This window comes from Actinokineospora lacus (assembly GCF_053813445.1).
Map to the genome: position 1 here is coordinate 57299 of NZ_JBQERA010000007.1, position 56799 is coordinate 114097.

Below are 56799 nucleotides of genomic sequence, written 5' to 3' on the forward strand. Positions count from 1 at the left end.
ATGCGCAGCGGGTGGCGGAGGCGGTCGTAGCGCGAGCCGGTCACCGTCGCCGTGCCGCTGGTGGGCTCGTCCAGCCCGAGGACCATCCGCATGGTGGTGGACTTGCCCGCGCCGTTGGGGCCGAGGAAGCCGGTCACCAGTCCGGAGTGGACGGTGCAGTCCAGGCCGTCGACGGCGACGGCGTGCTTGTAGCGCTTGGTCAGGTTCCGCAGTTCGATCACACTGGCCGACGCTAGGCGCGGCGGTGGGGCGGATTCCCCTGCCGGAGGGCAGCGCCCGCCCCTGACGAAAGTCGCTGCTTCCTGGCGAACTCGCGCACCACCAGCACCAGCACGAGCAGGTCGAAGGCGGCCAGCACGAGCAGCGCGAACGACCCGGTGCGCACGGCGCGGGCGCACTCGAAGACGATGAAGGCGCTCATGGCCACCATCGCCAGCGGGAACGCGGCGGCCCTGCCCCTGAGCATGGCGACGGCGAGGACGAGCTTGACCAGGCCGTGGGCGAGCAGGTACCCGATCACGAAGATCCGCGTGCCGCCCTCGGCGAAGTGGTGGGCCGCCCTGGCCACGTGGTGGGCGAGGGCCCCGTCGACGTCGCCGATCAGGTCCCTGGTCAGCACCGCGTTGGCCACGCCGGTGATCACCGCGGGCGAGACGATCGCGAGCAGCAGCGCGCCGAGGACCTGGGCGACGCCGTCAGCGCCTTTGAGGACGACCACCAGCCTGAAGAACACGGCTGCCAGCATGCCGCGATTCGATCTCCGTGTCTGCGGCGTTATGGGCGTAGTTCGAGTACCTGTCCGGGCCAGTCGTCGACGGTGAAGGTCTCGGTGGGGGTGAAGCCCTGCCTGACGTAGTAGTCGACCAAGCGGCCGTTGTTGCCTGCCCAGCAGTCGACTCGAAGCAGGCCGACACCCGCCTGACGGGTGCGCTCCTTGGCGAAGTCCAGCAGCTTCTGCCCGACCTGTCGCCCGGCGTAGCGGCGCGAGGTGACCAGGAGCTGGACGTAGTTCTCCGGCTCGGCCGCGGGCGGAATCCACATCTGCGTCGGGCCGCCGAGCACCAGCGCGCCCGCCGGGGCGCCGTCGACCTCGGCGATCCACAGCCAGGACCGGCTCAGCGCGGTGATCCGGTCCACCCGCTTGGGCTGCGCGGACCACGGTTCCGTGCCCCACTGGCCGCTCTGCCCGCGCTCGACCATCCACGCGACGGCCTCGTCGAGGAACGCGAGGACGGTGCCCGCGTCGGCCTGGCTGCCTGGCCTGATGTTCACGTTGGACGCCTCCGCTGGGTCGTGTGCCGGGTCGGGTCGGCTGTGGTCGGGTCCTCCGGCCAGCGGTGGCGCGGGTAGCGGCCGCGGAGTTCGGCGCGGACCTGGCGGTAGCCGGAGGTCCAGAACCCGGCCAGGTCGCCGGTCACCGCGGCGGGCCTGCCCGCGGGGGAGAGCAGGTGCAGGACCACCGGGACGCGGCCGTCGACCACCGCGGGGCTGCGCGTCCACCCGAAGACCTCCTGCACCTTGACGGGCAGGGCGGGCGGGTCGGCGGTGTAGTCGACGCGGATGCGCGAGCCGGAGGGCACGGTGATCCGCTCGGGCGCCAGCTCGTCCAGCCGGGACGCCGCGGGCCAGGGCAGCAGCGACCGCAGCGCGTCGGTCATGTCGAGGGCGCGCAGGGCCGCGGCGTTGCGCGCGCGGGCGGCCCAGGTCGGGGCGCAGGCGAGGAGGGCGTCGTCGTCCACGGCGGGCCAGGGGTCGCCGAGGGTCCGGCGCAGCAGGGCCAGGCGGGCGCGCAGGGCGGTGGCGTGGTCGCTGAAGCGCACCAGGCCCAGCCCGTGGCGGGCCAGGCCCTCCAGCACGGCCGCCTGGACGGCGGCGGCGGGCGGGCTGGGCCACGGCCGCTCGCGCAGCACGATCGCGCCCAGCTTCCGCAGCCGCCTGGCCACCACGTCGCCGTCGGCCCAGCGGACCTCGTCGGTCTCGGTGAGCAGCGCGGGGGCCGCGCGGACCGCGGTCTCCTCATCGATCCGGGCGGCCAGGCGGACCCGGCCCGCGCCGCCGGTCCAGTCGGCGACCGCCACGGCCAGCCACTCCGGGTCGCCGAGGCCGCTGTCGGCGGGCAGCTCCACCGCGGTCCCGCCCGCCATCAGGTACGCCCGCGACCCCGGCCCGCGCCTGCGCGCCAGGCGCTCGGGGAAGGCCAGCGCCGTCACCAGCCCGGGGTCGGGGGCGGCGTCGCGGTTGGCGAGCGCGGAGAGCCGCTTGGCCTCCTTGCGCCAGCGCTGCGTCGCCGGGATGCCGTTGCGCAGGGCACGCAGCGAGGTGTCGAGGTCAGGGCTGGTGGCGAGGGTGTCGTCGTCCAGGACGGCGACCACCTCCGCCGCGCGCGGGCCGTCGAGCAGGGCCCTGGCCAGGCGCGGGTGCAGGCCGAGGCGGGACATGTCCCGGCCGCGGGCGGTGACGGCGCCGTCGTCGAGGGCGCCCAGGGCGGTGAGGGTGGCGCGGGCGGCGGCGAGCGGGCCCGGCGGCGGGGCGTCCCACCAGCGCAGGGCCGCGCCGTCCGGGGTGCCCCAGCAGGCCAGTTCCAGCGCGAGGCGGGTCAGGTCGGCGGTGCGGATCTCCGGCTCGGGGTAGCGGGGGAGGGTGGCCTGCTCGTGCTCGGGCCAGCAGCGGTACACCCGGCCGGGCGCCTCCCGCCCCGCCCGTCCCGCGCGCTGGTCGGCCACCGCCGCGCTCACCCGCACGGTGACCAGCCCGGAGAGGCCGCGGCGGTGGTCCACCCTGGGCGTGCGGGCCTGCCCGGCGTCGACCACCGAGCGCACGCCGGGCACCGTCAGGCTGGACTCGGCCACCGCGGTCGCCAGCACGACGCGGCGGCGGGGTCCGGGTCGCAGGGCGGCGTCCTGGTCGGTGGCGGCGAGGCGGCCGTGCAGGACCACGACGTCGGCGTCGACGCGCAGCGCGGCGGACACCCGGCGGATCTCCGCGGCGCCGGGCAGGAACACCAGCACGTCACCGTCGCCTTCGGACAGTGCTTTGTGGATCGCCCTGAGCGTGACGGCATCCGGGCGTTCCCCGCGAACCGGGGTGAGGTAGGTGGTGGTCACCGGGTACGCGGTGCCCTCGACGCGGATCACCGGGGCGTCATCGAGCAGGGCTGCCAACCGGTCGGCGGCAACGGTGGCGCTGGTGGCCAGCACCTTCAGGTCCGGGCGCAGGCCGTCGCGGGCGTCGAGGAGCAGGGCGAGCAGCAGGTCGGCGTCGAGGTGGCGCTCGTGGCACTCGTCGAGCAGCACGGTGTCCACACCGGACAGCTCGGGGTCGGACTGGAGTCGGCGCACCAGCAGGCCCGAGGTCACCACCTCGATGCGGGTGTCCTTCGACACGCGCCGGTCGCCGCGCACCGCGTAGCCCACGCTCGCGCCCACCGGCTCACCCGCCAGCGCTGCCATCCGCGCCGCAGCGGCCCGCGCGGCGACCCGGCGGGGTTCGGCGACCACGACCCGGCCGGGCAGCGCGGGCGGCACCAGGGTGGTCTTGCCGGTGCCGGGTGGGGCCACGAGCACCGCCGTGCCGTGCGCGGCCAGCGCGGCGGTGATCCGCGGCAGGGCGGCGCGCACGGGCAGCTCGGACATGCTCCCAGCCTCTCAGGTCGCGTTCAGGCGCTGCGGGTAGCCTCGCCGCGAGCGGAGGGAGCCACGTGGGCGGCGCGGAGCGGAATCGACGCAAGCGGCAGCAGGCGCAGCGGTTGGCGCCGCCGCCTGCGGTCAAGCAGACCCGGGCGCCCGTGGACCGCAGGCGCATCGTGATCATCGCCGCCGTCGTGCTCGCCGCCGCCGCGATCATCGCGGGCTTCGTCTACGGCAACAGCCAGAAGAACGCCACCGAGGACGCCGCCATCACCGTGCAGCGCGTCGACCTGGCCGTGCCGGTCAGCCGGGACGGCGCGGTGGTCGAGGTCGGCAAGCCCGACGCCCGCGTCACCGTGGACGTCTACGAGGACTTCCTCTGCCCTGCCTGCCGCGCCTTCGAGGAGAAGCACGGCCCGGAGATCGAGCGCGCCATCGCCTCGGGCGAGCTGAAGGTGCGCTACCACCTCATCAACCTCCTCCACGACCTGTCCGACCCCGCCGGCTACTCCACCGACGCCGCCAACGCCGCCCTGCTGGCCGCCGACGCGGGCCAGTTCCCGTCGTTCCACAAGAGCCTCTTCGGCGACCAGCCCGCCGAGAACGCCCGCGGCTGGTCCCGCGACCAACTGGTCGACCTGGGCACGGCCCTGGGCATCACCAGCACCACCTTCCCCGCCGACGTCCGCGCGGGCACCCTGGGCGACACCATCAGCGCCGAGTACGAACGCGCCCGCACCACCGACCCCCTCCTCCGCGACCGCGACGGCCAGCGCGTCTTCGCCACCCCCACCGTCGCAGGCAACGGCACCCTCATCGACACCGCCGACCCGGCCTGGCTGACCACCCTCCTCAAGTAAGGCCGCCCGGCCCCTCCATCCCCTGCCAACGCACCGCGCTCTCCGCGCGTGCACCCCGACGCTGGCAAACGGCGGTGTTCTCATCAACCCGCCGTACTCGTGCCTGGCTGACCCCGCTGCTCAGGTGAGGCCGGGCAGCGGCGCGGGGCCCTCTGTCCACCGGATGACGCGCTGGGCCTTGCCCACCTCGGTGCGCGGCACGGTCCCGGCGGGCAGGACCCGAACGTCCACCCCGACCCCGAGGCGTTCCCGCAGCGCCCGGGTGAGTTCCTGGGCGAGGCCGTCCTCGTCGATGGCGGTGTCCACCGGCTCGACGGCCACCCGCAGCTCCGCCCGCGCGGTGCGCCGGTCGTCGACGATCAGGTAGTGCGGGCTGACCCGGGCGTCGGCCAGCACCACGGCCTCCACCTCGGTCGGGTAGACGTTGACCCCGCGCACGATGAGCATGTCGTCGGTGCGCCCCACCAGCTTCGACATCCGCCGCAGCGTCCGGGCGGAGCCCTCGGCGGGTCCGGCGAGGGTGGCCACGTCGCCGGTCCGATAGCGCAGCAGGGGCATCCCGGTCTTGGTCAGCGTGGTGAAGACCAGCTCACCCGGGGTGCCGTCGGGCACCGGGTTGCCGTCGGCGTCGACGCACTCGGGGTAGAAGTGGTCCTCGGCGATGGTGAGCATCCCGCCGGAGTCGGCGGACTCGCAGGCCACGCCAGGGCCGATGACCTCGGAGAGCCCGTAGATGTCGTACGCCCTGATGCCCAGCAGCCGCTCGATGGTGGCCTTGAGCTCGGTGGTCCACGGCTCGGCCCCGTGCACGCCCACCGTGAAGGTCGGCTCCACCCCCGCCCGCGCGCACGCCTCACCTAGGTGCACGGCGAAGGAGGGCGTGCAGGTCAGCACGTCCGGCCGCAGGTCCCGGATCAACCGCACCTGCCGGTCGGTCATCCCACCCGAGAGCGGCACCACCGTCGCCCCCAGCCTGATCGCCCCGTGGTGCACCCCCAGACCCCCCGTGAACAACCCGTACCCATACGCGTTGTGCACGACACTGCGCCGCGTCGCCCCGGCCCCACCCAGCGCCCGCGCCATCACCTCACCCCAGATCTCCAGGTCACGAGCGGTGTACGGCACCAACGTCGGCCGCCCCCCGGTCCCGGACGACCCGTGGACGCACACCACCTCGTCCTCATCCACCGCCCGCAACCCATACGGGTAGTGCTCCCAAAGATCGCGCTTGCGCACCATCGGCAACCGCCCGATGAGGTCCAGCGACACGTCACCCCCACCCCGAACCCCGCAGTCCCGCAACCTCGCCGCCTGCACCCCACCAGCCGCCAGCAGCCGATCCACCAACCCCCTCAACCGCCCCTCCTGCCCCTCCCTCCGCCGCTCCGGCGCCATCCCCTCAACCTCGGGCTCCACCATCTCCGCACTCGCTATGGTCACGGTCACTTGGTCTAGCACCCGCCCCCTGCCCAGGGAACCCCCCGACCCCCCGATTTCCACCCCCCGAACCCAGTCGTGTAGCGTATGCGCAGCACGCCAGGAACCTACTGGCGAAGCTGACACGGGGCTGTGGCGCAGCTGGTAGCGCATCACACTGGCAGTGTGAGGGTCAGGGGTTCGAGTCCCCTCAGCTCCACAAGTGAATAATATTCAGATCGCCCATCTTGCCTGCACTAACAGGCTCGGTGGGCGATCTTGTTTATGTGTCCTGTTTGGACAGTGGTGCACCGAACTGGAGCAAAACTGGAGCGGTGCCTGGAATGGCGCGAAATAGGGTCACGGGCTGCTCCAGGATCGGTAGCCCGACTGGGTGGTGTTGGACTACCCGGTAACGCGGCACCCGCGCCATCGCCGAGTCCGCCCAGAACGCTCGGGTCAACCCTTCCATCGTGCGGGACTGGTTCGGCGTCCGCTCCAGCATCACCTGCCTGAACGCCCGCTAGGACAACGCCCCCCCTGGCCGAACTCGGCGCTCTGGCCGGCGAGTGATCGAGGGCATGATCGAATGGCAGAACCAGCCACTCGACCCGGTCTATCCGGTGATCTTCATCGACGCGATCCACGTCAAGATCTGTGAAGGTCAGGTGGCCAACCGGCCGATCTACGTCGCGCTCGCGGTGATTTGCGATGGTCGTCGCGACATCCTCGGGTTGTAGGCCGGCGACGGCGGTGAGGGCGCCAAGTACTGGTTGCACGTGCTCACCGAGCTCAAGAACCGCGGCATCGACGACGTGCTCATGGTCGTCTGCGACGGGCTGATCGGACTGCCACGCGATCGCCACGGTCTGGCCGCAGACGATTATCCAGACCTGCGTGGTCTACCTGCTGCGCAACAGCTTCCGCTACGCGGGCCGCCAGCACTGGGCCGCGATCGCAAGGCGCTCAAGCCGGTGTACACCGCCTCGACGGAGGCCGCCGCCGAGAGTGGTTCGCCGAGTTCACCGAGGCATGGGGCACCCGGTATCCGGCGATCGTGCGGTTGTGGCTCAATGCCTGGGCCGAGTTCGTGCCGTTCCTGGCGTTCGACCCGGAGATCCGGCGGGTGATCTGCTCGACCAACGCGATCGAGAGCGTCAACGCCCGCATCCGCCGCGCCATCAAAGCCAGCGGTCACTTCCCCAACGAACGAGCCGCGCTCAAGTGCGTCTACACGGCCATCATGAGCCTGGACCCCACCGGCACCGGCCGCAAACGCTGGACCATGCGCTGGAACCCGAGCCATGCGCACCGCCACCTGGCGCACCCTCGTCCGCCAAGCACGATCATCCGTCCTCGCCAACGCATTCGCCATCACACCCGACACCGCCCTGCGCCACGCCAACTCGCCGGAGCCGACTGGACCGCCTACGTGGCACGCCCGAGCCCAAGACAACTGATCACAGCCGAACACGCGGCTCTACCGGTTCTCGGCGTCGCCTTGGGCCTCGTCCTCCGACACGAACCCCGCCACCTCTGCGGGCACGCTGTGCTTGAAGCACGCACCATGAAAGTTCGTCCACGGTGACGGCGTCGTGCGGTCTACGTAGCGGGTACTCGGCAAGGTGGCCCCGTCGAACCTGGCGTCATGGGTGAAGGTGGCCTCGGCGAACCAGGCGTCGCCGGTGAAGGTGGCCTGGACGAACCAAGCTTCGCGGGTGAAAGTGGCTTGGACGAACCAGGTGTCGCGGGTGAAGGTGGCCTGGACGAACCAGGCGTTGCCAGTGAAGGTGGCCTCGGTGAACCAGGCGTTGCCGGTGAAGGCGGTCTTGGTGAACCTGGCGTTGCCGGTGAAGGTGGCCTCGTCGAACCTGGTGGTGCCGATGAAGGTGGCCCTGTCGAATTCGGCGGTGCGGACGGTGCAGTTGGTGAGGGTGAAGTTGATCAGGGTGGCGCCGGTGAGGTCGAGATCGATGTTTTCCCAGAACGTCTCGACCGGGTTGTCGGGACCGGGTCGGAGGTGGTGGGTGAGGATGCGTTGGGCGGTGAGGCGGACCTCGCGTTCCTGCGTGCCGTCGCGATGCTCGGCGGTGAGCTCTTTGCGGAGGTCGGGGTCGGTGACGGCGTCGGTCTCGGGTGGGTCGCCGGGCAGGGTGTAGGGCATGCGCAGATAGGCGCACAGCACGTTGACGATGGTCTGACGCTGCTCGACGTGGTCCTGGGCCAGGCGCTCCAAGGCGTAGAGCCCGCCCAGGCGCACCGGGGCTTTATCGGAGCCGAGCTGCTCGACGGCCTTGGTGTAGAGCTCGGTGATCCGCCGGGCCTCGGCGTCGCGCTGGGTTGCCTCGGCGGTCTCTCTCTGCAGGTCGTAGGCGCGGGCGACGTCGGCTTGGTCCTGTTGCTTCTGGGCCAGTCCGATTTCGGTGGAGTGCTGGCGCCGCCACGCCAGGTAGAGGGCGAACAGGCCGCCGCCGCCGAGGCCGATGCTCAGCCCGGTGCGCAGCGCGTCGAACCGGGCGGTTACCAACTTCTCGCCGTCCAGTCCGCTGGTCCCGGCCCACCACAACACCACGACCAAGGCCAGCGTCGCGGTGGCAATGCCCGCGGCCACCCAGGCGATCACCTTCTTCGACAGCGGCGCCATCGGCGGATCAGGCCGCGGCGGCTGCGGTACCGGAGAACTCGTCACCCACTGATCATCTCCACAACCGCCGCCCCGTTGCTCTGAACCCCCGATACGTCGAACTCATCACGCACGGATACGCGGTTCTACCGGTTCTGCGGGTCGCTTCCGGTTTCGTCCTCCGGCGCTGTCACGAACCGTGTGACCTTTGCGGGCACACTCAGCTCGAATCGCGCGCCGATGAAGTTCGTCCATGGGGACGGCGGCGTCTTGGTGCCGATGTACCGGGTGGGTGGCAAGGTGGTTCCGCGGAATCCGGCGTGGCCGGTGAAGGTGGTCCTGCTGAACTCGGCGTGGCCGGTGAAGGTGGCCTCGTTGAACGAGACGTGGCCGGTGAAGACGGTCTTGTGGAACCTGGCGTGACCGGTGAAGGTGACCCCGTGGAACCCGGCGGTGCCGGTGAAGGTGACTCCGTGGAAGCCTGCGGTGCCGGTGAAGGTGGTCTCGTGGAACGAGGCGTTGTTGGTGAATGTGGCCCCGCTGAACCCGGCGGTGCCGATGAATGTGGCCTTGTCGAACCTGGTGGTGCGGATGGTGCAGTTGGCGAGGTCGAGGTCGATGAGGGTGGCGCCGGTGAGGTCGAGGTCGATCTCCTTCCAGAAGGTGTCCTGCGGATCTTCGGGGTCGTTTCCGGGGTGGAGGTGGGTGGCGAGGATGCGTTGGGCGGTGAGGCGGGCTTCGCGCTCTTGGGCGCGTTTGCGGTAGGTGCCGATGAGCTTGTCGTCCGTGTCGTCGACGGGCATGTCGCTGGGCAGTGTGTAGGGCATGCGCAGGTAGGCGCAGAGCACGTTGACGATGGTCTGGCGCTGTTCGGGGTGGTCTTGGGCGAGGCGTTCCAGGGCGTAGAGCCCGCCGAGGCGCACCGGGGCTTTGTCGGAGCCGAGTTGTTCGACGGCTTTGGTGTAGAGGTCGGTGATCCGCCGGGCCTCGGCGTCGCGTTGGGTGGCCTCGGCGGTCGCATGTTGTAGCTCGTAGGCGCGGGCGACGTCGGCCTGGTCCTGTTGCTTCTGTAGTAGTCCGATGTCGGTGGAGCGCTGTCGCCGCCACGCCAGGAACAGGGCGATGCCCCCCGCCTCCGCCCAGGGCGATGGTGGTGCCGATACGCAGCACCTCCAGCTGCGTTCCCGCTCGCGCGGGATCGACGGGGCCTGTGGCCAAGGTCAGCCACAACAACGTCACCAGCGCGCCGGTGAGCACCACGATCACGGTGACGACCACCGCCAAGGTCCACTCGGACAACGGCTTGATGGTCGCGGGGAGCTGTTCAGGCTGCGGAACCGGAGAACTCGTCACCCGCTGATCATCGCCGCACACCAACAGCTCCAAGCCGAGGGGACGGACAATCACCGAGAGTCGACTCACGCCGCCCGGACGAACGGGTTGTCGCCTCGGTCTCCGCGCTGGTCCAGTCGCGCAGATCGTTATCCTCGATGTTCCGGCGGATCCATACGTGCCTACTCCCGCCGGTGCTGCCTTCTCTGCTGTTCGTGGTCGACCATGAGCTGACTGACGCCCGGACTCTGTCGCGGAGTTTGTCCGTCGCCGCCCTCAACCACGCCGACAACGAGCTGATCATCAAGCAGTGGGACGTGTTCATCTCCCATGCCTCCGAAGACAAGGACGAGATCGTCCGTCCGCTCGCCCACGCGCTTCAAGACTTAAAGTTGCGGGTTTGGTGCGACGAGTTCGAACTGAAGCTTGGCGACAGCCTTCGTCGCAAGATCGATCAGGGCATCGCCAACAGCGCGTTTGGGGTCGTTGTGCTCTCGGAGTCGTTCTTCGCCAAAGGGTGGGCGCAGTACGAGCTGGATGGCTTGGTCACTCGAACCGTCGACGGCTCGCAGGTCATGCTGCCGCTATGACACCGGCTCACCAAGGCGGAAGTCATCTCCCACAGCCCCTCCCTCGCCGACAAGCTGGCCCGCAGCACCACGGACAGCACGTTGGAGGAGATCGCGGCCGAGATCGCGGGCATCGTTACCGCTGCGACGCGAAAGTGCCGAGAGTAGGAAGCGGACGCTACGGCCGAGCGGTTGGCTACGGCGCTGCGAGACGCAGCGGGACTTCGCCGGGATCGGCGACGCTCTACTGGCACAGTCGCGAATTCAACTGTCGCCAGTTCTCATCCGTTTGCCCGGTCGACGAGCGGCTGAGGCGTCGTCGACGCGTCTCGCAACCTGCTGACGGCTCACTGCCTGCTGGCGTCTCTATGATGTCCTCAACGGTCCTGACCAGGTCAGCACCAGCGTCGTCATTCTCATACGGCGGCACTCTCCCGAGGTAGAGGGCTACTTCACGCTCCATGGCATAGCGAATCTGGCTGCGTTCGACCTATAGGGCAGGTTCGACCCCCGGCCTCGGGTGCCTCACCGACCGTGTCGGTCGTGAGCGGATTCGGGTGGACTCGGCTCATTGCCGTGCCTGGCCTGCGGTGGCTCAGAAACTCGCGTCCGCGGCGCGAGCGGCTATGTCGAGGTGATTTCGAGGAGGAGGGAGGAGGTGGTGTTGGTGACGGTGCCCAGTCCGAGGGTGCACAGCAGGATTGGGGCGGACGGGCTGATGGCGGTTGATGCGACGGTGTCGCCGGTGAAGAGTCCGGTGGTGACGGTGCCGGTCATGGTGACGATGTGGGCTGCGCCGAGGGTACGTGCAGCATCACGGGGAAGTCTGACCCGGCGGTGTCGAAGGCGGCCGTCCCCGCACCGGTGGGGGTCAGGGCGTACCAGACCGTGTTGACGGCGGTGCCGAAGGAGTCGCAGGGGGAGCGGGTTCGTCGTTCTCTCTCGTTGCCTCGGTGGTGTCGACGCTGTCGGTGAAGGAGCCGCTGACGGTTGTGGCGCTGGCGAAATTGTCGTTGCTCGGGGGTGCCGCCCATCCCGGCGTTTGCGGTCACCAGGGTCAACCCGGCCGCCATTGCCACGGTGGCCGGCGCAGTCGGCAATCTTCGTAACGGACGTGTCTCATCGAATTCTCCTCGCCGATCTGGGACCAGGTAAACGGGAGGCGGTGCACACCTCGACCATCATGAACGCAATACCACACTTTGCGGACATGTACCCGCAAATGGGGACGTCAAAAATACGACCGACGAGTTCGCGGACGGCAGCCTCTCGAAACCTTACGCGCCCCATGCGGCGATGAACAGGCACGGACCGCGGGGTCGCAGCCGAGGGGCGGGGTTGCGGGTAACCGAGAGTCGCTTGTCAATACGGCAAGTCGTCTATTGTTCAAGTGGTACATGCGAACTATTCCGGCACTTTCGCAGGCAGTTGTCACGCGAACCGCGGATTAGTCAGACCGTAAGTGTTCCCACCTGCGCCATCCGGGAGTTCACGGTACCCACTCGGCCTATGCTGCATGTCACCGTCGAAACGCTTTATCGGTGATGTCCTGCCACGGGGGGGAGTTCCGGGGGTGATGTGAGCGCTGAGGTCGCACCGCCCGGCGTGTAACTCTTTCGGCTCTTGTGGGAGGTGTGGCGCCGAATCGACAATCAATGACGGCCCGAACGGCCCGTCACCTGACGCCGCGACCACGGGTCAAGCCAGAGCCTCCACCTTCCCCTCCCCTGCGCCGGGTCTGCCATTCGGCGGATTCGGACACTTTGGAAGGACGACCATGTTATACCGGTCCACCGCTTTGTTCCGCCTGCTGGTGCCCGCGGTGCTCGCCGCAGGCGTCATGATGCCGCTTTCCGCGGGTGTCGCCTCCGCCGTGCAGCCGATCTGCCTGAGCGGCACTCTCCAGTTCGATTTCCTGTCCGCCGAGGGTGGCATCCCCAAGCCGACCCTGACCAGGGGCGCCCGCAACGCCTCGGTCGAGCTGTGGGGCCGGGAGAAGTCGACCGACACCGACCAGAAGCTGAACACCGACACCCGACTGACCGGTGCGGCCGACGGCTCGTTCAACCTCTGCCACACCCCGGTCACCACCACCGCGATGGACCGCCTGTTCGTGCGCTTCGCCACCCGCAACAACCAGGTGTGGCGGGTCGCCGACTCCTCCGGCACGGTCTACACCCATGACACGCCGGTGCAGTCGAACGTCTCGGCGAGTGTCGCCCTCGGCGTGGTCAAACCGGCCACCGCGGCCCGCGCCTGGCACACCTTCGACACCGTCAACCTGCTCTGGTCGCGCCGGGCCAACTCGACCACCCCGTGCTGGACGACCGCCGAGGCGAACCCCGCGACCTGCACCACGCTGACGCTGCGCTGGTACACCGGGTCCGTCAGCGGCCCGTACTACGACCTGGCGAACACCATCCACCTGGCCGACGCCGACCCGGACTCCGAGCACACCGTGCTGCACGAAGCGGGCCACTTCTTCCAACACCGGCTGTACAACAGCACATGGCCGACCATCACCAACTGCAACCCCCACTACATCCCGTACGCGTCGTCGGCCACCTGCGCCTGGACCGAGGGCTTCGGCGACGCGGTCGCGGCCTACCTACTGGGCGACAACCGCTACGTCTTTCCGGACGGCGACTCCTACCCGTTCACCCACGCCGCGGGCTGGCACACCGGCGACCACGTACAAGGCAACGTCGCCGGCTCGCTGCTGAAACTGTGGAACCAGGTGGACGGCAGCTGGGACCGCACCATCAAGACCCTGGCCGCGAACACCCCCTCGACCTTCGCCGACTGGTTCAAAAACGTCCGCCCGACCGCCACGCCGCCACTGTCCACCACCGGCACCGCGCTCACCGCACTGGACTCCTACGCCATCAACTACGGCCCCACGATCGTCGGCGACAACGCCTACCACTCGCTCAGCAACGGCGGCGGCGTCGCCCTGCAGCGCGGCACGGGTTGCAGCCTCGCCCTCCAGTCGATGGCCCAGTTCGCGGCGCTGGACACCTCTCGGGCCTCCCAGCGCTGGAAGTTCGACCTCAACGGCGACGGCACCGCGCGGGTCTACGACAGCTGCCCGATCCCGCTCTACCTGACCGCACCGGCCACCGCAGGCGGCCAGATATCCCTGCAGGCCATCAACCTCGGCGCCGCCAACCAGCGCTGGCAGGTGACACAGAACAGCGTCGGCACCTACACCCTGACCAACCCCGTCACCGGTTTCGTCCTGGACGGCAACGCCACCGCGGGCCAGGCCGTCACCGCCAACACCGCTTCCGCCAGCTCGACCAGCCAGAAATGGGCCTCAGTCTTCTCCATCTCCTGACACCGGCCAGCCCGAATTCCCTGACCTTCTCCGATCCGCAGCTCCAGGGTCCGGAAACCCTGACGGTCGACGCGTCCAAAGACCGCCACTACCGTTTGGCCTGGCCTTCATGCGCACGCCGAGCAACGCACCACTGAGCCGGTCGCGGCACGCGGGGAAGGACGTGCGGTTTCCGGGTGCGACCGACACCATCTGCTGACACACCCGGAGCAGCACCGACCGAGGTTCCTGTTCTGATCACCCCAACCGCCGGTAGGAGTGACCAGAACGGGAGCCTCGGTCCACGTCGACGCCGATGTCCACAGAGGAATGCCTCGCCACCACGCGTCCTCGACGATCGTGGCGACGAACTCGGCCAGGTCCTCGCCACTGTCACCGACGCCAATTCAAGCCCTAGGCTCGATGATGTGCACGCGGCCCTCGCCGATTCCGGGGACGTTGGGCTTGAGACCGTCGTAGTCGAACTCCGGGTCCCGCAGGCAGGCCAGGACCTGGGAGACGTCCCAGTCGGGGAACTGCGTGGTGGCCTGGTGGGCGTCGGCGATCGCCTGAGCGGCCATTCCGAAGGCGTTGGAGCCCGCGATCCACTCGCTCTGATCGGCAGTGCGGGCCAAGCCCGTCACCCACACCTCCACCCAGGGATAGTTGGCCAGGACGCCGGATCCCGCGACCACCACGCCGCCCGGCCCGGAGATGATCCGGATCGGCTTCACGCGGTCCTTGCAGGCCTTGAGGCCCGCGCCGATGGAGAGCAGCTTGATCAGCTGGTCGCCGCGGCTGGCGATGACCGGCACGACGGTGTCGGCTTCGGCGCACAGCCGCTCCACGTCCTCGCTCTTGAGCGTGGGGTCGGTGGTGCCGTTCCGGGTGGGCACCTCCTTGGCCACGACGTCCTTGTCGTCCGAGCCGACCTTCCGCTTGTTCAGCTCGGCGCGCAGTTCGTTGCTGAAGTAGGTGTCGTCGGGGTCGTAGACGACCGCCCCGCCCTGAACACCGGGTTGTGCTCGCACCCACTTCGCGATCTCCTCGGCGAACGCCGCGTTGAACGGCGACGAGAGGAACATGTTGCGGTTGGAGGTCATGCCGCTGCCGTACATCGCCGCGCCGATCACTGGGATGCCGCTGAGGCTGCCGACCGCATCCAGCGCCTGCGGCCTGCTCTGGGAGATGCCGATGACGGCCGCCAGTTCGCCACGCCCGGCCCGCTCGCGCTCCGCGATCCGCTCCGCGACCCACTGACCGTCGGCGAACCGGTCACCGCTGTTGGCCAGGACCAGCTTCACCGGCACCTTGCCGTCGTCGCTGTCGGCAAGTTCGTTGTGCTCTTTCTGCTTGCTGATCACGCCTTGCAGCTGCCAGATGGCGTTTGGCGGTGCCGTGCTCTCGGCCTGGTCGGCTCGGGTCAGCGGGCCGAAGAAGATCACGGTGCGGTAGTAGCGCGGATTGCCCTGCCGGTCCTTGAGCTTGTCCACGGCGCTGTTGTTCTCGAACGCCTGTCGTTCGAGGGTGGCGAGGTCCGGCACGTGTTCGTTGTCGATGGTCTTGCCGCTGACGAAGCTGCACCCGCTGTCGATGACACCGACGCGTTCACCGGAGGTATTGATCTTCGTGTCGGAGCAGCCGCCCAGCAGGTACTGGTAGGCGCCGAACCCCACCGCGCCGGCCAGCAGGGAGACCACGACGGCCAGCGGCCCCACCGCCGACAGGCCCGGCACCCGCAGTGCAACACGGGGGTGTGAACGGATCCACGCCGCGACGGCCGGGTTCTCCTGCGCGGCTTCCTCTCCTGCCACAGGCAATCGGAGCGCCAGGTACGGCTTCTCGGGCAGCGCCGCCCGCTCGCCGTCAACGAACCGGTTCAACGTGGTTGCCGCGTCGGGCACGTTGTGCGTGATCGCAGCCACACGAGCGGTGTGTTCGGGAGCCAGCGTGCCGATGATCAGCAACGGGGCGGGGCTGAGGTCCCTCATCTGCTGGGCGAACTCATCGACCAGGTCTGCGACGCGAGGCTGGGCCCCGTCCAGCAGCAGGACCGGCGTCCAACGGCGGCGGCGACGACGCGGCGAGATCCGGCCGGGCCGCATCAGGTCGGACAGATCCTCCAGGATCGCCTTGACCAGGACCTGGAGATGAAGGTGGTCGCGGTGCTCTTCCTCCAGACTGCCGATGGACAGCAACCGAAACGCCTGGGATGCGAAGTCACCCGGTTCGCCGACATTACTCTTCACCAAGTCACGGAACCACCGCGTCGAACGGCCGTTGAGCCTCCTGGTGTACAGCCATTTGAGCGGACCGCTCACGATCGCGGTGAACAACGTGCCGACCAGTTGGACCGGCAACTCCGTCTGGCTCATCCCACGAGCCCAGCCGAGTAAGGGATGACGGGTTTCCCAATGCTCGTACAGCAGGGCGAGGAGCCTGGTTCTCTGCGTGGCCTGGCCCGCCGCGTCGATCTTCCCATCGGTTTCGAGGATGTCCTGGACGAGTTGGAACCTGCGGGCTTTCCAGTTCCTTCCCGCGCTGCGGGGGATGCGGTGCCGTAGTTCCTGCACGACCATGTCGAGCAACGCCGCATACGGCGGCAACCCCTTCTTGGCGGCGGCCGAGACGAGTTTCTTGTCCGCGTACGCGTGCGGCACCAAGGCGCTGTTGTCTTCCCCGGACAACCGGGCGGTGAGAGCGGCGAGGAAGTCGGTGTTCGACATCTGATCGGTCGACGTCGTCACGATCACCAGAGGAGGCAGTTTGGGCTTGTCGCACGTCACGTCGTCGAGCAGGGAGACAAGCCTATTCATGCCGTTGACCGGTCTGAGCATCCAAACCTCCGCAGATACCACCCTCAAAGTATGTTTACTGATCGATCATGAAGACGTTTGTGTTACAAGTTCCCCATGGGGGAGCGAAGAATTGAGCTCCGCAACGACCGGGTCCGCCGAGCGGTCCTCAGAACCTGCTGTCCGCGGCCTCCGCGTCATACTGGTTTTGCGCGAACTGCCCTGCGCGTGTGGCGTGAGCGCACATTCGGATTCATGGCGCAGGTGGAGCAATCTGGAGCACGCGCGCGTGCTGAACGGGGTTCAACAGCGGTGAACCGCAGCCAACGGTCCAGGTTGGCATCCCGTAACGTGCGGGTTCTCCGGTCCGCCTGGTCAGGGCGTTAGGCGGTCAGCGCGGCGCTCTCCGGGCCTGGTCGGCGTCGGTGTTGTACCGCAAGACGTTCCACCCCTGCTCGCGTGCGGCGTCGAATACTCCCACGCGACCGAAGGTCGACGGGCGGTTCGACCTTTCCGCGGCCACGGCGCCTGCCGGTGATCTGTTGGACGTCGGTGTGGGCATGTCCCATGCGCGGTCGGGTGGTGTTCTCTCGTGGTGGAACGCGGTGGGGGTGTGCGGTGTAACCAGAGTGGGGGCTTCATCGCATCGAGGAGGGGGTGTTGCGTGGATGGTGACGAGAACCTAGTGGTGCGCGCTCGTGCTGGTGATGCGGACGCCTTCGATGTGCTGGTGCGGCGGCATCATTCGGCGGCGTGTCGGGTGGCGGTGCTCTCGGGTGCGGGGGGTGAGTTCGAGGATGTCGTGCAGGAGGCGTTCGTGCGGGCGTTCGACGGGTTGGGCGGGTTTCGTGTTGGTGCCGCGTTCCGGCCGTGGTTGTTGCAGATCGTGGTGAACCAGACGCGGAATCTGCATCGCTCCCGCACACGCCGGGTGGGGTTGGCGGGCCGGGTGTCGGTGTTGAGGGAATCTCGGGAGGAGGTCTGTCCGTCGGAGGTGGGGGATCCGCAGGCGGCGATGTTGGCCTCCGAGCGGAGCCAGGTGTTGTGGTCAGCGCTACGCGGCCTGCCGGAGAAGGATCGCCAGGTGCTGGGGTGCCGTTATCTGCTGGGGTTGTCGGAGATGGAGACCGCCCAGGTGCTCGACTGGCCGCGCGGGTCGGTGAAATCGCGTGCCTCCCGGGCGCTGGCGCGTCTGCGGGGGGTCGTGCGGTCTTCTCTGGGTGAGGTGAAGGACCATGCGTGAGCACGACGATGAGGAACTGATCCAGGAGTTGGCCGTTCTTGAGCAGGAGCTGTGCCAGGAACCCGCTCCCGCCGCGGTTGCCGCCATCCGTGAGCGCGTGGCGACCCGGCGCTCGGCGCGCGCCGGGCGCTTCGGGCCGCGGTCCTGGCAGATCCTCGTGGCGGCCGCATCGGTGGTGATCGTCGCCATGGCCGGTGTCCCGGCTGCCGAGGTGGTTCTGAATGGCGGCCGCTCCACGAGCGGGGGCGGTCGCACAAGCACCCTCGATCCTCGCCCTGAGGAAAATTATCGAGGCTGCGTGGAGTGGCCCGACGCGCGGTTCGTGTCGGTCTCCGAACTCACCCGAGGCACTGGATGGGTGTTGCCGTCGAACTCGGCGTTCGGCGCGCCGGTCGCGATCTACACGTTGGATGCCCTCGGTTCGTCTTCCGCTCCAGTGGCCGCGATGGCTCGTTACCAGGTCGACGGGTATTTGGTGACTGTCGAGCGGTATCGGCAGGGCATGGAAGTCACCGTGAGCGGTGTGATCGAAGGCGAATTCACTCACGACGACGGCCGAAGGGTCAAAACCGCCAAGGGCAGCTCCTACACCGTGATCCATACCGGCCAGACCCCCGCCCTGTCCGCGGTCATCGGAGCAATGGTCTGCTCGGGTTCACGGTTCACCTGGTCGATCGACGGCTTCACCTACGCGATCGCCGGGCCTGTCGATGACAATGTGCTCAGGAGAGCCGCCGAAGAACTCGACCTCCTCTGACCACAAGCCCTCTCGGGTGTTCACCCCAGAGGGCTTGTGGTCACCGTCGCTCTCCGGTGCCTGCGAATCACTGCCCGCCCCAGGAAAATCGGTTCGAGAAAGTATGGAACCTTCTCCCTCCCGGCGGGGTATCAGAAGTAAGGAGCGGGCGGAATCACCGTGCCGACTCCGAATCCGGCAGAAGCCCGGTCGGGTTCTCGCGAATCCGTCGACAAAGCCGGATCTGTTCCAGTCATACCATTAAAAGGAGGAGTTCCATGCGCATGCCTCATGTTCTGACCGGCGTAGCCATGACCGGGGCCGCGTTGGTGCTGGCTACCCTGACCGCCCCCGTGGCCGTGGCCACCGTGACCGCTTCGGCCGAGGCGGCGGCGGTTACCTGCGGCAACGCCCACTGGCCGCACACCAACAAGGACAACGGGTCCGGCAAGGTGAACAAGTCCGGCAGCGCCGCGGTGCACACCGGCCCTTATGGCGCCTGCACGATCGTGGGCCAGGTCAGCAACGGCGCCCTCGTCAACTACGACTGCCAATCGATCAACGACTACGGCCACCGCTGGACCTGGATCCGCGACCACAACGGCAGCAGCCTCGGCTGGATCTACGGCGCCTACCTCGACGACGGCGGAGCCACCACGCACTGCTGATCGACGCCCGAGGAAGAACGGTCCGGTCGGATTTCTCGAGGTCCGGCCGGACCACGCCTGATCCCTGGCCGTACCTCGGTGCCGTTCCGGTCCTCCCGTGCTGCCGAGCCCTGCGTCGACCGTCGCCCGCGCGAGCGCCGCCCCGGCCCGTCGCGACACGACCGCCATTTACTCAAACGGGTGTTGGACGATGATCTCACCCTGATCGGCCCTGGTCAGATCGGCCGCGACGAGAATTCCGTCGACGCCTGTCCAGCTCGTGGTCGCGGTGCGGGTCCAGCCGCGGGTCCAGGTGTTCTCCAAGCGCACGGCGTCGCGGCGGACGGAGTGCTCGTCGATGCGCTCCACTTCGCCGGTGCTCGTCCACCTGGCGTCCACCGCGACGCTGTCCGGGCAGGAGATGCCGTGCTCCGGCTGGAACACGGTGCAGAGCAGGACAGGCACGTCCGCCACCGCGGTGGCGGACTCCAAGCGCGGCCTGCCCTCGACCGCGCCGCCCTCGATCCGCCCGAACCACTCGGCCACCGGCGCCGCCCCGATCTCGCCGCCGACGACTCGGTAGACGAACGTCAAGGTGCGGACGACCGGCCCGCGATCCCGCAGTTCCCCGTCCCGGGTTGCGCTGTCGAAGGCGAGCAGGGTGGTGTCGGTGCAGACATCGCCGATGGCGGGTGCTGGACACGTGGTCCACGTCGCCGTCGCTACCAGGCCGGTGAACCTCGTGCGGAACACGATGGTGCGCGAGCTGTCATCAGCGATGGCGACAGGCCCGGTCCCGGTCGCCGCCAGGATTGCCCCGACCAGAAGGGTTGTGGTGCGCACTCGCATCTCGGTCTCCTCACCGCCGCGTGCAGACGCTCATTGTGGACGCAGCCACTCTTCAGGAGCAGGGGCGAACGTCCCGCGATGGGGCCCATCTCCGCGTGACGCGGCTCGGCCACGGGACGATCCCTGCCGCGGTGAGGCGCCGGGGGAGGACCTGGACCCGGCGGCCGCAGCGGAAGACGTCGTCCTTCGTGGCGCCGAGGTGGGTGAAGTCGAGGCGGCGGACAGCGCCAGTGGTTGCTTCCCGACTGCCCCACCCAGGCCATGTGTGCTGCCCCTTCGTTCGGCGGTGGTGTGCTGGTAACGGTGTGACAGGTGGATGAACGATCCTGTTGGTGAGCGTGCAAACGTTGCGGCACAAGAATTTTCGTCAGTTCCGAAAGGACTTGGATGGCCGTGCTCTTGTGTTGTCGAGGCCGCCACCTACCCAGGAGAATATGACTGGGGCTCATATAAATGATGTGGTGTTTGGAGAAACCTTTTCGTCCGACTGCGCGATACATCCCTCGACAGCACGGCGAACGGGGTGATCCACATGGGCGTCGAGGCCTTCGGCATCGAGAAGGAGTTCCTGAAGGACCTGCTCACCCAGGTGGACAGAGGCGAAGCGCAGCTCCCCGAGTTCCAGCGCGGCTGGGTGTGGCCCGATCGCAACATCGCCAGCCTGATCGCCTCGATCTCGCTGGGCTATCCGGCGGGCACCGTGATGATGCTGAAGCAGGGCGGTGACGTCCGCTTCAAGACCAGGTCGGTCGAAGGGGCGCCCCGCGCCAGCGCCGTGCCCGACCGGCTGATCCTGGACGGTCAGCAGCGGTTGACCTCGCTCTACCAGTCGCTGTTCCGCGACGCCCCGGTGGAGACCCACGACGTCCGCGGCAACACCACGCGCGGCTGGTTCTACATCGACATGGAGAAGGCCCTCCTCGGTGACGGGGACCGCGAGGAGGCCGTGGTCTTCATCCCCGAGACCAAGGTCCGCCTGGACTTCCGTGGACAGGCGCTGCTGGACCTGTCCACGCCGAAGCACGAGTACGCGAACCGCATGTTCCCCTGCACCGCGGTGTTCAACTCGATGCAGTGGATGATCGGGTTCTTCCGGCACTCGCCCGAGCGGCAGACCGACAATCTGGCGCTGTGGGAGAAATTTCACGAGGCCGTGGTCAGGCGGTTCGAGCAGTACCAACTGCCGGTGATCGAGCTGGGCAAGAGCACGCCTCGCCAGGCGGTCTGCCAGGTCTTCGAGAAGGTCAACACCGGTGGGGTCACCCTGACCGTCTTCGAGCTGCTGACCGCCACCTTCGCCGCCGACGACTTCGACCTCCGCCAGAGCTGGGCCGAACGCCGGTCACACTGGGCGGGCAGCCAGTACCGAATCCTCTCCGACGTCGCCAACACGGATTTCCTCCAGGCAGTGACCCTGCTGGCCACGCACGAACGCCACCAGGCCGCCGTCGAAGTTGGCCGGGACGAGGGCGCCGCTCCGCGCATCGGCTGCAGGCGGGTGGACATGCTCAACCTCACCCTGCCGGAGTACCGCAAGTGGGCGCCCGCCGTGACCGACGGCCTCAAGTCGGCGGCGCAGTTCCTGCACTCACAGCACATCTTCGACACCCGGTTCCTGCCCTACGGCAGCCAGCTCATCCCGATGTCCGCGATCCTCGCCCTGCTCGGTGGCAAGGCCGGAACCGTCGGGGCGCGGGAGAAGATCTCCCGTTGGTACTGGTCCGGCGTGTTCGGCGAGCTGTATGGCGGCACCACCGAGACCCGCTTCGCGCGCGACGTGCCCGAGGTCGTGGCCTGGGTGACCGGGCAAGGCGGTGAGCCTCGCACCGTGCAGGAGGCTCAGTTCTTCTCCAGCCGCCTCCACTCCCTGCGCACCCGCGGCTCCGCCGCCTACAAGGGCCTCTACGCGCTGCTGCTCCAAGTGGGGCCGGTGGACTGGGCAACCGGCTCGGACATGTCCGACGAGAACTACTTCGACAACGCGGTCGACATCCATCACGTCTTCCCCAAGGCGTGGTGCGAGAGGCAGCGCATCGCCCCCGCCGACTACAACTCCATTCTCAACAAGACTCCGCTGACCGCCCGCACCAACCGCCTCATCGGCGGCCGAGCCCCCTCCGCCTACCTGCGCGGCCTGGTCAGGCCAGCGGACACCACGCCGGAGCAGATCGACCGGAACGTGCAGTCGCACCTGGTCTCGGCGACGGATCTGCGCAACGACGACTTCACCGCCGCGATGAGGGCCCGGCAGAGGGCCCTGCTCGCTCTCGTCGGTAAAGCCATGGGCAAGGACGCGCAGATCGACACCGAGTAGCCGCCCGTCCCGGCAGTAGCTGTGCACCGATCTCGCCGGCGGCACGGCGGATGAACAGGGTGATCTTTCCGGCAGGACGTCCGCGGTGGCGGACTCCTCCGACATGGCTTCTTCTCGCGTGATCTTTGGTGGCTTCCACTGGCTGGTGTCAGGTGGTAAGACCAGAAGGGGTCGGGAGGAAGGGGACACCGTGGGACGACATGTTCGCCGGGTGGCTTGGGTGGTCGGGGCTGTTCTCGTGGTCGCGCTCGCCCCGCGGGCCGCGGTCGGTCAGTCGGCTGTCGAGGGGCCTGCGGGCTCGGCTGGGGAGGTCGGCGTCAACGCCATTCGCAGCACGTTCAGCGTCGACTTCAACCGCTGGCCCACCGGGCCCTACCCCGAGTCGGGGGCGGCCGAGGACTTCGGGAACGTCTCGAGTTGGGACCCGGACCGGATCATGATCAGCGGTGGCCGTCTGCGCGCCACGCTGGAACCCGGTCGGCTCAGTGGGGATGGCGGGACCCTGTGGTCGGTCGATGTCACCGACGGCACCGAGTACGAGATGCGCTACACCGTCAACTTCCACAGCCAATTCGACTGGAGCCGCGGCGGCAAGGTCGGCTGGGGCTTCCAGGTCGGCGACGGCGCGAGCGGGTGCACCAAGGCGAACGGGGACGGCGGCAGCCTGCGCCTGATGTGGTACACCAACGACGCCGGGCGGACCTACCTGCAGCCCTACCTCTACCACGCCGCGATGCCCTCCAACTGCGGCGACAACCACGGCAAGTCCTACCCGGCGACGGGATCTCTGCAACGCGCGACGAACTACACCGTCACCATGCGGATCAAGAGCAACACCGGCACCAACCGCGACGGCCGCGCCGTGATCACCGTCAACGGCACGACCCTGCTCGACACCCCCGTCCAATGGACCGACAACGACGTCAAGCGCCAGATCAGGAACATCTGGTCGCACTCCTTCCGCGGCGGCAGCCAGGACCACTGGACCTCGGACACCGTGGGCTACATCTACTACGACGACTTCTCCATCAGACGAATCGCCTGAAACCACGACCCACGGCCACACCGCACCACTGATGTCCGCTGCCGCCGAGCCTGCGCTCGATGTCGGCGCCGTGCGCCATTTCGGAGGTTCCGACGTTCGTCTCAGATGAGCACTTCGGCGAAGTCCTGGGTGTAGCCGAGGAAGAGCGAACCGCTGTCCTGTACCACGTCAGCCAGTTCGCCCCACGAACGCGACGCGTCCCATCCGTATAGGTGGACCAGGTCAGCTATCAGGCGGGCGGCTTCGTTCGTGTTCAAGGGGGTGTCGCGGAGGAAGCCTGACCAGGACGCGCCGAGGCCGAAGAAGCGGTAGCCGTGGACCTCGGCGAGCCTGCGGATCACGGCGTGGTTCTGGAAGGTGTCCCAGTCGTCGGTGAAGTAGCCGTTGGGCAGGCCCGCGATCAGCAGGTCGTCCCGTGCGACCGGTAGGCGTTGCACGTAGACGACCTCGTCGAGCAGCACGTCGGGTTCGCGGTTCACCGCGGCGAGGGCGTCGATGTCGGTCGCGGTGGTGAGCAGCGTGCCGGTGAGCGAGGTCCAGTCGGTCCGCAGCGGAGGGGCGTCGAGCTGCGCCGCCACGTGTCGCAGGCGTGCCTCGTCGGATGTCCGCCGATCGTCGTCCTCGACGTCCGAGAGCCACAGTCGGTCGTCTTCCCGGGCGTGCATACTCGTGTAACAGCACTGGTCCAGGCTGTCGAGGGTGCACAGGTACCGTGCCGCGGGATCGTCACGGCGCAGTGAGGCGACGACCTCCAGCACCTCCGCCAGCGATGTGACCTCCGACAGCCGGACGTGGCTGAAGCTGTCGACGGGTCGGAACGGGCCGGGGTCGTGGGAGTGGAAGTGGTGGACCTGCACGGGCGGTCACGCTACCGCGTGGTGCGCTGCGCCCTGCCACTACCGTCTGATCTGGTCCATCCACGACTGTCGGAGCTTCACGACAGCGGGGGACGGTTGCCGTCCCCCGCTGTCGCCGTGTTGCGCAGGCACGGGATCAGTGCGCGCCCGTGGGGGCGGCGACCGCAGCCATGTCGGCGGCGGCCGCGCAGAAGCGTCGCCAGCCGTCGGCGACCTGGGGGATCAGGGAGCGGCCGCGGACCGGGGCGTGGACCAGGCCCGGCTCGACGACGAGTCGTACGGGGATGTCGTTGTCGCGCAGGCGTTCGACGTACTGGACCGCGTCGTCGCGCAGGTCGTCGTACTCGGTGCTCATGATGTAGCACGGCGGCATGTTCTCGAAAGTGCCTCGCACCAAAGGGGATGCGTACGGGTGCTCGGCCAGTTCCCTGTCGGGGCAGTAGGAACGCGCGTAGTGCTTCATCTCCTCCCCGAAGGACACCTCCGGGTCGGGGTCGAACCAGCGCGCGAAGTCCAGTACCGGGCCGATGAGCGCGTGTCCCCGGGGTCGGGGGCCGCCCCGGTCGCGGCACATCATGGACACGGCGACGGCGAGGTTGGCGCCGGAGCTGTCCCCGCACAGCACGGGTTCGCTGGTGTCGACGTCCGGCCCGAGGATCTCCGGGTCGCTGGCGAGCGCCGTCAGGATGCGGTAGCAGTCATCCGGGGCCGCGGGGAACGGGTGCTCGGGGGCTTGGCGGAACTCGGCGGCGACGGTGACCAGACCGGTGTTGGCGGCCATTTCCGCGACCACGGTGTTGTGGCTCTCCAATGAGCCCACGATGAAACCGCCGCCGTGGAAGTAAACGAGCAGACCTGATCCGCTGAGGTTCTCGGGCCGGTAGGAGCGGAACACCAGGCGCTGCCCGCCGTCGTCGATCTCGTGGTCGGTGATGGTGACACCGGCGGGGATCGGGTAGGGGAACACCTCTGAGAGGTTCAAGTAGAGCTGACGCTGCGCCGCCACGTCTTGGTGGAAGAAGTCCGATGGCATGGCCGCGTGGTACCTGGCGAGGAACTCGTCCGTTCCAGCAGCGAACTCCATGTGGTCCCTTTCTCGTGGATGGCCAACCGGGAGCGCGTCAGGGCTGTCCAGCCGCGGACTTCCGCAGGCCCGCGGCCACACCGCGGCGCAGCAGGGGCGGCAGGCACGCGACCGTGCCGATGGCGCCCACCCAGAGGGCGCCGGAGAGGCCGATCAGGGAGATGAGAGCGGCCGCGGCCAGGCTGGCCAGCGGCACCACGCCCCAGAGCACGAAGCGCTCGACGGAGGTGACCCGGCCCATGAGGTGTTCCGGGGTGACGGTCTGGCGCAGGGTGGTCCACGTAGGACCGAAGAGCCCCTCGCCGATGCCGTGGATGATGCTGCCCGCCACCAGGCCCGCGATCCAGCCCGCGTTGCCGGAGAACGGCATGATGACGAAGCCGGAGGCCGAGGTGGCCGCGCCGAGGACGATCGTGCGTATCGGCCCGATCCGGTCGGCCACCCGTGCGCACAGCAGGTTGCCGACGGGGTAGCCCAGGGCGGCGGCGCCGACGACCAGGCCGATCGCGGCGGAGCCCAGGCCCAGGACCTCCAGGCAGTACAGGACGAGGATCGTCGTGACGATGCCCTGGAACAGGACGTAGACGGCTCCACAGAAGAGGATGGGCTCCAGCAGGGGGTGCCGGATGACGAAGTGGAGCCCTTCCTTGATGTCGCGGGCCAGCCAGCCCTTCTCCCGGCGGGCGGCCACGGGAACGGGCTCGCGGTGGGCGATGCCCGACAGCGTCCCGACCGAGACCAGGAATGTGGCGGAGTTGGCGAACATCGCCCCCATCGGCCCGGCGACCGCGATGAGCGGCCCGGCCAGCGCGGGACCGACCGATCGCGACACCGACTCGGAGAGCTGGAGCCGCGCGTTGGCCCGGTGCAGGGTGCGGGGGCGTCTCATCAGGGACGGCAGGTAGGAGCTGTAGGCCACTTGGAAGAACACCGTGGTGCTGCCGCTGATGGCGACCACCGCCATGAGCAGCCAGAACGGCAGCGCGTCGGCGACCGCGAGCAGCGCGATGGCCAGGAAGCAGACCGCCTGGACGACTTCGCTGGCGATGAGGACCGGTCGCCGCCGGATGTGGTCCAGGAGCGCCCCGACCGGCAGGCCGAGCAGGAGGAACGGCAGTTTGAACGCGAACGGCAGCAGGGCGGCCTGCGCCGCGGACGCGCCCAGGGTGGTGACCGCCATCAGCGGCAGGGCGATCAGCATGAACTGGTCCCCGAGCAGGCTGACCGACTGTCCTGTCCACAGTAGACGGAAGTCGCGGCGTGCCGTCGGCGCGTCGGGCCGCTCCTGATCGTCCCCCGCCCAGTCGACGCCGCTCGGTGGCGTCGTGGCCGACTCCGGCGCCCCCTTGGCGGCCGGGACCTCCTCACCCATGCCCGTACCCCATCGTCGTCGATCCGCGCGGCGGGCGCTCACCGGTCGATTGCGACAGCCGGGCGACCATGCGGGATGCCACATCCGTTTCCATGACTTCGCTTCCCCAGAAGGGCTCCAGTAGAGCAGAGCCGATCAGGGGCAGGCAAATGGCGCTGCTTCTTTTGCCGAAGTGGCATTCTGCGGCCTGCCACTCGAACGGCCTATTCCGAAAAGCGCACGCGCGTGGACACCACCGGGCCTGGCGACGGCCAGTGACGCGGGCGGTGCGGTGCTGCGCCGACCGGTCGCGAGGTATGCCTGGATGGTGGACACGCTCAGGTGCCGTCGGAGGCCGCCAGGCGGTAGACGCGCGCCGCGGTCGCCCCGAACACCTGCTCCAGTTCGGAAGGCGAACAGCCCGAGAGCATCTCCGCCGCCGCGCCCAGCACCGAGGAGTAGTCGGCGGCCAGCAGGCACACCGGCCAATCCGAGCCGACCATGAGTCGTCCCGGACCGAATGCCTCCAGCGCGGTGTCGACATAGGGGCGCAGATCCGCGACCTGCCACGTCCGCCAGTCCATGTCGGTGACCAGGCCGGAGACCTTCGCGACGGTGTTGGGCTCCGCGGCGAAGGCGCGCAGCCACTTCGACCACTGCTCCCCGGCTCCCTGCGGCTTGGCGAGGTGGTCGAGCACGAACACCAGGTCGGGCACCGCCCGCGCCGCCGCGACCGCCGCGGGGAGCTGGTGCGGCGCGATCAGCAGGTCGTAGACCAGACCGGCGTCGCGGACGGCCCGCAGGCCGGTGAGAACGTCATCGCGGATGAGCCACTCCAGGTCAGGTTCGCCCTGCACGAGATGCCGCACCCCAACCAGCCGGTCGCCGCCAGGTCCGGCCCGCAGCCGCCGGAGCGCGCCCGCGACATCGGCCCCGGTGAGGTCGACCCACCCGACCACCCCCGCGACGAGGTCGGAACCCTCGGCCACGGCCAGGAACTCCACCGTCTCGCCTACGTCCGGAAGCACCTGAACCAGGACGGTCCGGTCAACCCCCGCCGCAGCGGCCACCACGGCCAGGTCCGCGACCGTGAAGTCCCGCCGAATGGCCACCATCGGCGGTTCGTCCAGCCAGTCCTGCCGCCGGTCACCGAGCCGCCACAGGTGGTGGTGGGCGTCAATCCGCATCAAACCTCCGACTGCTCGCACGGGACGACCTGTTAGCGGGGTAGGCGTACCACGGTGGTGAAGAAGGCTTCGACCTGGTGGAGGGCGGTGGCGAAGGCTGCGGCGTCCAAGGGCTTGGTGATGTAGGCGTTGGCGTGGCAGGCGTAGCTGTCCAGGACGTCGGTTTGGGCTGCTGAGGACGTCAGCACCACTACCGGGATCGCGCGTAGGGATTCGTCGTTCTTGATTCGGGACAGGACCTCGCGGCCGTCCAGGCCGGGGAGGTTCAGGTCCAGCAGGATCAGACCTGGGCGCGGGACCTCGCCCGCTCGCCGCAGGAATGCCAGCGCCTCGTCACCGTTGGCCACGGTGTGCAGCCGTACTGGTCTTCCGGCCAGGGCCTCGGCTACCAGCAGGGCGTCGCCGGGGTCGTCTTCCACCAGCAGCACGTCCACCACCGCAGGCTGTGCGGGTGCTGAGGAGCCCATCGGGTCGGTCACGCGGTGACCATAACTCTGACGGCCGAGGTGGGGTGGTCTTCACCCAACTGTGGCAAGGGCTTGCTCCAAGGTGGGGCGCGCCACGCGGCCGGTTGGTGGCTTCTTGGCGGGAAACGCCGTGATCAAGGGGTGCCGAGAGGGCTAAACCACGCTTTCGGTTCGTGTTCGCCCTATCGATCGGGTGAACCCAGCTCGTCCTATGTGGAACAGGGGCGGCTCGTCGCTAGGGTCGCTCGGTGATCAGGAGGGTGCACATGGTGAGGACGTACGCCGCGCTGGCCGCCGCGGTGCTGGCGGCGGCGGTTCTGTCGCCTTCGGTCCAGGCGCGGACCGCTGTCGAGTCGATGGTTCCCGACCTCCGACAGGGGCCGGTGGGGTGTCCCGGCGGGTTCTCCGGGGACCCGGCGACCTGCGACCACTGGGACGTCTGCCTGGTCGAGGACAGCTCGGAGCCGAAGGGCAAGTGCGTCGGGCGCATGGGGACGGCGACGGCGGCCCGGCTGCGGTTCACCACCTCGGTGGACAACGTCGGCGACGGGCCGCTGCTGCTGTACGGGCACCGCGCCAGCGTCAAGCAGCCGCTGATGTCGGTGCGCCAGGCCTTCCAGGTCGGCGTGAACGGTTCGATCCCGGCCGGGCACCGCCAGGCCCAGGCCGCCACCCCGGCGACGGCGTACTACGAGCCCGCGGAGTCGCACCACCACTGGCACCTGAACGGTTTCGACCGCTTCCAGTTGCGCGACGGCGCGGGCGCGGTGGTGGTGAGCGACCGCAAGACCGGGTTCTGCCTCGGTGACCGCTACGCCACCAAGGACGCCCAGGACCTGCCCCAGCTGCCGCGGGACGCCGAGAGCCCGACCGGGAAGCTCGCCACCTTCCTGCGCGGCAACTACTGCGGCAGGCACCAGCCCGACGCGCTGGAGGTGACCTACGGGATCTCGGTCGGCGCGGGAGACGTCTACGAGTACCACGTCGGCTACCAGTGGCTGGACATCACGCACGTGCCGTCCGGCACCTACGACCTGGTCCACACCGTGAACGAGGACCGCGCCCTGATCGAGAAGAACCACGACAACAACTCGTCATCGATCGCGGTGTCCGTGCGGTGGCCCGCGGGCGTGACCGGTCTTCCCGGTGTGGTCATGGGCGGCCCGAAGGTCACCATGCTGCGCAGCTGCCCCGGCGAGTCCCGCTGCCTGGTCAGCTAACGGTGTACTCGGCCAGTTTCGCCCGGTAGAAGCGGACGCGGCCCTCGTGCTCGGGCCCGCCGTAGCCGCGCGGCACGCCTTCGACGATCATGATGAGGCACAGGTACGCCCGGTACATGAGCAGGCGTTCGCGCAGCCGCCCGGTCGGCGCGGGCGATCCGTGGCCGGACAGGAAAGCGGCGTCGAGGTCGGCGAACAGCGAGGTGCTGGCGAACTCGGCCAGCGGGTCGCCCCAGAAGGCGCGCTCGGGGTCGATGACGCCCTCGATGCGGCCCTCGTGCAGGAAGATGTTGCCTTCCCACAGGTCGAAGTGGACGGGCACCGGCGTGGTGACCTCGTCGAGCAGCGCGGCGCGGGCGTGGAAGTGCGGGCGCAGGTCCGGGACCGCGACGCCGAAGCGGTCGGCGTCGGCGAGGACCGCGTCGGTCATCGCCAGGAACGCCGCGCTCCACGTCCGTCCACTTGGGCCTTGCGGGTAGCCGAAGCGGTCCCCGGTGATGCCGTGCAGGCGGCGCACGAGCGCGCCCAGGTCACCGCGCAGGCGCTCCCTGTCCGCGGGCTGGGCCGCGGACCAGGGCAGGCCGCGCAGGGCGGTCATCAGCAGCAGGTCGTCCTCGGCGAGCAGGACCTCGGGCACCGGCAGGCCGTGCTCGGCCATGCGGGCGAACGCCATCGCCTCGGTGCGCATGAGGCCGCGCTCGTAGGTGAGCAGCGGGGCGCCCGGGGGCGGGGCCAGCTTGAGGACGCAGTCGCGGCCGTCGGCGGTGGTGAGCCGGTAGGCGGTGTTGAACATGCCGTCGGTCAGCTCCCGGTGCCCGGCCAGCGGCGAGCCGAGCGCCCGCCGGAGGACCGCGTCCAGGGCCGACGGGCTCAGGCGGCGCTTGGTCAGGCTCTCCACGATCGCATCATGACAGCGGCGAGAACGCTCCCACAACCACGGCGCGCGGGTGTTTCGACTAGCGTGTACTCATGGGTAACAACCGTCAGATTCGGCTCGCCGCCCGTCCACGCGGTGAGATCAAGCCCGGCGACTGGGCGCACGTTAGCGTGGACGCGCCCACCCCGGCGGAGGGCCAGTTCGCGGGGCGCACGCTGCTGGTGTCGCTGGACCCGGCCATGCGCGGCTGGCTCGACGACCGCCCGTCCTACCTGCCGCCGGTGGGCATCGACGAGGTGATGCGCGCGGGCACCCTGGTCGAGGTCACCGAGTCCAGGCACCCGGACTACGCCGTCGGCGACCACGTCGTGGGCACCTTCGGGGTCCAGGAGCACGTGGTCAGCGACGGCCGCGGCGCGCTCAAGGTCGACCAGCCGCTGCCCACCTACCTCGGCGCGCTGGGCATGCCCGGCATGACCGCCTACTTCGGACTGCTGGAGGTCGGCGCGCTCAAGGAGGGCGAGACCGTCGTGGTCTCCGGCGCGGCGGGCGCGGTCGGCAGCGTCGTCGGGCAGATCGCCAAGGTGAAGGGGTGCCGGGTCATCGGCATCGCGGGCGGCCCGGAGAAGTCGGCGATGCTGACCGAGGAGCTGGGCTTCGACGTCGGCATCGACTATCGCTCCGAAGACGTGCGCGCGGCGATCCGCGCGGCGGCGCCCGACGGCGTGGACGTGTACTTCGACAACGTCGGCGGCCCGATCCTCGACGCCGCCCTCGCCAACCTCGCCATGCGCGGCCGGGTCGTCATCTGCGGCGCGATCAGCCAGTACAACGCGGACGCGCCCGTGCCCGGCCCGTCGAACTACCTGAGCCTGCTGGTCCGCCGCGGGCGCATGGAGGGCTTCATCGTCTTCGACTACGTCGAGCGCTACGCCGAGGCCGCGGCCGAGATGGCCGCCTGGATCGCCGACGGCCGCATCGTGCTGAAGGAGCACGTGGTCAAGGGCTCCGTCGACGACTTCCCCGAGACGCTGCGGATGCTGTTCAGCGGCGAGAACGTCGGCAAACTGGTCCTCGACGTCAGCTAGTGCCCGCGCTCCCGCGTCGTCGCCGCCGACGACGCGGGAGCCTCACGTTGGGCTGAGTGGCCGCCGGTCCTGTCGGCCACTCGTACGCAGCCCGCTCGGGTCCGCGAGCGCGGTCATTGACAAGGCAGGGGCAGGCCAGCACAGTTTGGGAGCGTTCCCAGTCGCCGTCGATGAGGAATCCACCCATGAGACTCCGTCTCGTCGTGCTGCCCGCGCTCGTCGCCCTGGTGGCCACCCAGGCCGTGCTCGCCACCGGCTCCTCGGCTCAGGCCGACCCGGCCGTCACCGTCACGGTCAACACCACAGCCGGGCTGGAAGTGGTGCGGGACACCGCGATCGGGGTGAACCACGCGATCTGGGACACCCACCTGGGCAGCGACGCCGTCGCCGACCTGCTCAAGGACGCGGGCGTGAAGGCGATGCGCTACCCGGGCGGGTCGTACTCCGACATCTACCACTGGGAGGACCACACCGCCCCCGGCGGCTACGTAGCCCCCAACACCGACTTCGACACCTTCATGCGGGGCGTGCGGCGCGCGGGCGGGCAGGCCATCGTCACCGCCAACTACGGCACCGGCACGCCCGAGGAGGCCGCGGGCTGGGTGCGCTACGCCAACGTCGAGAAGGGCTATGGCGTCAAGTACTGGGAGATCGGCAACGAGAACTACGGCAACGGCCACTACGGGTCCGGCTGGGAGGCCGACCACCACCCGGACAAGAGCCCCGCCTACTACGCCACCCTGGTCCGCGACTACGCCACGGCCATGAAGGCCGTCGACCCGACCATCAAGATCGGCGCGGTGCTGACCACCCCCGGTGACTGGCCGGACGGCATCACCGCGGCCGGGGACGCCGGGTCGTGGAACGAGGTCGTCCTGGCGATCGCGGGCCCCGTGGTCGACTTCGGCATCGTCCACTGGTACCCGACCGGGGACACCCCCGCGCAGGTGCTGAGCAAGACCGACCGGGTGGCCGACCAGATCGCCATGGTGCGCGAGCAGTCGCGCCGCCTGGCGGGCAAGGACCTGGGCATCGCCCTGACCGAGGTCAACACCTCCTACGGGCGCAACACCCAGCCGGGCGCGCTGTTCGCCGCCGACGCCTACGCGACGATGCTGGGCCAGGGCGTGTTCAGCGTGGACTGGTGGAACGTCCACAACGGCATCGGCCAGGTGCGCGAGATCGCCGGCCACCCCGACTACGACGACTTCGGCCTGCTCTCCAGCGGCGGCTGCACGACCGACGGCACGGTCTGCCAGCCCGCGCTGAACACCCCGTTCGCGCCGTACCACGCGATCTCCATGATGTCGCGCTTCGCCCGCCCCGGCGACCAGCTGGTGACGGCCGCGTCGAGCGATCCGCTGGTGCGCGCGCACGCCGCCCGGCGCCCCGACGGCGGCCTGGCGGTCATGCTGGTCAACCAGGACCCGGCCGCCGCCAAGACCGTGGACCTGCGGTTCGCGGGCTACGCCGCCGCCGCGGGCGCGACCGTGCTGAGCTTCGCCAACGGCGACACCGGCATCTCCACGGCGACGGGCCCGTCGTCATCGGCGACCCTGCCGCCGTACTCGATCACCACCGTGGTGCTCAAGCCGTCGGCTCCGGTGACGCGCCCGGCCGCGCCCGCCCGCCCCGCCGCGGCCTCGGTCACCGACCGCACGGCCGTGCTGTCCTGGCCCGCGCCGCCCTCGGGGGTGAAGTACGAGGTGCACCGGGTCAACGGCGCCAACACCGAGCAGTGGGGTGAGACCACCGGCACCACCTTCACCGCCGCGAACCTCGCCCCCGGCACCAAGTACACGGTCAACCTGCTGGCCAGGGACAACGCGGGCAGGGTGTCGTGGTCCTCGCCCCCGCTGAGCTTCACCACCGCCACCCCGGCCGCGTCGTCCTGCGCGGTCTCGTACCAGGAGAGCACCAACTGGGGCAACGGCTTCGTCGCCAACCTGGAGATCACCAACACCGGCACGAGGCCCGCCACCGGGTGGACCCTGACCTACACGTGGCCGACCGCCTGGCAGCAGGTCTCCAGCGGCTGGAACGCCACCTGGTCCCAGACCGGCCAGCGGGTGACGGTCGCCAACACCGCGACACTGGCCGCGGGCGCATCGACCACCGCCGGGTTCGTGGGCGGCTACCAGGGCCCGAACGTGCGCCCGCTGAAGTACTTCCTCAACGGCACGCTCTGCACCACCCGCTGAGTCCGCTTGGTACTGCCGTCCGGCGTCGCGCATACCGGCGACCGTGCCCCTCGGTGTCCGCGCGGGCCCCGTCCTCATTGGGCGGGGCCCGCGCGCCCACGTACGCTGCCGGAAAAAGTTCGGCGGGTGTGTCGATCCACGGCGCCGCCCGTTCGACCTAGGGGTGAGAGGGTCCACAGAGGGACCGGGCAGGCCCAGGAGACAAAACCATGAAGTACATGCTGATCATGCGCGCCGACGACGACGCCTACGCGGGGATGACGCAGGTCGACTTCGACCAGATGCTGGAGACCGTCGGCAGGTTCAACGACGAGTTGATCCGGGCGGGCGTGCTGCTCGCCGCCGAGGGGCTCGACGCCGCCGCCGAGGGCGTGGTCGTCGACTACTCTTCCGAGCCGCCCGTGATCACCGACGGCCCGTACGGGGAGACCAAGGAGCTGTTCGGCGGGTTCTACGTCCTCAACGTGGCGTCGAAGGAGGAGGCCGTCGAGTGGGCCAAGCGGATGCCCCTCACCGGTCCCGGCTTCAAGACCGAGATCCGCAGGGTGCCCACCATCGACGAGTTCCCGCAGGACAACCCGTGGATCCAGAAGGAGCGGGCGTGGCGCGAGGCCACCGGCCAGCTCTGAGCGGGCAGGCCGATCCCACCGGTCGGGAGGCCGTCGGCGCCGTGTGGCGAATCGAGTCGGCGCGGGTGGTCGGCGCGCTCGCGCGGTACACCGGCGACTTCGCCCTGGCCGAGGACCTCGCCCAGGAGGCGCTGGCCGAGGCGCTGGTGACCTGGCCCCGCGAGGGCGTGCCCCGCAACCCGGCCGGGTGGCTGCTCACCGTCGGCAGGCGCCGCGCGATCGACGCCTTCCGCAGGCGCTCCGCCCTCGACGAGAGGTACGCCGCGCTCGCCCACGACCTGGGCGAGGGCGGCGTCGTCTCGGGCAGCGCGCCCACCGACCCGGTGCGGGACGCCGAGGACGTGCTGTGGGACCCGGACCAGATCGACGACGACGTGCTCGCGCTGATGTTCATCTCCTGCCACCCCGTGCTGTCGCGGGAGGCGAGGGTGGCGCTCACCCTGCGGGTGGTCGGCGGCCTGACCAGCGACGAGATCGCCAAGGCGTTCCTCGTCCCGACCGCGACCGTGCAGGCCAGGATCACCAGGGCGAAGAAGACCCTGGGAGCGGCGAGGGTGCCCTTCGCGGTGCCGCCCGCCGACGAGCGGGCCGAGCGGCTCGGGTCGGTGCTCAACGTGGTCTACCTGATCTTCACCGAGGCGTCCTCCGCCAGCTCGGGGGACGACCTGATCCGGTTCGACCTCGCGGGCGAGGCGCAGCGCCTCGCCCGGGTGCTGACCCGGCTGGTGCCGAACGAGCCCGAGGTCCTGGGCCTGCTCGCGCTGCTGGAGCTGACCGCGGCCCGCTTCCCCGCCCGCACCGGTCCGGGTGGCGAGCCGGTGCTGCTGGAACACCAGGACCGCCGCCGCTGGGACCGCGCCGCGATCCGCAGGGGACGGGCCGCCCTGGCCCGCGCGGGACAGGGCGGCCGGGGCCTGGGCGCCTACGGTCTGCAGGCGGCGATCGCCGAGTGCCACGCGGTCGCCCCGTCGGTCGAGGCGACGAACTGGGAGCGCGTCGTGCTCCTCTACGAGGCGCTCGGCAGGCTGGCGCCGTCACCGGTGGTCGACCTCAACCGGGCGGTGGCCGTCTCCATGGCGGGCGGCCCGGCGGCTGCCCTGTCCATTGTGGATGGGCTGGCGGCCGCGGAAGCCCTGGCGAACTCCCACCTGCTGCCCAGCGTCCGCGGCGAGCTGCTCACGCGCCTGGGACGTGCGGACGAGGCCCGCTCCGAGCTGGAACGCGCCGTGGCGCTGTGCGGCAACGACCGGGAGCGGGCGGTGTTGGAGGGCAAGCTCGCGGGCCTCGGCTGACCCGGGTCACCGGCAAGGCGCGCGGTCAGGCGGGCCCGGGGAACGTCCACCCGGGCCCGCCTGGGCTGGTTGGTGCTCACTGAGTCGTTCGCATCACTCCTCGGTCGGTCGGACGCGGATCGTCGGAACGACTCGCATCACTCGTTGCTGGTGACCGAACCGTGGCCGTCGCCGTCCAGCGAGACGGTGGTGCTGTCGTGGCCGTGGTTGTTGACGACGGTGATGGTGTCTTCCTCGGTGTTGTACACCTGGGTGTCGTTGTTGCTCGACTCGTGGTTGTTCACGACGGTGATCGAGCCGCTGGCGTCGTCGTTGCCGATCACGGTGTCGGTGTTGTAGCTGTCTTCGTTGTTCACGAGCGAGATGGTGTCGTCCGACTCGTGGTTGTAGACAGTGGTGTCGTTGTCGTACGACTCGTTGTTGTGGACGCCGGTGATGGTGTCGTCAGAGTCCTCGTTGTACACGACGGTCTCGATGTGACCGGAGTCCTCGTTGTACACGACGGTGTCGTTGTGGTCGCCGTCTTCGTTGTAGACGGCGGTCGCGACGTCGTAGGAGTCGTCGTTGTGGACGGCGCTGTTGTTGTGGTCGGCGTCCTCGTTGTAGACGACGGTCTCGACGTCGGCCGAGTCCTCGTTGTGCACGGTGGTGTCGTTGTCGAAGGCGTCGTCGTTGTAGACGGCCGTCGCGACGTCGTAGGCGTCGTCGTTGTAGACGGCTGTGTCGTTGTCGTCGGCGTCCTCGTTGAAGACGAGGGTCGCGATGTCGGCCGACTCCTCGTTGTAGACGACGGTGTCGTTGACGTGCGCGTCGTCGTTGTAGACGGCGGTCGCGACGTCGTGCGACTCCTCGTTGTACACCGCGGTGGCGTTGTGGTCGGAGTCCTCGTTCACCACGGCGGTGGCGATGTCGTGCGAGTCCTCGTTGTAGACGACGGAGTCGTTGTGGTTCGAGTCCTCGTTCATGAGGACGGTCGTGGCGTCGTGGGTGTCCTCGTTCACGACAACGGCGGCGTTGTCGTGCGCGTTCTCGTTGACGACGATCGTCTCGTTGCCCGCGTACCAGTCGCTGGTCGCGGCCCACTCATGGGTCTCGGACCAGTCGTCGGCCTCTGACGAGTCACCACTCCACTCGTTGTCCAGCGGCCAGTAGTCGTGGTCGGCCAGCTCGGAGACGTTGTACACCCCCCACCAGTAGCCATGTGTGTCGCCGTCGCTCACCGGGGCGAGGTGCCCCGGAGTGGCTTGGGCTGAGCCCACGGTGAAGGGCAACGCGACGGCGAGTGCCAGCGCGGTCGCCGCTTTCGAAAACCATCGATTGAAGACCACCGATTGCTTCCTTCCTAGTCGATGACCCACAAGCCGTCCCGACTCGCGGATAGGACCAGCCAGACGAGCTGGTCCCACATTCACGGTAACTCGCATTTCGCCCACGGCAGGGTGTACTGGGAGCGCCATCGGGGGCGTTTCCGGAACGCTGGTCATCCCGTTGTTATCGTCTTAAACATCGAATATCGGGTGCGCTGAGTCATTGCTCCACCCGGTCGGTGCCGCTCGGGTGGGACACCTCACCGTGGGTGACTTCACAGCGTCACATGCGCAGACGGCGATATGAAATGTGGGGGATGTCGGCGGAAAGGCCGAGCCGGGCGAATCGACAGCCAGGCGAATCCCGGGAGGCGTTCGGCGGGGAAGATGGAGGCTGGTGGGGAGTGCGGATTTCACGCGCCGCCAAGGGCGGGCGAAGAAATGCTGGAGACAGAGAAATGGTGTGGCACGCGAGCTGCGTGCCACACCATTTCTCGATGAGTCGAAGGGGAACGACTCACATCATGCGATTGAACAGGTCCGCGGTGTCGTGATGGACCAGGCGCACTCTCGTGTCACCGGCGTCCTATCCGCTGCCGCGGCACCCCGCTTTCCGCACGTGGTTCCCAGACGCGGGGATCAGCCCTGCGAGGAACCGCCGTCGACCAGGTCGCCAGCGGCGCACAGGTCGGGAACCTCGCTGTCCAGCTCGTGCTCGCCCGGGGAGAGCAGCGGCACCGAGATGCCGTTCGCGACATCCTCGACCGGCACCTGGACGCCGAGCACGTTGATGTTGTTGTCGCAGACACCCACAACGGCGTTGACGTTGTGCAGCACGTCGGTGTTGTTCAGGTTGACCAGCCCGAGCTGGGTGGGGTTGCTGTCGTCGGAGTGGCCCAGCGGGAGGTCGCCCACCGTGGTGGCCGAGGCCACGCTGCCGAGCATGAGCAGACCAGCAGCCGTTCCTGACGCCACGACGCCAAGCTTCTTGATGAACACGAAGATCTCCTTAAAAGCGGGCCTAGTGCAGACCAGTAATCATCCAGACAGTCGGCGGAACACTCATCGGTAGACACCCCTGAATTCCGGTGAACCGCGACTGAGCAGAACTTACCGGGTGATCGCTCCCGGAATCCACTCGATCACCCTATCGTGTGCTTGTCCCGATCGGGACGATCATTGTCACCCTATCGGGTTTTGTTCAGTCGATTTTGTTCACGTTCCGCAGTTGCCGTTTCATCCGTCGGAGATTGTGCGAGGTGTCCACTATCGACTGTGTGATCGGCACTTGGCGGTGCGGCGACCACGGTGGCGGGGTGCCCGGCCGAGTGAGGCCCATGATCGTCGATCGGGTGAGTGCCGGCCGATCCGCCGCTCTCCGTGTTCGCCACGACGCCGGTGAGCCTTCCCAGGAGTTTCTTCGACGGGTCACGGCGCCCCGAGCCCCGGGAGGAAAGTTGCATTGCCTTCCGATTCGTGATTAACGCGCGCAAGGCAGGGCGGCGCCGGGCAGTTGCGCCGACGCCGCGGGGTCGGCGGCGGTGATCGCGGCGTTGACCGGTGGCAGGCCGTCGGGATGCGGGCCGTCGGAATGCAGGCGAGCGGAGGCACCGCATCCCGGCGCCGCGTCCGGACGCTCGGCGGCCGGCACGAGTCGCGGCTCGCGCCCGGCCTTCCTGTCGAACGCGTTCGACAAAGCGAGCCCGTTCACGCGTTCGCAATCGAATCGTGTCGAAAGCCTTGCGCTGCCCGTGCCGTGGGAGGCAGTGTTCTGGCCGAGCGAACGCCCCGGTCAGGTCAGCGCCATGCCGCTGACGTGCCGGTGCGGGTACCGGCGGGGGCGACCGCCGTGTGCGGGACGAGTCCCTTCGGGGGCGCTTTTTGGGTACCCCGCAAACGGTCATTGGAGCGTCATGTCAGGTAAACGAGTCAGAACCCGCTGGAGTGCGATCCTGGCGGGCGTCACCACGGTGATGGCCGGGGTGGGTGTCGCGCTCGCGGGCACCGCCGAGGCCGCCGCGGGATGTCGGGTGGACTACTCGGCCCCGAGCCAGTGGCCGGGCGGGTTCACCGCGAGCGTCACCGTCACCAACCTCGGCGACCCGGTGAGCGGGTGGCGGCTCGGCTGGGCCTACAGCGCGGGCCAGACGGTGTCCCAGGCGTGGAACGCCACCGTCACCTCCTCCGGCGCGCAGGTCACCGCGACCAACCTCAGCTACAACGGCGCCCTCGCCACCAACGCCTCGGTGACCTTCGGGTTCAACGGCAGCTGGACGGGCGCCAACCCGGCGCCGACCGCGTTCACGCTCAACGGCGTGACCTGCACCGGCAGCACCAACCCGACGACGCCGCCGATCACGACCACCACGACCACCACCACGACGACGACCGACCCCAACCCGCCCGGGGACGCCATGGCCGCGGTCGCGGCGATGCAGCCGGGCTGGAACCTGGGCAACTCCCTGGACGCCGTCGGCTCCGACGAGACCGCGTGGGGCAACCCGCGCATCACCGAGGCGCTGCTGGACAACGTGCGCGCCCAGGGCTTCAAGAGCATCCGCATCCCGGTCACCTGGAGCGCCCACCTCGGCGGCGCGCCCAGCCACACGATCTCGGCCGCCTACCTCAACCGCGTCAAGGAGGTCGTGGGCTGGGCGCTGGCCGACGGGTTCTACGTCATGGTCAACATCCACCACGACTCGTGGCAGTGGATCAACGCCATGCCGACGGACCGGACGAACGTGCTGGCCAAGTACAACGCCGTCTGGACCCAGCTGGCGAGCGCCTTCCGCGACTCCTCGGACAAGCTGGTCCTGGAGAGCGTCAACGAGCCGCAGTTCGCCAACTCCTCCGGCGCCGCGCAGAACGCCCAGCTGCTGGACGAGCTGAACACCTCGTTCCACTCCATCGTCCGGCGCTCCGGCGGCAACAACGCCACCCGGCTGCTGGTGCTGCCGACCCTGCACACCTCCTCCGACCAGGCCCGCCTCGACGAGCTGGCCACCACGATGACCCGCCTCAACGACCGCAGGCTGATCGCCACGGTCCACTACTACGGCTACTGGCCCTTCAGCGTGAACATCGCGGGCGGCACGCACTTCGACGCCACGGCGCAGAAGGACCTGACCGACTCCTTCGACCGGGTGTACAACACCTTCGTCGCCAAGGGCATCCCGGTGATCCTCGGCGAGTGGGGGCTGCTCGGCTTCGACCGCCACATCGGCACCATCGAGCAGGGCGAGAAGCTGAAGTTCTTCGAGTACCTGGGCTACTACGCCAGGGCGAAGAAGATCACCACCATGCTGTGGGACAACGGCCAGCACCTCGGCCGCACGTCCTTCCAGTGGAGCGACCCCGAGCTGACCGCCCAGCTGAAGTCCAGCTGGACCGTGCGCTCCGGCACCGCGTCCACCGACCAGGTCTTCAGCGCCAAGTCCGCCGCGGTCGCGGCGAAGACGGTGACCCTGAACCTCAACGGCACCACCTTCACCGAGCTGCGCCACGGCACGACCGTGCTCACCCGCGGCAGCGACTACACGGTCTCGGGCACCCAGCTCACCCTGTCCGCCGCGCTGATCACCCGCCTGTCGGGCTCGCGCCCGTACGGGGTCAACGCCTCGCTGTCGGCGCGCTTCTCCCAGGGCGTGCCGTGGCGGATCGACCTGGTCACCTACGACACCCCGGTCCTGGCGAACGCCACCGGCACCACCGCGGCCTTCGCCATCCCCACCACCTTCCGCGGCGACAAGCTGGCCACCATGGAGGCCAAGTACGCCGACGGGACGAACGCGGGACCGCAGAACTGGACGTCGTACAAGGAGTTCGACCACACCTTCGCCCCCGACTACGCCGCGACCGCGACCCGGCTGAAGCCGGAGCTGTTCGCCGAGGTCCGCGACAACTCCCGGGTGACGCTGACGTTCCACTACTGGAGCGGCGCCAAGCTCACCTACTACGTGACGAAGTCCGGCAGCTCGGTCACCGGCACCACCTCCTGACCCGCGAACGCCCGCTCTCCCGCCCGGGAGAGCGGGCGTTCCGCCGGGTCGGCCGGGTCCACCAGGTTGAACACCGTGTGGGGGTCGGCCCCGCCGAACAGCAGCGAGATCACGACCGCGGCCATCGCCTCGAGGTTGTGGGCGTGCCGGAGGTCGCCGACCCGCAGCGGCTCGCAGCCGGTGTCGGCGATGAGGCGCGCCAGCGGTGCCGAGCACGATGACCGACCAGGTGTCGGCCACCAGCCTCAGCGTCGTGCGGGCGGGCAGGCGGCCAGGAACACGTCGAACTCGCTCACCCGGTCCTGCTCTCGACGGTCGGCTGACGGCCCGGCCGCGCGGTTCGGCGGTATCCCACCTGGCGATTCAAGCAGACCCCAACTCGTGCTGACCTGCCCATACTCGGCGAGACCGGGCCGCAGCCCGTAGGAGGAGCGCGGGCCGCTGAGGTGATCACTGTTTCGGGTTCGCTCGGTGGGGTTACCTCATCCAGGTGGCTGCTTCTGATGACAGGGAACGGGTGATCGCGGACCGTTACCGGCTGATCGCGCGCCTGGGCAGCGGCGGCATGGGCGAGGTCTGGCGGGCCTACGACGAGCGACTGCACCGCACGGTCGCGGTGAAGCGCCTGCACCTGCCCGCGGAGCTCACCGAGGTACAGGCCGAGACGGTGCGTCGGCGGACGATGCGCGAGGGGCGGGTCGCGGCGCGGCTGCAGCACCGGCACTCGATCACGGTGTTCGACGTCATCGATGACGGCGGGCGCCCGTACCTGGTCATGGAGTACCTGGAGTCGACCAGCCTGGCGGGCCTGCTCGACGAGCGGGGGAGCCTGCCGCCGCTGGAGGTGGCCCGGCTGGGGGCGCAGGCCGCGGCGGCGCTCGCGGCGGCGCACGAGGCCGGGGTGGTGCACCGCGACGTCAAGCCGGGCAACGTCCTGCTGGGCGAGGACGGCACCGTGAAGATCACCGACTTCGGGATCTCCCGGGTGGTCGAGGACGTCGCCGGGACGACGACGCGGGGCGTGGCGGGCACGCCCGCCTACCTCTCACCGGAGGTGGGCCAGGGCAAGCAGGGCTCCTACGCCTCCGACGTCTTCTCCCTCGGCGCGACGCTCTACGCCGCGGTCGAGGGCAAGGCGCCCTACGGGGACGCCGACAACGTGATGAAGGTGCTGTTCCGGGTGGCCTCCGGGGACATCGACCCGCCCACCCGCGCGGGGCCGATGACCGAGGTGCTCGTCGCCATGATGGCGACCGACCCCGGGCAGCGCCCGACCATGGCCCAGGCCCGGGACGCCCTCGCGGCCGTCGCGGGCTCGGCGGAGGATGGCGCCGCAGGCGCCGTCCCGCTGGACCTGTCGCCGGGGGACGCCGACCCCACCCTGCGGACGGACCTGCCGCCCCCGGTCAACCCGACGCTGGTCGACGAGCCGCTGCCCCTGGTCGATCCGACGCCGCGGGCGGAACCCGCGGCCGACCCGGCACCGAGGGAGGAGTCGCCGCCGCAGGCCGAGCCTGCGCCGCCCGCGGTTGATCCGGCACCCCAGCTGGATTCACAGCAGGAATTGCAGCAGGACTCGCCGTCCCCGGTCGACCCGGCGTGGCGGGCAGAGTCGCCGCCCGCGGCTGGTCCGGCATCGCAGCCGCCCGCGGATGACCCCACGCAGCGGGTGGAGCCGTCGGCAGGAGTCGACCCGCGGCAGCGGGCGGACCGGCCCGTCGGCGGCCCGCAGCAGCGGGAGGGGGCGATCGCCGCGCGCCCCGACGGTCACGCGGAGCCGCGGCGGGGCGTTCCCGTCGCCGCGCCGTCGGACCCGGCCGAGGAGTCGGCGGGGAACCGCAAACGCGGCGCGCTCCTCGTCGGCGCCATGGTCCTGGTGGCGGCCGTCGTCGCCGCGGTGGTGCTGTGGGGCCAAGACGATGACCCGGGCGCGGCGTCGCCCGGGGCGTCGACCACGACGGCTGAGGTGGCGCCCACGTCGGAGCAGGGCGCGGGCCAGCCGCCCGCCCCCGCCGAACCGCCGCCCGCCTCGGCCGAGCCCACGACCACCACGGCCACGCCACCGCCGACCACCACGCAGGCGACCACCACGCGGGCCGTCGCGCCCGCCCCGCCCGCCACGGCGACTCCGCAGAAGGCGATCGCCGATTACTACGCCCTGATGCCCGGTGACCTCGCCGCGGGCTGGGAGAGGCTCACCCCCAAGTACCAGCAGTCCCCGGCGGGGGGCCGAAAGGGATACTCGGCCTTCTGGGGCTCCATCAGCGCCGTCACCGTCAGCGCCGTCTCCGCGCGCGACAACATCGTCGAGGCCACTGTGGACTACGCCTTCAAGGACGGGCGCGACGTCCGCGAGCGCCACCGCTACGTCCTGGTGCGCGCGGGCAGCGCGTGGAAGATCGACGAGTCGACCGTCCTCAGCAGCAGCTGACCCGGCGCGGGCACCGGGGGAGTGGGGCAGCGGGCCGCCTGCGGCACAATGGCCCGGTGCCCCGACGCCCCGTCCGCCGCGCGTTCCGGTGGGTTTTCCGCATGATCGGCACCGCCATCGCCGTCGCCCTGGACCTGGAGCGGCGTGAGCCCGCCCCGCCGCCCACCCGGCCCGCCCGGGACGTCAGGCGGGGCGCCTGAAGCAGGTCATGGCGTGGGCTCGTGGCCGGGCTCGCCCGGGGTGCGGCGCCTGCGCTTGAGCTGGGCTTCCCAGAGGTGGCTGTGGCCGCGGGTCAGGGCGCGTCCCTGGCGCTCGAAGGCGCGGAACGGGTCGTAGTAGAGGCTGTCGTACTCCTCGACGACCTGGAACGTCCAGCGTCCGGGCAGGACATTGCGGCCGAGCAGTTCGCGGGCCAGGCGCTCGGCCAGGTCGTGGTGGCCCGCCTCGCGCAGGCCGTCGATGGCCTCCTCCAGCTTGAAGTCCGCCGACCCGGTGAGCTGGTGGAAGGCGTAGAGGTGCCCGCGGGCGATCTCGACGGTCTCCAGCGCCTCGGTCAGCTTCCCCACCGCGGCGATGGTGGGCTGGTCGACGTCGATCTCCTCGGTGAGCCTGGGGTCCATGCCCACGGACTACCCCCGGCCGGGCCAAACGATGCGCTCAGCCGAGCCGCTCGACCGCCTCGGCGAGGCTGCCCACCCGCACGCTCCCCGGGGGCCTGCGCTGCCAGCCCGGACCCGCGACGACCGCCAGCGGGCCGAGCCGCGCCAGCGCGCGGACGGGACCGGGGTGCGCGGTGTCGCGGTGGTGCGACCACAGGACCACCGCCCGCGGGCTCGTCGTGCGCACCGCGCGCAGCAGGGCGGCGGCGGGGACGGCCGCGCCGAGCATGTGGGTGGGGACGCCGCGTTCGGCGAGCGCGGCGGCCAGGGCCTCAAGGGGCAGGGCGTGCTGCTCGCCGTCGGCGCAGGCCAGCAGGATCGCGGCCGGGTGGGGCGGGTGGGGGACGCGGTGCAGGGCGGTGGTGACCGCCCAGGACAGGGCGTGCTCGGTGTCGACGCTGTCGGGCTCGGCGCGCTGGTCGGCGTCGGCGGCCAGCAGCGCCGGACGGCACACCAGGTCCCACAGCGGCACGACGCCGACGGCCGCGCGGGTGCGGTCGAGCAGCCGGGCGCACTCGGTGGTGTCCAGGCGGCGGGCCGCGGCCAGCACGTCGGCCAGCACCTCGCCCAGCGGCCGGTCCTGGCCGGTGACGGCGGCCGCGGCGTCGGAGGGCAGCATCCCGGCGTCGACCAGTTCCCGCATGTGCCGCAGCCGGGCGACGTCCTCGGTCCCATAGCGGCGGTACTGGCCGGGCCGCGGCGCGTGCGGGCCCAGGCCGTAGCGCCGGTGCCAGGCGCGCAGCGTGGACTCGGGCAGGCGCAGCTCGCGCGCCACCTGTCCGGCCGTCCACACCGCCCGCTCGTCATCGCCCATCACCGTCGAGTCTGACACCGCCACGCGGCGACCGGGCACGCGACCGCCGCGAGCTCGACAGTGCCTGAGGTCAGGAGCCGATGCGCGGGAACGGCTTGGTGGAGAACACCAGCTCCACGGGCACCTCGAAGAACTCGGCGATGCGCAGGGCCAGGTGCAGGCTCGGGCTGAACTCGCCGCGTTCCAGGTAGCCCACGGTCTGGTAGTGCACGCCGAGCGCGTCCGCCAGCTGGCGGCGGGAGATCTCGCGCTCGGCGCGCAGCACCGCGATCCGGTTGTGGACGTTCTCGCTCATGCCGGGGATTCTCTAGACCCGCTGCATGGCCTGCGTGCGGCGGGCCTCCATGACCGCGCCGGACTCCCGGCGCGCGGTGCGGCGCAGCAGGATCGGGCCGAGGACGAGCCCGACCGCGGCCCACGCGCCGAGCACGGCGATGGTCTCGACGGTGCGCCAGGACTCGGTCAGCTCCAGCGCCGCGGCCTCGTCGGGCAGGAACACCGAGCGCATCCCCAGGCCCAGCCAGTACAGCGGCATCACCTGCACGAGCGTCTGCACCCAGCCCCACAGCGCCTGCATGGGGAAGAACAGCCCGGAGAGCATCGCCAGGCCCATCGTGATCAGGAAGCCGAAACCGCCGATCACCCGGGGGCTGCTGATCGCCGAGCCGATCAGGATGCCCAGCGGCAGGCAGGCCAGCAGGCCGAGGACCACGTACCCGAGCAGCCCCAGCCACAGCGTCACGCTGCCCACCGACACGCCCGGGACGATGAACATCCCTGGCACCAGAACGATCAGCAGGGAGACGAGCACGTCGAGGATCGCCACGAACGACAGGCCGACGACGTAGGCCGACATCCCGCGCGGGACCGCCTTGGCGCGCAGCAGCGTGCCGTCCTCGCGCTCGGTGGACAGGTAGTAGGCCGTGCCCATCACCGAGAACACGACCATCAGCGCGAGCATCCCGGGCAGCAGCTTGGCGCCGAGGGCGATGTCGGTGCCCGGCAGCGTCGAGCTGCGCGAGGTGATCAGGAAGACCAGCGGGACCGCGTTGTAGAAGACGAGGTTGAACACGCCCTCGCGGCTGGAGTTCTGGCTGCGCCAGGTGATCCAGCCCCGGTCGACTCCCAGGCTCAGCGCGCTCATCGGGTCCCCGCTTCCTGGCTGTGCACCATGGTCATGTAGGTGTCCTCCAGCGACGTGCGGCGGACCTCCAGGTCCGTCACCGGCTCGCCCTCGGAGTTCAGCAGGTCGCGCACGTACGCCGTGGCGTCGTCGGCGGCGTGCACGAACCGCTCGCCGCCGCGGGTCCAGCGCACCTCGGCGCGCCCGGCCACCGACCGGGCCAGCTCGTCGGCGCTGCCGTCGGCGACGATGCGGCCCCCGGCCAGGATCAGGATGCGGTCGGCCAGCTTCTCGGCCTCGGCGAGGTCGTGGGTGGTCAGCAGGACCGTGGTCTCCTCCACGTCGACCAGGCGGTGCACCAGGTCGTGGAACTCGCGCCGGGCCTGCGGGTCGAAGCCCGCGGTCGGTTCGTCGAGGAACAGCAGGCGCGGCCGCCCGACGATGCCGATGGCCACGTCGAGCCTGCGGCGCTGGCCGCCGGAGAGGGTGCCGACGCGCTGCCCGCCGATGTCGGCCAGGCCGACGAGGGCCAGCAGCTCGTCGACGTCGAAAGCGTTGGTGTAGTAGCGGCCCAGGTGGGCGAGCAGCTCGCGCACGCGCCACTTCGCGTGGTCGCGCCAGGACTGCAGGACCACGCCCAGCCCGGCCCGCCAGCGCTCGTCGCCGTGCGCGGGGTCGACGCCCAGCACCTCGACCTCGCCGTCGGAGCGGGTGCGGAACCCTTCCAGGATCTCGATTGTGGTGCTCTTGCCCGCGCCGTTCGGGCCGAGCAGGGCGACCAGCTCGCCGACGCGGACGTCGAAGTCCACGCCGTGCAGCACGTCCTTTGTGCCGTAGCGCATGCGCAACCCGCGGACGCGGATCGCGACACTGCCTACCGTTTCCCCCTGCCGCGCCGAGGTGGCGGCCACGTCGGTAGTCTCCATGCTGCGGAAGATAGCATAAGTACTACATCATCGGGGTGAAAATAAGCGCGGGGAACCCGAGGGCTCCCCGCGCTCATCTGGGCATCAGATCAGCCGGGCATCAGATCAGGGGCGGGGAGGCCAGCTCGGCCAGCTCCAGGGCCTTCTCGGGCCACCAGCCACCGGCGGGCGGGCCGCCCTGGCACTCGCCGTCGGACTCGCCGGGCCGCTTGGACCAGACGAAGGCGTCCACGAGCGGGATGCCGGTGTTCGCGGTCGGGCGGACGCCGACGCCGCGGCCGGGCGGGTTGCACCAGTCGGTCTCACCGTCGCCGGGGGTGTAGTGGCCCTGGCCGTTGCGGCTGGTGTCGAGGATGAAGTGGGTCATCTTCGACTTGCGGATCTTCATGGCGTCGAGCTCGGCGTCCGCGGGGCAGGTCGTGGCGCCCTGCTCGGTGCGCAGGTAGAGGCACTTGGACACGCGCGTGCCGTACTGGACCAGGTCCTCGTTCCAGCGGTAGTTCGAGGTGTTCAGCGCGAAGCCGTCCGCCTTGGTGACGCCGCCGTTGAGCAGGCGGTTGACGATGCCCAGCTGCTGGCGCGGGTCGCCGTAGCCCGCGTCGTAGTCGTTGAGGGCCTGCCACGCGGAGTGGCCCGCGTCGAGGTACACGCGGGTGTGCTTGCCGCGCTTGAGGGTGTCGACGGCGTGGTTGATCTCGCGGAAGCGCTGTGGGACCAGCTCCTCGTCCGGGCCGATGGTGCACCAGGGCTCACTGGTCAGCAGGGCCAGGCCGTCGGGCTCGACGATGACGACGGCCTTGTCGTCGCCGATGCCCTCGGCGAAGGCGTCGATCCACTCCTTGTACTCGGCCTCGCTGCGCGCGCCGCCCGCCGACCACTGCGAGCAGTCGCGGTAGGGCACGAAGTAGGCGACCAGGACCGGCACCTGGTTCTTGGCCCGCGCCGCGAGGACGACCTCGCGCACGTCCTCGCGCACCTCGTCCGCGCCCGCGGTGGTGAACCAGATCGCCTGGGGCTGGGCGGCCATCGCGGCCATCAGGTCGGCGTCCCCGGTGCGGCCCTCCGCCCGCCACCGCTCGGCCTGCTGGGCGGCGTTGGTGTTGGGCTCGACGTAGAACTGCGTGCCCTTCGGCAGGTGGGGCGGTCCGCCGCGGTCGGCGTGCGCGCTCGCGGTGGACATCACCGTGCCGACCGCGACCGCAGCGGCCAGTGCGGCCAAGTGCGCGCGGCGCCTGTTTCCTTTGTTCACCTTGCTGCTCCTCACCGAGTTCCTGGGAGCGCTCCCAGCCAGTACAGCATGGTCGGCGATGACCCAGATCACAACCCCTCGGTTTCGGTGGGGTGGCCGCGGGGGTAGTCGTAGGCATGTTGAAGCTGATCTACCGCCCGCTCAGCCTGCTGATCAGCGTGCTCGGCGGCGTCCTGTCCGGAGCGCTGTTCAAGCGCCTGTGGCACCTCGTCTCCGATCAGGAGGACGCGCCGAAGGCCACCTCGCCCGAGCACACCACCCGGGAGGTGCTGGTGGCGGCCATGATCCAGGGCGCCATCTTCGGCGTGGTGAAGGCCGCCGTCGACCGCGCGGGCGCCAAGGGATACCGCAAGATCACCGGGGAATCCCTCGACGACTGAGAGCGGCGCCGGACGTGGTCCGGCGCCGCTGTCGAGTGGTCTGTCACCAGACGGGTTTCTCCCACCGGGGCGGAATGCTGTCCACAATGGACTCCACTCCGATGAGGTCCACGCCGGGGGCTTGGCCGGGCGCCTCGGAGGGCAGGCGGACGCCCACCCACCAGCGCCCGGTGTCCAGGTCGGGGAACACCGGGCCGACGACGACGCCGGACCCGATCGGCTCGGGGACGGGCGAACCGCGGCGGACGAAGGTGACGATGGCGCCTGCCGACGGCACGCCATCGGGGTCGGAGTCGGCGGACACGGTGATCACTTCCTCGATAGGGATGCGGGAGACAATCGGTGAATGCCCAGGCAGGCTGCCGACAAAACTCCTCCATCAGAGGTTTTCGGCAACCCGCGAGCGGCAATCCGGTCGGCATGAAGGCACTCACCTGGCATGGCCGCCGCGACGTCCGCGTCGACACCGTTCCCGACCCGGTGATCGCCGACCCGACCGACGTGCTCATCCGCGTCACCTCCACCGGGCTCTGCGGTTCCGACCTGCACCTCTACGAGGTCCTCGGCCCCTTCCTCGACGAGGGCGACATCCTCGGCCACGAGCCCATGGGCGTGGTGGAGGAGGTCGGCTCCGCGGTGACCGCGGTCCGCGAGGGCGACCGGGTCGTCGTGCCGTTCACCATCGCGTGCGGCACGTGTTTCATGTGCGGGCAAGGACTGCAGTCCCAGTGCGAGACCACCCAGGTGCGTGAGCAGGGCTCCGGCGCGGCGCTGTTCGGCTACACCAAGCTCTACGGCCAGGTGCCCGGCGGGCAGGCGGAGTATCTGCGGGTGCCCTTCGGCGACACCATGCCGATCAAGGTCCCGCACGGCCCGCCGGACGACCGCTTCGTCTACCTCTCCGACGTCCTGCCCACGGCGTGGCAGGCGGTGGAGTACGCCGCCGTGCCGCCTGGTGGCAGCCTGGTCGTGCTCGGCCTCGGCCCGATCGGCGACATGTCCGCCCGCATCGCCCGCCACCGCGGCGTGGAGACGGTGATCGGCGTCGACCTCGTGCCCGAGCGCCTGGCCCGCGCCGCCGCGCGCGGGGTGGACACCCTCGACCTGCGCGCGCTCGGCTCCGGCCTGGCCGACGAGATCCGCGCCAGGACCGGCGGCCGGGGGCCGGACGCGGTGATCGACGCGGTGGGCATGGAGGCGCACGGCTCGCCGGTGGCGGGGTTCGCCCAGCGCGCCGCCGGGCTGCTGCCCGACCGCGTCGCCGCCGGGTTCATGCGGACCGCGGGCGTGGACCGGCTGCACGCGCTCAAGCTGGCCATCGACATCGTCCGCCGCGGCGGCACGATCTCCATCGTGGGCGTCTACGGCGGGATGGCCGACCCGCTGCCGATGCTGACCCTGTTCGACAAGCAGATCCAGGTGCGGATGGGTCAGGCCAACGTGCACAACTGGGTGCCCGAGATCCTTCCCCTGCTCACCGACGGCGACCCGCTGGGCACCGAGGACTTCGCGACCCACCACCTGCCGCTGTCGGAGGCCCCCGCGGCCTACGAAATGTTTCAGCAGAAAAGCGACGGCGCGGTGAAGGTGCTCCTTCGCCCCTGACCTGGGCTTTTGTTGGCCGTGCTCGTTCACGAGGCTGACGGGCCTAACTTCGTGTGATTGACAAAGTTGAGTTGTGAGGGTTTTCGGGGCGTTGCGTGAGTGCTACTTTCCGTTCTTGGGAGCGCTCCCGCATCCCAGTCCCGGCAGTGTTGCCGGGCGCCTCTGAGGAGCACACGTGCACACTCGATCCCCTCGCCGCGGACGGCGGTGGGCGGCTGCCGCCGCTGCCGTCCCGATGGCACTGGGCGGCCTGGTCATCGTCGCGGGCGGGGCCGCGGCGGCGCCCGGCTGCTCGGTGGACTACGCCGTGCAGAACTCGTGGAGCGGTGGCTTCACCGCGAACGTCACCATCACCAACACCGGCGACCCGATCGACGGCTGGGCCCTGAGCTGGCGCTTCGCAGGCGGCGAGACCTACAGCCAGGGCTGGAACGCCACGTTCGCCACCTCGGGCACGCAGGTGACCGCCTCGAACGTCGACTACAACCGGGCCATCCCGACCAACGGCACGGCGTCCTTCGGGTTCAACGGCACCCACACCGGCCAGCCCGGAGAGCCCGCCTCCTTCACCCTGAACGGCACGACCTGCGGCGGTGACGGCCCGCCGCCGACCACCACGACAACACCCACCACCACGACCACGACAACCACCACGACCACCACGCCCCCGCCCGTCGGCGACCCGACCGGCCGCAAGCAGGTCGAACGCCTGGACCGCGGCCTGGTCAGCGTCCGCAGCGGCAGTGGGAACCTGGTCAGCTGGCGCCTCCTCGCGGGCGACCCGCAGAACGTCGCCTTCAACCTCTACCGCGGCTCCACCCGCGTCAACGGCAGCCCGCTGACCGGCGCCACGTCCTACCTGGACAGTGGTGCCGCGTCGAGCTCCGCCTACACGGTGCGCGCGGTCGTCGACGGCGCCGAGCAGCCCGCGTCCCCCGCGGCCCTGCGGATGGAGGGCGGCTACCACGACGTGCGGCTGCAGATCCCCGGCTCCGGCTACGTGGCCAACGACGCCAGCGTCGGCGACGTCGACGGCGACGGCCAGTACGAGATCATCCTCAAGTGGGACCCGGCCGACGCCAAGGACAACTCCCAGTCCGGGTACACCGGCAACGTCTACATCGACGCCTACCGCCTCGACGGGACGCGGCTGTGGCGCGTCGACCTGGGCCGCAACATCCGCGCGGGCGCGCACTACACGCAGTTCCAGGTCTACGACTACGACGGCGACGGGCGCGCCGAGGTGGCGGTGAAGACCGCCGACGGCACCCGCGACGGGACCGGTCGGGTGATCGGCAACGCCTCTGCCGACCACCGCAACTCCGGCGGCTACATCCTGGCGGGCCCGGAGTTCCTGACCATGTTCAACGGCCTCACCGGCGCCGCGATGTCGACGGTGAACTACGACCCGCCGCGCGGCAGCGTCTCCTCCTGGGGTGACAGCTACGGCAACCGCGTCGACCGGTTCCTCGCGGGCACCGCGTACCTGGACGGCGCCCGCCCGTCGCTGATCATGGCGCGTGGCTACTACACCCGCGCGGTCGTCGCCGCGTGGGACTTCCGCGACGGCGCCCTGGTGCGGCGGTGGACTTTCGACAGCAACTCCTCCGGCAACGGCGGTTACGCCGGGCAGGGCAACCACAGCCTGTCGGTGGCCGACGTCGACGGCGACGGCCGCGACGAGATCCTCTACGGCGCCGCCACCATCGACGACAACGGCCGCGGCCTGTGGACCACCGGCCTGGGCCACGGCGACGCCGGGCACGCGGGCGACCTCGACCCGTCACGCCCCGGGCTGGAGTACTACAAGATCTCCGAGAACGGCTCCATGCCCGGCACCTGGTTCGCCGATGCCCGCACCGGCGCCCGGCTGTGGCAGACCGCCCCCGCGGGGGACAACGGCCGCGGTGTCTCCAGCGACATCTGGGCGGGCAGCCCTGGTGCGGAGTCCTGGTCGTCGGCCGACAGCCAGGTCCGCAACACCCGGGGCGCCGGGGTCGGCCGCAAGCCCTCGTCGGCGAACTTCCTGATCTGGTGGGACGGCGACCCGTCCCGCGAGCTGCTCGACCAGACTCGCATCGACAAGTACGGCACCGGCGGCGAGACCCGTCTGCTGACCGGCTCCGGAGTGGCCTCCAACAACGGGAGCAAGGCCACCCCGGCCCTCAGCGCCGACATCCTCGGCGACTGGCGCGAGGAAGTCATCTGGCGCACGTCGGACAACTCCGCCCTGCGCGTCTACAGCACCCCGCACACCACGTCCGTGCGCATGCCGACCCTGATGCACGACACGCAGTACCGGGTCGCCATCGCCTGGCAGAACACCGCCTACAACCAGCCGCCGCACCCGAGCTTCCACATCGGTGACGGCATGCGCCCGGCCCCGTGGCCGGACGTGCGCTACGCGCGCTGACCTCCACTGAGGACCAAAGCAGGCGCCCTGCCGACCCGCATGCGGCAGGGCGCCTGTTTCGCGGCTGGTCCAGCGGCGGCGGACGGTGCGGCCATTCGCGGGATGTCCCGTCATTCCCGGGACACGGGATGTACCCACGCCGCTACGGTCGGGCCGACACTCCCCCTGGATTGGAGCGAGGGCATGACGCAACCCGAGGAGCGGCGCTCGACAGCTCAGCCCCGGCACACCGGGATCACCATTACCCTGCTCGCGGTGCTGAGCCTGCTCAACCTGCTCGCCCTAATCGTGCTGGGCCTGGCCTGGTCGGACGCCGCCGACCAGGGCGGCGACGGACTCGGCTTCGTGGCGGTGGCCGTGATCCTGCAGCTCATCGCCGTCAGCGGGCTGGTCGCGGCCTGGTTCAAGAAGCTGTGGGGCGCCTGGCTCTACCTGGGGCTGCAGGCGTTCAGCCTGCTGCTGACGCTGGTAATCGCACCGGAGGCGCTGGGATTCCAGAGCATCCTGCCGCTGATCCTCGCGGGCGCCCTCGCGGCCCAGTGCAAGAAGGCGTGGTCCTAGACCTGGATTCGGCCCAGCCCGCACCGCGAAGAGCGGAACCGTCAAGGAGCGGGGCCGCCAAGAGCAGGGCCGGCGGGAGCGGGGCGCGTCAGGAGCCGAAGCTGATGTTGCCCTGGATGTCCTTGGCCTGCACGACGTTGCCCGTCACCGTGCCGCTGACGTGGTTGGAGACCGACCCGTGGTCGACGACCTGCTGGACCTGCGCGGCGTTCCACTCGGCGCGCAGGGCGGTGGCGAAGTCCGGGTCGGCGGCCGCGGTGCGCTCCAGCTCGCCCGCCAGGGCGGCGACCTGCGGGGAGTCCGGGCCCGCGCCCTCGGCGGCTTCCAGGGCGTCGCGCTCGCGGCCGCCGCTGAACCGGCCCTTGACGAGGTCGTAGAGCGAGGCGACCGACCGGCCCGCCAGGGCGGCGGCGATGGCGACCAAGAACGGCTCGGGCATGTTCGCTCCCCTGACGGACGGTGAACCTTCTCAACGGTAGCAACGGCCGTGCCATGACGGCCACACCAGCCAGTTGAGGGGCCGCCGCGCCCCTCAGTCGTTGTCGGTGTCGACCAGGCTGTCGTCCAGGGCCAGTTCGGGGTTGAGGCGCTTGGCCATGCCCAGGGAGATCTCGTCGAGGAACAGCGCCAGCAGGGTGCCGTCGGCGCGGACCAGGACCTCGCTTCGGCTGCCGGTGTTGAGGATCGGCGCCTGAGCGGGGTCGGTGAGCCTGCGGACCGTCTTGTACGGCAGCTGGTCCAGCCGGATCGGGGAGTTGAACTCCGCGTCCATGCGGTGGGCGGCGACCTCGAACTGCATCGGGCCGACGGCGGCGAACACCGGGGCGGCGTCGCCGCGGCGGTCGGAGGTCAGCACCTGCACGACCCCCTCGGCGCCGAGCTGCTCGACGCCCCGGCGGAACTGCTTGGCCTTGCCCAGGTCCGTGGGCCTGGCCACGGCGAAGGCGGTCGGGGTGAACGTCGGCAGCCGAGGGAAGCGCACCGAGGGCTTGCCCGCGTACAGCGTGTCGCCCACCCGCAGCGCGGTGGCGTTCACCAGGCCGATGACGTCACCGGGGTAGGCGGTGTCCACAGTGGTCCGCTCGCGGCCGAACATCTGCTGGGTGTACTTGGTGGCGAACGGCCTGCCGGTGGTGGCGTTGGTGACGACCATCCCGCGCTCGAACAGCCCCGAGCACACCCTGGCGAAGGCGACCTGGTCGCGGTGCGCGCGGTCCATGCCGGTCTGCACCTTGAACACGAACCCCGAGAACGGCGCGTCCACCGGCCGCTCGGCGCCCGCGGCGTCCGGGCGCGGGGTGGGGGCGGGGGCCAGCGACACCAACAGGTCCAGCAGGTGCCGGACGCCGAAGTTGAGCACGGCCGCGCCGAAGAGCACCGGGGTCGCGGTGGCGTGCAGGTAGCGCTCGTGCTCGAAGGCCCCGCCGGACATGGCCAGCAGCTCGGCCTCCTCGACCGCGCGCGTCCACTCCGGACCGACCTCGGCCAGCGCGCGCTCGGGGTCGAGGTGCTCCTCGGTGGCCGCGGTGGCGCCGCCCGCGGTGCGCCCGTAGCGGATGAACTGCCCGGTGCGCAGGTCCGCCACGCCCTGGAAGTGCCCGGCGTCGCCGACCGGCCAGGTCAGCGGCATGGGCTGCAGGCCGATGCGCTCGACCAGCTCGTCGCACAGGTCCAGCGCGGCGCGGCCGGGGCGGTCCCACTTGTTGATGAAGGTGATCACCGGGATGTCGCGGTGGCGGCAGACCTCGAACAGCTTGAGCGTCTGCGGCTCGAGGCCCTTGGCGGCGTCGAGCAGCATGACCGCGCTGTCCACCGCGGTCAGGACGCGGTAGGTGTCCTCGGAGAAGTCGGCGTGGCCGGGGGTGTCGAGGAGGTTGACCACGCAGTCGCCGTAGTCGAACTGCAGCGCCGCCGAGGTGATGGAGATGCCGCGGGCCTGCTCCATCTCCATCCAGTCGGACACGACGCCGCGGCGCCCGGCCTTGCCGTGCACCGCGCCCGCCTCGGTGATGACCTTGGCGTGCAGCGCCAGCGCCTCGGTGAGTGTCGACTTGCCCGCGTCCGGGTGGCTGATCACCGCGAAGGTGCGCCGCCGCTGCGCCGTGGCCAGTACGTCGGCTGCGGTCTCGATGGCCACACGCCCTCCTGAACGTTCGCGGGAATCGTGGCGAGTTTACGGTTTGGCCCGGATCTCCCAGGAAGGGCGGTTGGGTTGGGGGTGCGGCGAGCGGCGCTGCTGACCGCCGGGCTGACGCTGGTCGGCTCCGCGCTGGGGCTGGTGCGCGACGTGGTGATCGCCGCGGTCTTCGGCGCGGGCGCGGCCCTGGACGCGTTCCTCGTGGCCCAGGGCCTGATGAACCTCGTGCTCGGCCTGGTCGCGGGCGCGCTGGCCAAGGCGGCGGTGCCGGTGGTGGCCCGCGCGGCGGCCGAGGGCCGCCCGGCCGACGGGGTCGCGGGCGTGCGGGCGGCGCTCGGGCTCTCCGGGGTGGTGCTGCTGGTGGGCGGGACGGCCATGTGGATCGGCGCGCCCGCGGTGGTGGGGCTGCTCGCCCCCGGGTTCGACGCCCCGACCGCGGCCCGCGCCGTCGAGCTGACCCGCGTCGTGCTGGTCGCCACCGTGCTGATCAGCGCGACGAACCTGCTGGCGGGCGCGGGCCAGGCCCTCGGCCGCTTCGCCCCGGCCGCCATCCAGGGCGCGGGCTTCAACCTGGTGATGGTCGCCGCGGCGGCCGTGGCCGGTCCTGTCTTCGGGGTGACCGCGCTGGCCTGGGGGTTCGTCCTCGGCTCCGCGGTCCGCCTGGTGATCCAGGTGCCCGCGGTCCGCGCGGTCGTCCGCCGCCCGTGGCCGACGCTGCGATGGCGGGACCCCGGGCTGCGCGAGATGCTGCGGCTGCTCCCCGCCCTGCTGGTGGGCAGCGCGGCGGCCAACGTCAACACCATCGTCGACCGCGCGGTCGCCTCGACGGTGTCCGAGGGCGCCATCGCCGCGGTCAACTTCGCCGCCCGGCTGGTGGCGTCGGTGGACATGCTGGTGGTGGCGACCCTGCTGGCGGCGCTGTACCCGCGGCTGTCGGCGGCGGTGGCGCCCGAGCGGCGGGCGGAACTGCGCGGGCTGGTGGAGCGGGGGATGGGGGCGCTGACGGCGGCGCTGGCCCCGGTGGCGGTGGTGCTGGCGGTGGTGTCCACCGAGGTGGTGGCGGTGGTCTTCGGCCGCGGCGCCTTCGACGCCCCGGCCGTCGCGCTGACCGGCTCGGTGGCGGCGGTGCTGGCCGTCGGCCTGCCGGTGCTGGCCGTGCGCGAGGTGGCCTCCCGCACGGCCTACGCCCTCGGCGACGGCGGGATCGCCGTGCGCTCGGCGGTGGCGGCGATGACGGTCAACGTGGCGGGCGACCTGCTGCTGGCGCCGCGGTTCGGGGTGACCGGGATCGCGGTGGCGACGGTGGCCAGCGGGGTGGTGGGGGCCGTGGTGGCCGTGCGGGGGCTGGCCAGGCGGCACGGGGCGACGCCGCCGGTCCTGTCGACCGTCGGGGGAGTGGCACTGGCCGCCGCGGTGGCCGCCGGGGTCGCGCTGGGGTGCCGGGCGGTGCTGACCGGGGCGGACGACGTCGTCGTGGTGGCCGTGGTCGGCGCCGCCGCGCTGGTCACCTACGCGGGCGTCCTGCGCGTCGCCGCGCCCCGGCAGTTCCGGCTGCTGACCGGGGCCACGGGA

Annotated in this window: 51 protein-coding genes, 1 tRNA gene and 1 pseudogene (2 of these 53 only partly in view); 24 read left to right on the top strand and 29 right to left on the bottom strand. The window is 70.2% G+C overall.

Annotated elements, in window-relative coordinates; translation table 11 throughout:
• The 4 genes in view from ACTG9Q_RS18700 to hrpB are tightly spaced (at most 41 nt apart) and all read right to left on the bottom strand, a layout consistent with a single transcriptional unit that may run on beyond the window.
• On the bottom strand, nucleotides 1-221 hold the 5' end (the start) of the coding sequence (locus ACTG9Q_RS18700; protein WP_455574097.1) for an ABC transporter ATP-binding protein. The gene continues 682 nt to the left of window position 1, outside the view; 221 of the gene's 903 nt are visible here — the first part of the coding sequence; the start codon lies at nucleotides 219-221; the stop codon falls past the left edge of the window.
• Between the two features lie 11 nt (nucleotides 222-232).
• On the bottom strand, nucleotides 233-733 hold the full coding sequence (locus ACTG9Q_RS18705; protein WP_455574098.1) for a DUF2127 domain-containing protein: 501 nt from the start codon (nucleotides 731-733) through the stop codon (nucleotides 233-235).
• A gap of 41 nt (nucleotides 734-774) precedes the next feature.
• Nucleotides 775-1272: a GNAT family N-acetyltransferase gene (locus tag ACTG9Q_RS18710; protein WP_455574099.1), complete on the bottom strand. Its 498-nt coding sequence runs from the start codon at nucleotides 1270-1272 to the stop codon at nucleotides 775-777.
• Nucleotides 1269-3632, bottom strand: a complete 2364-nt coding sequence (gene hrpB / locus ACTG9Q_RS18715; protein WP_455574100.1) for an ATP-dependent helicase HrpB — start codon at nucleotides 3630-3632, stop codon at nucleotides 1269-1271. Before hrpB ends, ACTG9Q_RS18710 begins: the two co-directional genes overlap by 4 nt.
• A gap of 65 nt (nucleotides 3633-3697) precedes the next feature.
• On the opposite strand from hrpB, the gene ACTG9Q_RS18720 reads away from it, so the two are divergent.
• Nucleotides 3698-4486 carry a DsbA family protein gene (locus ACTG9Q_RS18720; RefSeq protein WP_455574101.1) on the top strand — a complete coding sequence of 263 codons (789 nt, stop codon included), beginning with the start codon at nucleotides 3698-3700 and terminating at the stop codon, nucleotides 4484-4486.
• 120 nt (nucleotides 4487-4606) lie between these two features.
• Here ACTG9Q_RS18720 and ACTG9Q_RS18725 read toward each other — a convergent pair whose 3' ends face one another.
• Nucleotides 4607-5842, bottom strand: coding sequence for a phenylacetate--CoA ligase family protein (locus tag ACTG9Q_RS18725; protein WP_455574102.1), 1236 nt, complete (start codon nucleotides 5840-5842; stop codon nucleotides 4607-4609).
• A 207-nt stretch (nucleotides 5843-6049) separates the two neighbouring features.
• On the opposite strand from ACTG9Q_RS18725, the gene ACTG9Q_RS18730 reads away from it, so the two are divergent.
• Nucleotides 6050-6122, top strand: a tRNA-Ala gene (locus ACTG9Q_RS18730).
• A 346-nt stretch (nucleotides 6123-6468) separates the two neighbouring features.
• Nucleotides 6469-7205 (top strand): annotated as a pseudogene (locus tag ACTG9Q_RS18735) (IS256 family transposase); the annotation flags it as partial.
• 177 nt (nucleotides 7206-7382) lie between these two features.
• Here the strand turns inward: ACTG9Q_RS18735 and ACTG9Q_RS18740 are convergent.
• Together ACTG9Q_RS18740 and ACTG9Q_RS18745 are read right to left on the bottom strand one after the other, a co-directional pair.
• Nucleotides 7383-8546 carry a pentapeptide repeat-containing protein gene (locus ACTG9Q_RS18740; protein WP_455574103.1) on the bottom strand — a complete coding sequence of 388 codons (1164 nt, stop codon included), beginning with the start codon at nucleotides 8544-8546 and terminating at the stop codon, nucleotides 7383-7385.
• Nucleotides 8547-8671: 125 nt separating this feature from the next.
• Entirely contained in the window at nucleotides 8672-9448 is a 777-nt protein-coding gene (locus tag ACTG9Q_RS18745; protein ID WP_455574104.1) for a pentapeptide repeat-containing protein, read from the bottom strand.
• A gap of 287 nt (nucleotides 9449-9735) precedes the next feature.
• On the opposite strand from ACTG9Q_RS18745, the gene ACTG9Q_RS18750 reads away from it, so the two are divergent.
• Entirely contained in the window at nucleotides 9736-9885 is a 150-nt protein-coding gene (locus ACTG9Q_RS18750) for a hypothetical protein (RefSeq protein WP_455574105.1), read from the top strand.
• A 166-nt stretch (nucleotides 9886-10051) separates the two neighbouring features.
• Nucleotides 10052-10447, top strand: coding sequence for a toll/interleukin-1 receptor domain-containing protein (locus ACTG9Q_RS18755; protein WP_455574106.1), 396 nt, complete (start codon nucleotides 10052-10054; stop codon nucleotides 10445-10447).
• Between the two features lie 603 nt (nucleotides 10448-11050).
• On the opposite strand, the gene ACTG9Q_RS18760 is transcribed toward ACTG9Q_RS18755, so the two are convergent.
• Nucleotides 11051-11203, bottom strand: coding sequence for a hypothetical protein (locus ACTG9Q_RS18760; RefSeq protein ID WP_455574107.1), 153 nt, complete (start codon nucleotides 11201-11203; stop codon nucleotides 11051-11053).
• Nucleotides 11204-12203: 1000 nt separating this feature from the next.
• Between ACTG9Q_RS18760 and ACTG9Q_RS18765 the strand changes: the two genes are divergently transcribed.
• Complete coding sequence (locus ACTG9Q_RS18765) at nucleotides 12204-13763, top strand: RICIN domain-containing protein (protein WP_455574108.1); 1560 nt, start codon at nucleotides 12204-12206, stop codon at nucleotides 13761-13763.
• A 386-nt stretch (nucleotides 13764-14149) separates the two neighbouring features.
• On the opposite strand, the gene ACTG9Q_RS18770 is transcribed toward ACTG9Q_RS18765, so the two are convergent.
• On the bottom strand, nucleotides 14150-16579 hold the full coding sequence (locus tag ACTG9Q_RS18770) for an ABC transporter substrate-binding protein (protein ID WP_455574109.1): 2430 nt from the start codon (nucleotides 16577-16579) through the stop codon (nucleotides 14150-14152).
• A 622-nt stretch (nucleotides 16580-17201) separates the two neighbouring features.
• Here ACTG9Q_RS18770 and ACTG9Q_RS18775 point away from each other — a divergent pair.
• The 3 genes from ACTG9Q_RS18775 to ACTG9Q_RS18785 all read left to right on the top strand — a co-directional run bounded on the left by ACTG9Q_RS18775 (nucleotide 17202) and on the right by ACTG9Q_RS18785 (nucleotide 19184).
• Nucleotides 17202-17780 carry an RNA polymerase sigma factor gene (locus ACTG9Q_RS18775; RefSeq protein ID WP_455574110.1) on the top strand — a complete coding sequence of 193 codons (579 nt, stop codon included), beginning with the start codon at nucleotides 17202-17204 and terminating at the stop codon, nucleotides 17778-17780.
• Entirely contained in the window at nucleotides 17773-18537 is a 765-nt protein-coding gene (locus ACTG9Q_RS18780; RefSeq protein WP_455574111.1) for a hypothetical protein, read from the top strand. Before ACTG9Q_RS18775 ends, ACTG9Q_RS18780 begins: the two co-directional genes overlap by 8 nt.
• Before the next feature lie 263 nt (nucleotides 18538-18800).
• Nucleotides 18801-19184 carry an SH3 domain-containing protein gene (locus ACTG9Q_RS18785; protein ID WP_455574112.1) on the top strand — a complete coding sequence of 128 codons (384 nt, stop codon included), beginning with the start codon at nucleotides 18801-18803 and terminating at the stop codon, nucleotides 19182-19184.
• A gap of 168 nt (nucleotides 19185-19352) precedes the next feature.
• On the opposite strand, the gene ACTG9Q_RS18790 is transcribed toward ACTG9Q_RS18785, so the two are convergent.
• Nucleotides 19353-20012 (bottom strand): hypothetical protein, encoded by a 660-nt coding sequence (locus tag ACTG9Q_RS18790; protein ID WP_455574113.1) that lies wholly within the window; start codon nucleotides 20010-20012, stop codon nucleotides 19353-19355.
• 532 nt (nucleotides 20013-20544) lie between these two features.
• Here ACTG9Q_RS18790 and ACTG9Q_RS18795 point away from each other — a divergent pair.
• Both ACTG9Q_RS18795 and ACTG9Q_RS18800 read left to right on the top strand, forming a co-directional pair.
• Entirely contained in the window at nucleotides 20545-22326 is a 1782-nt protein-coding gene (locus tag ACTG9Q_RS18795) for a GmrSD restriction endonuclease domain-containing protein (RefSeq protein WP_455574114.1), read from the top strand.
• Between the two features lie 220 nt (nucleotides 22327-22546).
• On the top strand, nucleotides 22547-23371 hold the full coding sequence (locus tag ACTG9Q_RS18800; protein WP_455574115.1) for a polysaccharide lyase: 825 nt from the start codon (nucleotides 22547-22549) through the stop codon (nucleotides 23369-23371).
• Nucleotides 23372-23472: 101 nt separating this feature from the next.
• Here ACTG9Q_RS18800 and ACTG9Q_RS18805 read toward each other — a convergent pair whose 3' ends face one another.
• From ACTG9Q_RS18805 to ACTG9Q_RS18825, 5 genes are all read right to left on the bottom strand, one after another.
• On the bottom strand, nucleotides 23473-24228 hold the full coding sequence (locus tag ACTG9Q_RS18805) for a hypothetical protein (RefSeq protein ID WP_455574116.1): 756 nt from the start codon (nucleotides 24226-24228) through the stop codon (nucleotides 23473-23475).
• A gap of 136 nt (nucleotides 24229-24364) precedes the next feature.
• Nucleotides 24365-25312 carry an alpha/beta hydrolase gene (locus ACTG9Q_RS18810; protein ID WP_455574117.1) on the bottom strand — a complete coding sequence of 316 codons (948 nt, stop codon included), beginning with the start codon at nucleotides 25310-25312 and terminating at the stop codon, nucleotides 24365-24367.
• Nucleotides 25313-25349: 37 nt separating this feature from the next.
• Nucleotides 25350-26684 (bottom strand): MFS transporter, encoded by a 1335-nt coding sequence (locus tag ACTG9Q_RS18815; RefSeq protein WP_455574118.1) that lies wholly within the window; start codon nucleotides 26682-26684, stop codon nucleotides 25350-25352.
• A 317-nt stretch (nucleotides 26685-27001) separates the two neighbouring features.
• Nucleotides 27002-27850 carry an amidohydrolase family protein gene (locus ACTG9Q_RS18820; RefSeq protein ID WP_455574119.1) on the bottom strand — a complete coding sequence of 283 codons (849 nt, stop codon included), beginning with the start codon at nucleotides 27848-27850 and terminating at the stop codon, nucleotides 27002-27004.
• Nucleotides 27851-27882: 32 nt separating this feature from the next.
• Complete coding sequence (locus ACTG9Q_RS18825; protein ID WP_455574417.1) at nucleotides 27883-28317, bottom strand: response regulator; 435 nt, start codon at nucleotides 28315-28317, stop codon at nucleotides 27883-27885.
• Between the two features lie 266 nt (nucleotides 28318-28583).
• On the opposite strand from ACTG9Q_RS18825, the gene ACTG9Q_RS18830 reads away from it, so the two are divergent.
• On the top strand, nucleotides 28584-29537 hold the full coding sequence (locus tag ACTG9Q_RS18830) for a lysyl oxidase family protein (protein ID WP_455574120.1): 954 nt from the start codon (nucleotides 28584-28586) through the stop codon (nucleotides 29535-29537).
• Here the strand turns inward: ACTG9Q_RS18830 and ACTG9Q_RS18835 are convergent.
• Entirely contained in the window at nucleotides 29530-30435 is a 906-nt protein-coding gene (locus tag ACTG9Q_RS18835; protein ID WP_455574121.1) for a phosphotransferase family protein, read from the bottom strand. The genes ACTG9Q_RS18830 and ACTG9Q_RS18835 overlap by 8 nt on opposite strands.
• A 71-nt stretch (nucleotides 30436-30506) precedes the next feature.
• On the opposite strand from ACTG9Q_RS18835, the gene ACTG9Q_RS18840 reads away from it, so the two are divergent.
• The 4 genes from ACTG9Q_RS18840 (at nucleotide 30507) to ACTG9Q_RS18855 (ending at nucleotide 35624) form a co-directional block, all read left to right on the top strand.
• Nucleotides 30507-31502 carry an NADP-dependent oxidoreductase gene (locus ACTG9Q_RS18840; RefSeq protein ID WP_455574122.1) on the top strand — a complete coding sequence of 332 codons (996 nt, stop codon included), beginning with the start codon at nucleotides 30507-30509 and terminating at the stop codon, nucleotides 31500-31502.
• A 185-nt stretch (nucleotides 31503-31687) separates the two neighbouring features.
• Nucleotides 31688-33703 carry a cellulose binding domain-containing protein gene (locus ACTG9Q_RS18845; protein WP_455574123.1) on the top strand — a complete coding sequence of 672 codons (2016 nt, stop codon included), beginning with the start codon at nucleotides 31688-31690 and terminating at the stop codon, nucleotides 33701-33703.
• Nucleotides 33704-33912: 209 nt separating this feature from the next.
• A complete protein-coding gene (locus tag ACTG9Q_RS18850; protein ID WP_455574124.1) occupies nucleotides 33913-34332 on the top strand; it encodes a YciI family protein in 420 nt (139 codons plus the stop codon).
• Complete coding sequence (locus ACTG9Q_RS18855; protein WP_455574418.1) at nucleotides 34329-35624, top strand: RNA polymerase sigma factor; 1296 nt, start codon at nucleotides 34329-34331, stop codon at nucleotides 35622-35624. Before ACTG9Q_RS18850 ends, ACTG9Q_RS18855 begins: the two co-directional genes overlap by 4 nt.
• Before the next feature lie 137 nt (nucleotides 35625-35761).
• Here ACTG9Q_RS18855 and ACTG9Q_RS18860 read toward each other — a convergent pair whose 3' ends face one another.
• From ACTG9Q_RS18860 to ACTG9Q_RS18870, 3 genes are all read right to left on the bottom strand, one after another.
• On the bottom strand, nucleotides 35762-36844 hold the full coding sequence (locus ACTG9Q_RS18860) for a hypothetical protein (protein ID WP_455574125.1): 1083 nt from the start codon (nucleotides 36842-36844) through the stop codon (nucleotides 35762-35764).
• Between the two features lie 726 nt (nucleotides 36845-37570).
• On the bottom strand, nucleotides 37571-37876 hold the full coding sequence (locus tag ACTG9Q_RS18865) for a hypothetical protein (protein WP_455574419.1): 306 nt from the start codon (nucleotides 37874-37876) through the stop codon (nucleotides 37571-37573).
• Nucleotides 37877-38411: 535 nt separating this feature from the next.
• A complete protein-coding gene (locus ACTG9Q_RS18870) occupies nucleotides 38412-38642 on the bottom strand; it encodes a hypothetical protein (protein ID WP_455574126.1) in 231 nt (76 codons plus the stop codon).
• A gap of 202 nt (nucleotides 38643-38844) precedes the next feature.
• Between ACTG9Q_RS18870 and ACTG9Q_RS18875 the strand changes: the two genes are divergently transcribed.
• Nucleotides 38845-40929 (top strand): cellulase family glycosylhydrolase, encoded by a 2085-nt coding sequence (locus ACTG9Q_RS18875; RefSeq protein ID WP_455574127.1) that lies wholly within the window; start codon nucleotides 38845-38847, stop codon nucleotides 40927-40929.
• Here the strand turns inward: ACTG9Q_RS18875 and ACTG9Q_RS18880 are convergent.
• Complete coding sequence (locus ACTG9Q_RS18880; protein WP_455574128.1) at nucleotides 40884-41054, bottom strand: hypothetical protein; 171 nt, start codon at nucleotides 41052-41054, stop codon at nucleotides 40884-40886. The two genes, ACTG9Q_RS18875 and ACTG9Q_RS18880, sit on opposite strands and share 46 nt — an antisense overlap.
• Nucleotides 41055-41446: 392 nt before the next feature.
• Between ACTG9Q_RS18880 and ACTG9Q_RS18885 the strand changes: the two genes are divergently transcribed.
• Together ACTG9Q_RS18885 and ACTG9Q_RS18890 are read left to right on the top strand one after the other, a co-directional pair.
• Nucleotides 41447-43360, top strand: a complete 1914-nt coding sequence (locus ACTG9Q_RS18885) for a protein kinase domain-containing protein (RefSeq protein WP_455574129.1) — start codon at nucleotides 41447-41449, stop codon at nucleotides 43358-43360.
• 56 nt (nucleotides 43361-43416) lie between these two features.
• Nucleotides 43417-43560: a hypothetical protein gene (locus ACTG9Q_RS18890; RefSeq protein WP_455574130.1), complete on the top strand. Its 144-nt coding sequence runs from the start codon at nucleotides 43417-43419 to the stop codon at nucleotides 43558-43560.
• Nucleotides 43561-43566: 6 nt separating this feature from the next.
• On the opposite strand, the gene ACTG9Q_RS18895 is transcribed toward ACTG9Q_RS18890, so the two are convergent.
• From ACTG9Q_RS18895 to ACTG9Q_RS18920, 6 genes are all read right to left on the bottom strand, one after another.
• Nucleotides 43567-43980: a hypothetical protein gene (locus ACTG9Q_RS18895; RefSeq protein WP_455574131.1), complete on the bottom strand. Its 414-nt coding sequence runs from the start codon at nucleotides 43978-43980 to the stop codon at nucleotides 43567-43569.
• A gap of 37 nt (nucleotides 43981-44017) precedes the next feature.
• The gene (locus ACTG9Q_RS18900) at nucleotides 44018-44857 is read right to left on the bottom strand and encodes a MerR family transcriptional regulator (RefSeq protein ID WP_455574132.1); all 840 of its coding nucleotides are present in this window, start codon (nucleotides 44855-44857) and stop codon (nucleotides 44018-44020) included.
• Between the two features lie 46 nt (nucleotides 44858-44903).
• Nucleotides 44904-45128, bottom strand: a complete 225-nt coding sequence (locus tag ACTG9Q_RS18905) for a helix-turn-helix transcriptional regulator (RefSeq protein WP_455574133.1) — start codon at nucleotides 45126-45128, stop codon at nucleotides 44904-44906.
• A 12-nt stretch (nucleotides 45129-45140) separates the two neighbouring features.
• Entirely contained in the window at nucleotides 45141-45977 is an 837-nt protein-coding gene (locus ACTG9Q_RS18910) for an ABC transporter permease (protein ID WP_455574134.1), read from the bottom strand.
• Nucleotides 45974-46798, bottom strand: coding sequence for an ABC transporter ATP-binding protein (locus ACTG9Q_RS18915; protein ID WP_455574420.1), 825 nt, complete (start codon nucleotides 46796-46798; stop codon nucleotides 45974-45976). Before ACTG9Q_RS18915 ends, ACTG9Q_RS18910 begins: the two co-directional genes overlap by 4 nt.
• Nucleotides 46799-46982: 184 nt before the next feature.
• Complete coding sequence (locus ACTG9Q_RS18920) at nucleotides 46983-48131, bottom strand: glycoside hydrolase family 6 protein (protein WP_455574135.1); 1149 nt, start codon at nucleotides 48129-48131, stop codon at nucleotides 46983-46985.
• 116 nt (nucleotides 48132-48247) lie between these two features.
• On the opposite strand from ACTG9Q_RS18920, the gene ACTG9Q_RS18925 reads away from it, so the two are divergent.
• The gene (locus ACTG9Q_RS18925) at nucleotides 48248-48511 is read left to right on the top strand and encodes a DUF4235 domain-containing protein (RefSeq protein ID WP_455574136.1); all 264 of its coding nucleotides are present in this window, start codon (nucleotides 48248-48250) and stop codon (nucleotides 48509-48511) included.
• A gap of 43 nt (nucleotides 48512-48554) precedes the next feature.
• On the opposite strand, the gene ACTG9Q_RS18930 is transcribed toward ACTG9Q_RS18925, so the two are convergent.
• Nucleotides 48555-48824 carry a hypothetical protein gene (locus ACTG9Q_RS18930; protein ID WP_455574137.1) on the bottom strand — a complete coding sequence of 90 codons (270 nt, stop codon included), beginning with the start codon at nucleotides 48822-48824 and terminating at the stop codon, nucleotides 48555-48557.
• Nucleotides 48825-48931: 107 nt separating this feature from the next.
• On the opposite strand from ACTG9Q_RS18930, the gene ACTG9Q_RS18935 reads away from it, so the two are divergent.
• The 3 genes from ACTG9Q_RS18935 (at nucleotide 48932) to ACTG9Q_RS18945 (ending at nucleotide 53090) form a co-directional block, all read left to right on the top strand.
• The gene (locus ACTG9Q_RS18935; RefSeq protein WP_455574138.1) at nucleotides 48932-50116 is read left to right on the top strand and encodes a zinc-dependent alcohol dehydrogenase; all 1185 of its coding nucleotides are present in this window, start codon (nucleotides 48932-48934) and stop codon (nucleotides 50114-50116) included.
• 175 nt (nucleotides 50117-50291) lie between these two features.
• A complete protein-coding gene (locus tag ACTG9Q_RS18940; RefSeq protein WP_455574139.1) occupies nucleotides 50292-52529 on the top strand; it encodes a rhamnogalacturonan lyase family protein in 2238 nt (745 codons plus the stop codon).
• A 183-nt stretch (nucleotides 52530-52712) separates the two neighbouring features.
• Complete coding sequence (locus ACTG9Q_RS18945) at nucleotides 52713-53090, top strand: hypothetical protein (protein WP_455574140.1); 378 nt, start codon at nucleotides 52713-52715, stop codon at nucleotides 53088-53090.
• 88 nt (nucleotides 53091-53178) lie between these two features.
• Here the strand turns inward: ACTG9Q_RS18945 and ACTG9Q_RS18950 are convergent, their stop codons facing one another.
• Nucleotides 53179-53529 (bottom strand): hypothetical protein, encoded by a 351-nt coding sequence (locus tag ACTG9Q_RS18950; RefSeq protein ID WP_455574141.1) that lies wholly within the window; start codon nucleotides 53527-53529, stop codon nucleotides 53179-53181.
• Between the two features lie 93 nt (nucleotides 53530-53622).
• Nucleotides 53623-55227 carry a peptide chain release factor 3 gene (locus tag ACTG9Q_RS18955; RefSeq protein WP_455574142.1) on the bottom strand — a complete coding sequence of 535 codons (1605 nt, stop codon included), beginning with the start codon at nucleotides 55225-55227 and terminating at the stop codon, nucleotides 53623-53625.
• Between the two features lie 81 nt (nucleotides 55228-55308).
• On the opposite strand from ACTG9Q_RS18955, the gene murJ reads away from it, so the two are divergent.
• On the top strand, nucleotides 55309-56799 hold the 5' portion of the coding sequence (murJ, locus tag ACTG9Q_RS18960) for a murein biosynthesis integral membrane protein MurJ (RefSeq protein WP_455574143.1). 6 nt of this gene lie beyond the right edge of the window; only the first 1491 of its 1497 coding nucleotides appear in the window; the start codon lies at nucleotides 55309-55311; its stop codon lies off the right edge, out of view.

Coding starts and splice junctions, on each gene's coding strand:
- ACTG9Q_RS18780 (WP_455574111.1), top strand. CDS start 17,773: ATGCGTGAGCACGACGATGAGGAACTGATCCAGGAGTTGGCCGTTCTT.
- ACTG9Q_RS18760 (WP_455574107.1), bottom strand. CDS start 11,203: ATGACCGGCACCGTCACCACCGGACTCTTCACCGGCGACACCGTCGCA.
- ACTG9Q_RS18875 (WP_455574127.1), top strand. CDS start 38,845: ATGTCAGGTAAACGAGTCAGAACCCGCTGGAGTGCGATCCTGGCGGGC.
- ACTG9Q_RS18945 (WP_455574140.1), top strand. CDS start 52,713: ATGACGCAACCCGAGGAGCGGCGCTCGACAGCTCAGCCCCGGCACACC.
- ACTG9Q_RS18790 (WP_455574113.1), bottom strand. CDS start 20,012: ATGCGAGTGCGCACCACAACCCTTCTGGTCGGGGCAATCCTGGCGGCG.
- ACTG9Q_RS18950 (WP_455574141.1), bottom strand. CDS start 53,529: ATGCCCGAGCCGTTCTTGGTCGCCATCGCCGCCGCCCTGGCGGGCCGG.
- ACTG9Q_RS18770 (WP_455574109.1), bottom strand. CDS start 16,579: ATGCTCAGACCGGTCAACGGCATGAATAGGCTTGTCTCCCTGCTCGAC.
- ACTG9Q_RS18785 (WP_455574112.1), top strand. CDS start 18,801: ATGCCTCATGTTCTGACCGGCGTAGCCATGACCGGGGCCGCGTTGGTG.
- ACTG9Q_RS18840 (WP_455574122.1), top strand. CDS start 30,507: ATGGGTAACAACCGTCAGATTCGGCTCGCCGCCCGTCCACGCGGTGAG.
- ACTG9Q_RS18740 (WP_455574103.1), bottom strand. CDS start 8,546: ATGGCGCCGCTGTCGAAGAAGGTGATCGCCTGGGTGGCCGCGGGCATT.
- ACTG9Q_RS18905 (WP_455574133.1), bottom strand. CDS start 45,128: ATGAGCGAGAACGTCCACAACCGGATCGCGGTGCTGCGCGCCGAGCGC.
- ACTG9Q_RS18865 (WP_455574419.1), bottom strand. CDS start 37,876: ATGCTCGGCAGCGTGGCCTCGGCCACCACGGTGGGCGACCTCCCGCTG.
- ACTG9Q_RS18795 (WP_455574114.1), top strand. CDS start 20,545: ATGGGCGTCGAGGCCTTCGGCATCGAGAAGGAGTTCCTGAAGGACCTG.
- ACTG9Q_RS18765 (WP_455574108.1), top strand. CDS start 12,204: ATGTTATACCGGTCCACCGCTTTGTTCCGCCTGCTGGTGCCCGCGGTG.
- ACTG9Q_RS18850 (WP_455574124.1), top strand. CDS start 33,913: ATGAAGTACATGCTGATCATGCGCGCCGACGACGACGCCTACGCGGGG.
- ACTG9Q_RS18895 (WP_455574131.1), bottom strand. CDS start 43,980: ATGGACCCCAGGCTCACCGAGGAGATCGACGTCGACCAGCCCACCATC.
- ACTG9Q_RS18820 (WP_455574119.1), bottom strand. CDS start 27,850: ATGCGGATTGACGCCCACCACCACCTGTGGCGGCTCGGTGACCGGCGG.
- ACTG9Q_RS18880 (WP_455574128.1), bottom strand. CDS start 41,054: ATGGCCGCGGTCGTGATCTCGCTGCTGTTCGGCGGGGCCGACCCCCAC.
- ACTG9Q_RS18825 (WP_455574417.1), bottom strand. CDS start 28,317: ATGGGCTCCTCAGCACCCGCACAGCCTGCGGTGGTGGACGTGCTGCTG.
- ACTG9Q_RS18935 (WP_455574138.1), top strand. CDS start 48,932: ATGAAGGCACTCACCTGGCATGGCCGCCGCGACGTCCGCGTCGACACC.
- ACTG9Q_RS18815 (WP_455574118.1), bottom strand. CDS start 26,684: ATGGGTGAGGAGGTCCCGGCCGCCAAGGGGGCGCCGGAGTCGGCCACG.
- ACTG9Q_RS18925 (WP_455574136.1), top strand. CDS start 48,248: ATGTTGAAGCTGATCTACCGCCCGCTCAGCCTGCTGATCAGCGTGCTC.
- ACTG9Q_RS18810 (WP_455574117.1), bottom strand. CDS start 25,312: ATGGAGTTCGCTGCTGGAACGGACGAGTTCCTCGCCAGGTACCACGCG.
- ACTG9Q_RS18830 (WP_455574120.1), top strand. CDS start 28,584: ATGGTGAGGACGTACGCCGCGCTGGCCGCCGCGGTGCTGGCGGCGGCG.
- hrpB (WP_455574100.1), bottom strand. CDS start 3,632: ATGTCCGAGCTGCCCGTGCGCGCCGCCCTGCCGCGGATCACCGCCGCG.
- ACTG9Q_RS18910 (WP_455574134.1), bottom strand. CDS start 45,977: ATGAGCGCGCTGAGCCTGGGAGTCGACCGGGGCTGGATCACCTGGCGC.
- ACTG9Q_RS18845 (WP_455574123.1), top strand. CDS start 31,688: ATGAGACTCCGTCTCGTCGTGCTGCCCGCGCTCGTCGCCCTGGTGGCC.
- ACTG9Q_RS18915 (WP_455574420.1), bottom strand. CDS start 46,798: ATGCGCTACGGCACAAAGGACGTGCTGCACGGCGTGGACTTCGACGTC.